This is a genomic window from Kitasatospora sp. NBC_00374 (assembly GCF_041434935.1).
Lineage (GTDB): Bacteria > Actinomycetota > Actinomycetes > Streptomycetales > Streptomycetaceae > Kitasatospora.
Genome location: NZ_CP107964.1, coordinates 7,631,102 through 7,688,772, shown reverse-complemented (window position 1 = coordinate 7,688,772; position 57,671 = coordinate 7,631,102). Strand labels below are relative to the sequence as shown.

The window sequence follows — 57,671 nt, the reverse complement described above, 5'->3', positions numbered from 1 at the left end:
CAGGGATTCGGCATGGAACCGGATCTTAACGCTGGTCCGGTCGCCCTCGTAGGTTCGTCCCGGGGCCTGGAGCCCGGCCGTACGACGAAGGGATTCGGCAGTGATCGTGATCGCCCACCTCAGCGACATCCACCTGGACGGCGGCCGGCGCGCCGAGGAGCGCACCCGGGCGGTGCTGGCGTACCTGGAGGGGCTGCCGTACGAGCTCGCCGCGGTGCTGGTCACCGGTGACATCGCCGACCACGGGCTGCCCGCCGAGTACGAGCAGGCGCGGCGGCTGCTGGTCTCGCGGCACCCGGTGCTGGTCCTCCCCGGCAACCACGACCACCGGGCCGCGTTCCGCGGCGTCCTGCTGGGGCAGGCCGGTTCGGCCGAGCCGGTCAACCGGGTGCACCGGGGCGACGGGTTCGTGATCGCGCTGTGCGACTCGTCCGTACCGGGGAAGGACCACGGGCTGCTGGACGACCGGACGCTGGCCTGGCTGGAGGGGGAGCTCGTCGGCACCCCCGACGGGGTGCCCGTGCTGGTCGCCTTCCACCACCCGCCGGCCCTGCTGCACGAGCCGTTCATCGACGGCATCCGGCAGTTCGGCGAGGACCGGCTCGCCGAACTGGCGCGGCGCCGCCCCGGGATCGCCGGGTTCCTGTGCGGTCACGCGCACACTCCGGCCGCGACCACGTTCGCGGGGCGGCCGCTGCTGGTGGCCCCCGGGGTCACCTCGACGCTGCGGCTGCCCTGGGAGCGGCGCGCCCACCCGGAGGACTTCGTCCACCTCGATCTGCCGCCGGCGCTCGCCTTCCACGTACTGTCCGGGGACGGGCGGCTGACCACGCACTTCCGGACGGTCCCGGTCTGACCGGCCCTGGGGCGTCCGCCCCCGACGAACGCGGCCCGGGGTGGGCGGTCCGGCGCAGCAACTCGGCGCGGTCGAAAGCCGTCCGAGGCGGCTTACCTGCCCAGGTTCCGCCCGGCGCGATTCACTAAACCGGTCTAGCGACCGGGGGCCGCCCTGCGGGCTAGACTCCGGTGTCAGGACGCCGGCACCGGCGCCCCCGGCGGCGGACGGGCGAACCCCGGCCGCGCCCCCACCCGACCGCCCCGGCCGGCCCGCCGCGCCCGAACCCTCGGCGGGCCGGCCTTCCGGCAGCGACCAGCGCCCGTGTGCACGGGCAGAGGAGCCGCGTCCGTGTCCAGACCGACGATCGCCGACATCGCCCGCCGGGCGGGGGTCTCCAAGGGCGCCGTCTCGTTCGCGCTGAACGGGCGGCCCGGCGTCAGCGAGACCACCAGGGAGCGGATCCTGCAGGTCGCCGAGGAGATGAACTGGCGCCCGCACAGTGCGGCCCGGGCACTCGGCGGCGCCAGGGCCGGGGCGGTCGGGCTGGTGCTCGCCAGGCCGGCCCGGACGATCGGCGTCGAGCCCTTCTTCGCCCAGCTGCTGTCCGGCCTGCAGGCCGGGCTGTCGGCCCACGCCGTCGCGCTGCAGCTGATGGTGGTGGAGGACACCGCCGCCGAGGTGGAGGTGTACCGCAGGTGGGCCTCCGAGCACCGGGTGGACGGTTTCATCCTGGTCGACCTGCAGCTGCGCGACCCGCGGATCGAGGTGCTGGAGGAGCTCGGCCTGCCCAGCGTGGTGCTGGGCGGCCCGGGCCGGCACGGCACGCTGCCGAGCGTCTGGGCCGACGACCGTGAGGCGATGCTGTCGATCGTCGACTACCTCGCGGCGCTCGGCCACCGCCGGATCGCCCACCTCGCCGGGCTGCCCGCCTTCCAGCACACCCAGCGCCGGATCCGCGCGCTGCGGGACGCCTCGCGCCGGCTCGGCCTGGAGGACGCGGTGTCGGTGCCCACCGACTTCAGCGACGCGGAGGGCGCCGCGGCCACCCGGACGCTGCTGACCCGGGCCCGGCGGCCCACCGCGATCGTCTACGACAGCGACGTGATGGCGGTGGCCGGGCTGGGGGTGGCCGCCGAGATGGGCGTGTCGGTGCCCGGCGAGCTGTCCATCGTCTCCTTCGACGACTCGGTGCTCGCCCGGATCGTCCACCCCGCGCTCACCGCGCTCTCCCGGGACACCTTCGCGCTCGGCGAGCAGGTCGCCGGCGCGCTGCTGCGCGCGGTCGCCGATCCTTCGTCCGCCGAGGACCTCAAGACGCCGACGCCGCGCCTCACCGTCCGGGAGAGCACCGCCCCGCCCGGTCTTGGCAGGCCCACTAAATCGGTTTAGGCTCCGAGCAGGCGAACGGTGAAGGAGCCGGCCCCGACCGGAACGCCGCACCGCGCCGTACGCACGTCGGGGCCCGCGCGGGCCCCGACCGGCTGCAGGAGGACGCGCGTGACGACGCAGCACCCGGGCACCGACCGGCTCCGGTTCGGCGCCGACTACGTGCCCTCCTCGGGCTGGCTCTCCAGCTGGCTGGACTTCTCCGCGGACACCGCGCGCCGCGACTTCGAGGACCTGGCCGGCCTCGGCCTGGACCACGTCCGGGTCTTCCCGATCTGGCCCTGGATCCAGCCGAACCGCTCCCTGATCCGCCGCCAGGGCATCGACGACCTGCTCGAACTCATCGACATCGCAGCCGAGTTCGACCTGGACGTGGCGGTCGACCTGCTCCAGGGCCACCTCTCCAGCTTCGACTTCCTGCCGTCCTGGGTACTCACCTGGCACCAGCGCAGCGTCTTCACCGACGAACTCGTCCGCTCCGGGCTGAGAGCCTACGTGGACCAGGTCTGCCGGGCCGCCGCCACCCGGGAGAACGTCTTCGCGGTCACCCTCGGCAACGAGGTCGACCACCTCCGGCCCGCCGACCCGACCGGCGCCGCCACCACCGCCACCTGGGCGGCCGAGCTGCTGGCCGCCGCCCGGACGGCCGCCCCCCGCCTGCTCGGCCTCTACTCCCTGCACGACGCGGCCTGGTACGCGGGCGGCCACCCCTTCCACCCCACCGACGCCGGCGGCCTGGGCGACCTGACCACCGTCCACTCCCGGGTGTTCGACGCCGTCCCCGCGCCGGGCCGCCCGCCCGGCCCGGCCACCACCTCGCACGCCGACTACCTGGTGGAACTCGCCGCGGCCGGCTCGGCCGACCCGCTGCGCCCGGTGTGGCTGCAGGAGGTCGGCGCGCCCCGGCCGGAAGTACCCGCGGCGGAGGCGGCCGCCTCCGCCCGTCGGATGATCGACCAGGTCGCGCCCAATCCCGCGCTCTGGGGCGTCACCTGGTGGTGCTCGCACGACACCGACCGCCGGCAGGCCGACCTCGCCGACCGGGAGTACGACCGCGGCCTGTTCACCGTCGACCACCGGCGCAAGCCGCTGGCCGCCCAACTCGCCGCCGCCATCGGGGAACTGCGCGGCCCGCGGACGTCCGCCGGAGACCGTCCCGCGCTGGTCTGCGACGTCGACCTGCACTCCCGGCCCGAACGCCGGGCCGAGGTCGCCCCCGGCAGCGCCTTCCACACCGAGTGGGTACGGCTGCGCCAGGCCGGCCCGCTCGCCGTCGTCCCCGCGCACCGCGCCGACGACGACGCCTACCTGGCCGCCCGGCGGATCGGCACCGTGCTCGCCCGCACCTGACCGCACCGCCCGCACCGCACCGCCGGGAACGCCACCGCCCGCATGCACGAGTTCGAGGCCCGGGCCCGTGACAGCGCGCCCGCCCACCCGACCGAGAGGAAGTCCGCCCGTGCCGGTCACCATCAGCGCAGTCGAGAGCACCGACCTGTTCGTGGGGTCCGAGGAGGCACCCCGTCAGGTGCTCCGGGTGACCCTCGACGGCCCGCCCACCCCGATCACCGTCACCGGGCCGGGAGTCGAGGGGGCGGCGACCGGTACGGGGGTGGTCGAGGTGCCCCTCACCGTCGCCGACCCGGTGGCCGGCACCACGCGCCCGATCACCGTCACGGCCGGCCCGGCCCTGGCGCAGGCCCGGCTCGACGTGGCCGAGCCCGGCTGGACGATGTACCTGGTCTCGCACTTCCACTACGACCCGGTCTGGTGGAACACCCAGGCCGCGTACACCTCCCCCTGGGAACTGCTCTCCGGTGACGCCACCACCCGGCCGCTGTGGGAGCGCAACGGCTTCGCCCTGGTCGACATCCACCTCGACCTGGCGCTGCGCGACCCGGTCTACAAGTTCGTGCTGGCCGAGATCGACTACCTCAAGCCGTACTTCGACCAGCACCCCGAACGCCGGGCCGACCTGCGCCGGCTGCTGGCGAGCGGCCAGGTCGAGCTGGTCGGCGGCACCTACAACGAGCCCAACACCAACCTCACCGGCGCCGAGACCACCATCCGCAACCTGGTCTACGGCATCGGCTACCAGCGCGACATCCTCGGCGGCGACCCGCAGACCGCCTGGCAGCTCGACGTGTTCGGCCACGACCCGCAGTTCCCCGGCTACCTGGCCGACGCGGGCCTCACCGGCAGCGCCTGGGCCCGCGGCCCGTTCCACCAGTGGGGGCCGATCCAGAAGAACTTCCGCGAGGCCAAGGACGACGCGACCCTGATGCAGTTCCCCAGCGAGTTCGAGTGGCTGTCGCCCTCGGGTCACGGGGTGCTGACGCACTACATGGCGCACCACTACTCGGCCGGCTGGTGGATGGACTCCTCGCCCGACCTCGCCTCCGCCGAGCAGGCCGTCTACGAGCTCTACCGCAAGATCAAGCCGGTCGGCGCCACCAGGAACCTGCTGCTGCCGGTCGGCACCGACTACACCCCGCCGAACAAGTGGGTCACCGCCGTCCACCGCTCCTGGGCCGCCAAGTACGTGTGGCCGCGGTTCGTCTGCGGCACCCCGCACGAGTTCCTCACCGCCGTCCGCGCCGAACTGGCCGCCACCGGGCGTCGCCCGAGCCCGCAGACCCGCGACATGAACCCGGTCTACACCGGCAAGGACGTCTCCTACATCGACACCAAGCAGGCCCAACGGGCCGCCGAGGTCGCCGCGGTGGACGCCGAGAAGCTCGCCACCCTGGCCGCCCTGCAGGGCCTGGGCCGCTACCCGGACGCGGCCCTCGACAAGGTCTGGCGCCAACTCGCCTACGGCGCCCACCACGACGCGATCACCGGCTCCGAGTCCGACCAGGTCTACATCGACCTGCTCAGCGGCTGGCGCGAGGCGCACGACCTGGCCGCCGAGGTCCGCGACACCGCCCTGGACGCGCTGGTCGCCCGGATCGACACCACCGGCGAGGGCACCGCCGTCGTCGTCGCCAACACGCTCTCCTTCGAGCGGACGGCCCTGACCGCCGTCCGCCTGCCGGAGGGCGCGCAGGGCGCCCGGGTGCTGGCAGACACCGGCGCCGAGGTGCCCAGCGCCGTCGACCGCGGCACCCTGTGGTTCCTCGCCGAGGACGTCCCGGCCCTCGGCTGGCGCAGCTGGCGGCTGCTCGACGCGCCGCCCGCGCCGCTGTGGTCCGCCGCCGACAGGCTCACCGCCGAGAACGGCCGCTACCTGGTCACCGCCGACCCGGTCCGCGGCGGCGCCCTGGCCTCCGTCCGGGACAAGGCGCACGGACGCGAGCTGATCCGGGACGGCCAGGTCGGCAACGAGCTGCGGGTGTACGCGGAGTACCCGCAGCACCCCGACTTCGGCGAGGGCCCGTGGCACCTCGTCCCCAAGGGCCCGGTCACCGGTGCCTCGGCGACACCCGCGACCGTCCGCCGCGAGACCGGTCCGCTCGGCGAGCGCCTGGTGGTCACCGGCACGGTCGACGGCATCGGGTACGAGCAGACGGTGACCCTCTGGCACGGCGTCGACCGCGTCGACTGCCGGACCAGGGTGGTGGACTACGCCGGCGCCGACCGCCTGCTGCGGCTGCGGTTCCCGGTCGACCTGCCCGGCGCACTGCCCGTCAGCGAGGTGGCCGACGCCGTGGTCGGGCGCGGCTTCGCGCTGCCCGACGTGGACGCCGCCGAGGCGCCGTGGACACTCGACAACCCCGCAAACACCTGGTTCGGCCTCGGCTCCACCGCCCGGATCTCGCTCACCGACCCGGCCGGCGAGGCGCTCGGCGACCGGGCCCTGGGCGTCGCCGAGGTGGTCGTGCCCGACCTGGCCTCGGCCGCCGACGCCCGCGACCTGGTGGTGGCCCTGGCCCGGGTCGGGGTGACCGCGACCACCGGCAGCGCCGACCGGGCCCGCTACGGCTGGCTGGACGTCGACTCCAACCTGCCGGACTTCCGGATCGTGCTCGGCGGCCCGGAGACCAACGCCGCGGCCCGCGAGGTACTGGAGCGGGCCGGCGCGGAGTACGCGGCGGCGCTGGCCGCGCACGGCCGGGTCTGGGTCCCCGCCGACAAGCCCCTGCACGAGGTCTGGCAGCCCAACGCCGACCTGCGCGACCTGCGGGCCCTGCCCGCCCTGGTGGTCACCGACCCGGCGGGGCTCGCCGAGGACCTCGCCGACTCCGTGGTGCACGCCGTCTGCCCGGGGCGGCTGCCCGCCTCCGAGCAGCTCACCGACCACACCGTCGCCCTGCTCACCTACGGCCTGCCCGGCTTCGCGGTGGACCCGACCGGCGCCCTGCACCTGTCGCTGATGCGCTCCTGCACCGGCTGGCCCTCCGGGGTCTGGATCGACCCGCCGCAGCGCACCCTGCCGGACGGATCCTCCTTCCAACTCCAGCACTGGACCCATGAGTTCTGCTACTCGCTGGTGTCCGGGGACGGCGACTGGCGGGCCCTGACCCTCCCGGCCCAGGGCCAGGAGTTCAACCACCCGCTGCTCCCGCGCCTGGCCCCCGCCCGCCCGGGGACCCTGCCCGCCACCCGCGCCTGGCTGCGGGTCGAGCCGGCCCGGGAGGTGCTGCTGGGCACCCTCAAGCCGACCGGAAACCCGATCGCGCACGGCTCCGCCGCCGTCGCCGACCCAGCCGCCGGGGTCACCCTGCGGCTGGTCGAGTCGACCGGTCTCGGCCGCACCGCCAGCCTCAGCGGCGCGCTGCGGCTGACCGCGCCGCACCGCGCCGACCTGCTGGAGCGGCCCGTCACCGCACTCGGCGAGGGCATCGAGCTGGCCGGCTCCGAGGTCACCACCGTGACGGCCCGCCCCGACCGGGCCCGTTCGGACGGGCCACCGCTCGGACCGACCGCCGAGGCCGCCCAGCCCGTGCACGCCCGCTACTGGCTGCACAACCGCGGCCCCGCGCCGATGGGCTACCTCCCGGTGTCGGTCGGCGTCTCCCCCGGACTGCTGCGGACCGGCGGCGAGCCGGTCGCGCTGTCCGCGGTCCTCGCCTCGCACCTGCTGGACGCCGAGGTCGAGGGCACCGCCGACGTCCTGGCGCCGGAAGGCTGGGCGGTGAGCGTGCGCCGCCGCCCGTACCGGCTGGCGGCGTCAGGGCAGCTGCGGTTCCCGGTCACCCTCACGCCGCCCGCCGGGGTCGAGCCCGGGCTGTACTTCGCCGCGGTGCGGATCGGGTACGGCGGGCAGCAGGTCGAGGACGTGGCCACCGTCGCGGTCGGGGAGCTCCCCGCGCTGCTCCCGGCGCCCGGTGACATCCCCGAGGACTGGACCGCCGCACAGGGCACCAAGTCCGCCGCCGCGCGGGAGACCGGACTGTCGGTGACGGCCACGGCCGCGTCGGTACGGATCCGGCCCGGCGGCCGGGCCTCGCTGCGCCTGGTGCTCACCAACCGCACCCGGGGCGAGATCCGGGGCGAACTCCAGGTGGTCGCGCCCTGGGGGATCTGGGAGACCGTCGCCGCCCCGGTCCGCGGCTTCAGTGTGGCCGCCGGGACCGAACAGACCGTCACCTTCGACCTGGCGGCCCCGCCGGACGCCGAACCCGGCGCGTACTGGGCGCTCACCAAGGTGATGTGGTTCGGCCGCTGCCAGTACTCGCCGACCGTCGAACTGGTGGTGGCGCCGTGAGTCACGGGCAGCACCACCACAGCCACCCGCGCCCCGACGTCCTCGGCCTGCTCGACGGCCGGCCGCTCGCCCGGACGGAGCTGGACCGCCGGCTGGCGGCGTTGCGCGAGGGTCCGCGCTCGGCCGCGCTGCCGGTCGCCGGCAGCCCCGAGGACCGCCAGCTGACCCGCTGGGTCGCCCAGGTGGTCCTCACCGAGGAACTGTGCGCGGCCGAGGCCGCCGAACGCGGCCTGGACTGCTCGGACCCGGCCCCCGTCCGGCTGGACCAACGGGCCGCCGTCGAACTCGGCTCCATCACCGCCGCCGCCTACGAGGGCAGCCCCGCCGTCCGCGCGGTCTACCGGGCCGTCACCGCCGACACCACGCCCGACCCCGAGCACCGCCGCGCCGAACCCACGGACCCGGTCGGCGAGGTCTGGCACCTCGCCACCCCCGACGGCGAGTTCGAGGCCGACCCGGACACCCTGCCGACCGCCCTGGCCGCCGCGCTGCGGGCCACCCCGCCCGGCCGGCCGGCCACGGCGGGCGGCTGGAGCGCCACCCTGCTCGGCCGCCGCACCGCACGGGCGCACCCCGACGAACCCGGCGACCGGCTGCTGGACTCCGCCCGCCGGACCGCCTTCGCCCACTGGCTCGACCACACCCGGGCCGCCCGCCTCACCCTCGTCCCCGGTCTCGAACATCCCGGTGACCCCGCCCAGCCCGACAACCACCACCGGCACTGACGGTTGCACAGGGATTTTCCGACGCCCCGTCAGAATCGCTCTGTGCACCCTGGAAATACCCCTCACCGACGCCGCAAGCCGGGCAAACCGACCACTCCGCAATCACAATCACGCATCGCCCGGAAAACCAACTTGACCCCCCGTTTGACCAGGCCATAGGTTCACCCCGCTCAGCAGCCATGAAAATAGGAGCAGCACGGTGGACTGGTACCTCGCAGTACTCAAGAACTACGTCGGATTCAGCGGCCGTGCGCGCCGCAAGGAATTCTGGATGTTCGCCCTCGTCAACGCCGTCATCGCGATCGTCCTGGCGATCGTCGACGGTGTCGCCGGCACCTCCGGCCTGCTCGGCGGCGTCTACGCGCTGGCGGTGCTGCTCCCCGCGATCGCCGTCGGCATCCGCCGCCTGCACGACACCGGCCGCTCCGGCTGGTGGCTGCTCATCGCGCTGATCCCGCTCGTCGGCCCGATCATCCTGCTCGTCTTCAACGCGAGCGAGGGCCAGCCGGCCGACAACCAGTACGGCCCCAACCCGAAGCTCGCGGAAGCGGCTCAGGTCTGAGACCACCGGTGAAATCCGGGCCCGGCCGAAATGGCCGGGCCCGGATTTTCGTCTCCCGGTGCGGGCGGCTCGGAGATGCCGGGTGAATTCCGCACCCGACGATCCGTCACCCCGTTTTCCCGCTGTTCACTTTTCCGAATCCACCCCCACCGTGAGAAGCGACTAACCGTCAGCTCCGAACCGGTAGTCGGGAAGGTCGATGCCCCCCGCCTTGGCGAACTGCGCGGCGAGCAGGTTCCGCATCGGCCAGCGGTTCATCGAACGCATCGACGCCGCCCGCAGCCTGATCGCGAGCGCACTGGACGGGGCGTACCCCGCGGCGCCGCCGGGCGGCAGTTGCTGCGCCTGTCCGACGTACGGGCGCATCGCCTCGTCGTACCTGCGGAGGGCGGTCCGGTGGTCGCCGTCTGCCGCGGCCAGCTCCCCGGCCAGCACATAGGCGCCGACCAGCGCCAGGCTCGTGCCCAGCCCGGTGAGCGGCGTGGGGCAGTAGCCCGCGTCGCCGAGCAGCACCGCCCTGCCGCGCGACCACCGGTCCAGTCGCACCTGCCCCATGGAGTCGAAGAAGAAGTCGGAGCTAGTGCGCATCTGCGCCAGCAGGCGTGGGACCTGCCAGCCGGCGACGCCCGCGAAGCGGCTCGTCACCAGGTCCATCTGCGCGGCGACGTCGCGGCGGTCGTACCTGACGGACGGCGCACGGAAGCTCAGGCCGGCCTTGACCTCGCCGGGGGCGCGGCCGGGCCGGGCCGAGGCGACCAGCCCTCCGGGCGCGTTGTACATCTGGAACCAGCCGTCGAGGTCCGGCCCGCCGGTGACGGTGAACCACGCGGTGTGGACGTCCAGGGGCCGGACGGACTCCGACTCCGGGCCGAAGGCGAGGGCGCGGACCGCGGAGTGCAGGCCGTCCGCACCCACGACCAGGCCGAAGCGGCGCGGGGCGGCCTTCTCGAAGGCGACGGTCACTCCCTCGTCGTCCTCGTCGAGCGCCGTGACGGTGTCGTCGAAGAGGTACTCGACCTCGTCCGCGGTCGCCTCGTACAGGAGTCGGCCGAGGTCGCCGCGGAGGATCTCGATCTCGGAGACGATGCCCTCCCCGCCGAAGCTGTCCGCGGTCATCCGGGCGGTGATCCGCCCGGTCGCGTCGACCAGCACCAGGCCGCGCTGGTCGACGCTCACCGCCCGGGCCCGGTCCATCAGGCCCATCCGCTCGATCACGGTACGGCCGGCTCCGCGCAGGTCGACGGTCTGGCCGCCCGGCCGCGGAGCGGGTGCGCGCTCGACGACGGTGACGGCGAAGCCCGCCCTGCGTAGCCAGTACGCCAGCGCCGGGCCTGCGACGCCGGCGCCGGAGATGAGTATGTCGGTGTTCCCCATGACCCAGAATGTACGACGTACGCATTCGGCATGCAAGCCCTAACTACCGCTGCCACCAGTGGTTTTGCCACCTGGTGCACTAGTGCTGGCCGTAGTTCTCCACACCGTCTCGCCCGGTGGGTCGGGCGATCCCCGCCGCCCGACGGCTAGAGTGGCGACTCCGAGGTGCACTAGTGCGGTGGAGGGTGTCGTGGGCCGGCAGGGAGTGTCCCGCTGCGATCAGATCGTCGCCGAGCTGCGACAGCGGATCGACACCGGCGAGCTGGCGCCGGGCGACCGCGTGCCCTCGACCCGGGAGATCACCCGCCGGTGGGGGGTGGCGATGGCCACCGCCACCAAGGTGCTCAACGAACTCCGGCAGGACGGACTGGTCCGCGCGGTACCGGGCGTCGGCACCGTCGTCGCCGCCGCGCGCCCGGTACGCGCCGAGCCGACCCGCCGGAAGCCCGCACCCGACCAGGCCCTCACCCTCGACCGGATCGTCACCGCGGCCGTGGCGGTCGCGGACGCCGAAGGGCTCGCCGCGGTCTCGATGCGCCGGGTCGCCGCCGAACTCGGGGTGGCCACCATGTCGCTGTACCGGCACGTGGCGGACAAGGACGAGCTGCTGACCAGGATGATGGACGCGGTCTGCTCCACCTGGTCGTTCCCCGCGCAGCCGCCGCAGGACTGGCGGGCCCGACTGGAACTCGCCGCCGGCATCCTGTGGGCCACCTTCCGCCGGCACCCGTGGCTGGCACCGGCGATGTCGCTGACCCGGCCTCAGCCGCTGCCCGGCGCGGCGCCCTTCACCGAATGGGTGCTCGCCTCGCTGGACGGTCTCGGCCTGGACCTTTCCACCCGCTTCACCGCCCACCTCGTGCTGCTCAACTACATCCGCGGCACCGCGGTCAACCTGGAGTCGGAGGCCGAGGCCGAGGCACTCAGCGGTCTGGACAGCGAACAGTGGATGGACAGCCAGGAGCCGGCCCTCCGGGCACTCCTGGCCACCGGCCGGTTCCCCGGCCTGGCCCGGATCACCACCACCGGCTACGACTTCGACCTCGACCGGCTCTTCGAGTTCGGCCTGCAGCGCATCCTGGACGGCATCGCCGCGCTCGTCCGGGCGCAGCGGCCCTGAGCGGAAATGCCGTTGCGCGGGCCGCACGGAGTTGTCAGGGTACGGGCGTCACGCCAGCAGCCGAGAGGAACCCATGCCGTCACCGTCCGGATTCAGCTACGACCAGCGCCCCGACGGAACCGTCGTGGTGTGGCACCACGGCAAGGTGGCGGCGAAGCTGCGCGGCCCGCGCGCCGCGGAGTTCGTCGACGAGGCCGAGTCGGGTGACGCGCAGCTGGTGATGGCGCGCTGGACGGGCCACTACAAGCACGGCAACGAGCGGACCGCCAGGCAGCACCCGCGCAACCGCCGCTGAGCACCCCGCCCACCCGGAGCGGTCACGGCCCGAGCAGCTCCGCCAGGTCGTACGAGACCGGCTCGGCCAGCTGCTCGTACGTGCAGCCGCGCGGCTCACGGTCGGGGCGCCAGTGACGGAACTGCGTGGTGTGGCGGAAGCGGCTGCCCTCCATGTGGTCGTAGGCCACCTCGCAGACCCGCTCGGGGCGCAGCGGTACCCAGGAGAGATCCTTCTTGCCGGTCCAGCGGCTCTGTCCGCCGGGCAGCCGGGACGAGGCCTGGGCGCTCTCGTCCGTCCAGGCGGCCCAGGGGTGGCCGGCGAAGCTGTCCATCCGGAGTTCCCGCAGCTCCTCGACGAGTTCGCGGCGGCGCGCCATCGGGAACGAGGCGCAGACCCCGACGTGCTGGAGCCGGCCGTCGTCGTCGTAGAGGCCGAGCAGCAGCGAGCCGACCACCGGTCCGCTCTTGTGCTCGCGGTAGCCGGCGAGCACGCAGTCGGCGGTGCGCTGGTGCTTGACCTTGAACATGGTCCGCTCGCCCGGCCGGTAGGGCTGGTCGAGGGGCTTGGCGACGACGCCGTCCAGCCCGGCGCCCTCGAACCGGGTGAACCAGGTGCGGGCGAGCTCCAGGTCGGTGGTGGCGGGCGCCAGGTGCACCGGCGGGGCGGCGCCGGCCAGCGCCCCGGTCAGGGCGGCCCGGCGGTCGGCGAGCGGCAGCGCGTCGAGGGCCCGGTCGCCGAGGGCGAGCAGGTCGAAGGCGAGGAAGGAGGCCGGGGTGCGCTCGGCCAGCGTCCGGACCCGGGAGGCGGCGGGGTGGATGCGTTCCAGCAGCTCCTCGAAGCGCAGCCGGCCGTCCCGGGCGATCACGATCTCGCCGTCCACCACACAGCGCTCCGGCAGCTCGCGCAGGCAGGCCTCCACCACCTCGGGGAAGTACCTGGTGAGCGGCTTGCCGGTGCGGCTGCCGAGCTCGACCTCGGCGCCGTCGCGGAAGACGATCGCCCGGAAGCCGTCCCATTTGGCCTCGTACTGCATGCCCGGCGGGATCTCGGCGACCGACTTGGCGAGCATCGGCGACACGGGCGGCATCACGGGTAGCTGCATGCTCCGATGGTGGCCGTCCGCCCGGGCGTCCGCGCGGCGGCGCCGCCCGGACGGCCTACCGGCGCCCGGGCCCGGCCCGGCACCGCCGGGGCTGGTGCACGCCACCCACTGGTCGATCGCCGAGGCCGGCGACCAGCTGGGCGCCATCGGCCTGCGGTCCGCCACCTCGGGCGGCCGCGGTGTGCCGGGCCCGAGGTGCGAACCGTCCGGGACGCCCTAGCGTGGGCTGCATGGCAGGAGCTGTGGAGCTGGAGGTGGACGGCCGGGCGGTGCGGCTGTCCAACCCGGACAAGGTGTACTACCCGGAGCGGGGCTACACCAAGCTGGACATCGCGAACTACTACCTCGCCGTCGCGCCCGGGGTGCTGCGCGGCCTGCGCGACCGGCCGACCACACTGCAGCGGTTCCCGGACGGCGTCGAGGGCGAGTTCTTCTACCAGAAGCGCGCCCCGAAGGGGCTGCCGGAGTGGCTGCCGACGGCCCGGATCGCCTTCCCGAGCGGCCGGACGGCGGACGAGATCTGCCCGAACGAGCCGGCCGCCGTCCTGTGGGCCGCCAACCTGGGCTGCCTGACCTTCCACCCGTGGCCGGTCCGCCGCAGCGACACCGAGCACCCGGACGAGCTGCGCATCGACCTGGACCCGCAGCCCGGCACCGACTTCCACGACGCCGTCGCCGCCGCCCAGGAGCTGCGCGGTCTGCTGGAGGAGTACGGGCTGCGCGGCTGGCCGAAGACCTCCGGCGGGCGGGGGCTGCACGTGTACGTGCCGCTGGAGCCGCGCTGGACCTTCACCGACTGCCGGCACGCGGTGATCGCGCTCGGCCGGGCGCTGGAGCGGCGGATGCCCGGGAAGGTCACCACGGCGTGGTGGAAGGAGGAGCGCGGCGAGCGGATCTTCGTGGACTACAACCAGATGGCCCGCGACCGCACCATCGCCTCGCCGTACTCACTGCGGCCCCGCCCGGAGGCCACCGCCTCCACCCCGCTGCGCTGGGAGGAGCTGGGCGAGGTGAAGCCGACCGACTTCGACCTGCGGACGGTGCCCGAGCGCTTCGCCGACCTCGGCGACCTGCACGCGGACATCGAGGAGCACGCCTTCTCACTGGACCGGGTGCTGGAGCTGTACCACGAGCAGGACCAGGGCGACCTGCCGTACCCGCCGGACCACCCGAAGATGCCGGGCGAGCCGGCCCGGGTCCAGCCGAGCCGGGCGCGCAAGGAGAGCTGACCCGGCCGGGCCTGGCGGGGTCGGCTTCCGTCGGTCCCGGTCAGGCGGCGTCGGTGTCGGTGTCGGAGTCGGGCAGCCAGTCGCGTTCCGGATCGAACTCCAGCCACCGGCTGCGGCGGGCAAGCTGTGCGAACGCCTCTGCCAGGGAGGAGAGTTCGGGGTGCTCATGGGCGCCTGACCAGACCAGTGACCAGGCGTACAGCGGGGTCGGGGCGACCAGGGGGACGAAGCGGATGCCGGGCTCCCGGGCGGGCGCCGCGTCGGCCGGGAAGAGCGAGAACGCCGAGGGGTCCGCGCGGATCGCGGCCAGGAACGGCGCGAGGCCCAGGTTGGGGCCACCGACCCGGCGGGCGATCCCGAACCGGTCGGCGAACCGGGTGAGGAAGTCGAGCCGTTCCACCTCCGCCGGGTACCGCAGCGCGCTGTCGCGCAGGTCCGTGGGGCGCAGCTCGCGGGCACCGGCGAGCGGGTGATCGGCGCTCAGGATGGCGTCGACCGGTTCGAGCCGGACCAGCCGGTGGGCGAGGTCGGTGACGGCCCCGCCGCGCGGGGCCGGCACGCGGCCGAGCCCGGCAGCAACCTCGCCGCGCCGCAGGGCGTCCGCCACGGCGGGAAAGTCGCGCCCGGCCCCCGGGGCGACATCGAGCTCCGGGGCGGCGGCGACCACCTCGGCGAGGGTCCGCATCGGCGCGTACAGATGACCCCAGACGTCGATCCGCAGCTGTCGCCGGGTGCCACGGGCGGCGGCCACCGCGAGGTCGCCGGCGGTCAGGGCGCGCCGGGCCGGTTCGAGCAGCCGCCGGCCGGCGTCGGTCAGACGGACGCCGGTGCTGCTGCCGCGGTCGAACAGGCGGACGGCGAGCCGCACCTCCAGCCGGGCGATCCGCTTGGACAGGGCCTGCTGGGTGATCCCGAGCCGGTCGGCGGCCCGGCCGAAGTGCAGGAGCCCGGCGACCGCGGCGAACGCGCGCAGCTGCGCGAGGTCAAGATCCATGCTGCCCAGCCTAGGTGACAACGCACGGTTGTCACGGGTGGTCAGGTGATTGTTGGACCCTCCGGTGCGGTCCGCGGTCTGCTGGCCCCGTCACCACTCGTCGCCCCGCCAGAGAGGCTGCCCGATGAAGGCGCTCCTGCCCACCGGCCAATTCGACCGGCCCGTCGCCCTCGGCGACGCCCCGCACCCCCGGCCACGACCCGACGAGGCGCTGATCAAGGTCGAGGCGTTCTCGGTCAACCGCGGCGAGACCTTCCAGCTGGAGCACCCCGCGCCCGGCTGGCGGCCCGGCAAGGACATCGCGGGGCTGGTCGTGCAGCAGGCCGCCGACGGCTCCGGGCCCGCGACCGGCCGCCGCGTGGTCGGACACCCGCCCTCCGCAGGCTGGGCCGAGTATGCGGCCGTGCCCACCGACGCCCTCGCCGAACTGCCCGACGACCTCCCCACCGCGCAGGCCGCGGCGCTGCCGCTGGCCGGGTTGACCGCACTGCGCCTGCTGCGCACCGCCGGCTCCGTCCTCGGCAGGCGGCTGCTGCTCACCGGTGCCTCCGGCGGCGTCGGCCACTACCTCACCGAACTCGCCGCCGGGGCGGGCGCCGAGGTCACGGCCGTCACCGCCTCCCCCGAACGCGGCCGGCGCCTCGCCGAGCTGGGCGCCGCCCGGGTGGTCCACGACCTCGCGGACGCGACCGGCCCGTACGACCTCGTCCTGGAGTCGACCGGCGGTGCCGCGCTGCCGCTCGCGCTGGCCCGGCTGGGCCGCCGCTCCACACTGATCTGGTTCGGCCAGGCCAGCCGCACGCCGGTCACCCTCGACTTCTTCGACTTCTTCGCCGGTCCCGAGTCCGCGACCCTGCGGCACTTCCACTACCTGGACTCCGACACCGGTCTCGGCACGGACCTGGCCACCCTGGTCGGGCTGGTCGCCGCCGGACGGCTGCACCCGGAGATCGGCCGCACCGCCGACTGGGCGGACACCGCGCGCACGCTCGTGGACGTACGCGAGCGGCGGGTGCGCGGCAACGCCGTCCTCACCGTCTCCTGAGCCCGCCTCCCCCGCCTCGCGGCCTGACGGCCCGTCCGACGCGAGTCGGGTCGGGTCGGGGCAGGCGGATCAGCTCAGCCGGTGCCGCGGCCGGCCTCCGGTGCGGGCCACCCCGAGGTCGCGGCGGCCGCGGTGGCGCGAACGCCCTTGCGGGGTGGACGCGGTGAGGACCGCGGCGAGGACCATCGGAGCCAGCAGCAGGACCATGACGAGATTCATCGGTACCTCTCTTCTGTGCGCATCCGTGATCCACGTCTGCCCCCGGATCCGGCACGTATACGCAACGTCCCCTGATCGGCGGAGCCGACGGCGGTCACGATCCGGAGCAGTCGCCCTGATCCGGGCGGCGGGGCTCTGCCAGAATCGACCGCGGACGATCGACGACGGGGAGGACCGGTGCAGACACTGGGGCAGTTGCTGGCCGCGCCCACCGACAGGTGGCCGGTGAGGGCCGGGACGGTGCTGGTCCTGGTGCTGGTGCTGGTGCGCCGTGACGGCTGAGCAGGAGGCGCGGCTGGTCCGCCGGTTCGGCCCGTCCGCGCTCGGGTGGTACCGGGAGCTGCCCGGGCTGGTGGCCGAGCTGGCCGGCCGCTGGGGCGTGCGGGTGCTGGACGCCCGCGGCGGCGGGACCGCCGTGGTGTACCGCTGCGAGCGGGAGTCCGACGCCGCTGCGGTCTGGCTCAAGCTGACACCCGATCCGCTGATCGCCCGGCAGGAGGCGGCAGCGCTGCGGGCCTGGACCGCGGTGCCGTCGGTGGTCGGGCTGCTCGCGGACGAGCCGGCCGTCGGCGCCCTGCTACTGGCGGGGGTCGAGCCGGGCACGGCACTGCGCGGCAGGTCGTGGCGACCGGCCGAGGCGGGGCGGCTGCTGACGGAGCTCCGGACCCCGGTGGAGCTGCCGTCGGGGCTGCCCCGGCTCGCCGAGCGGACCGGCCTGATCTTCGACCTGGCCCGGCGGCGGGACGTCCCGGTGCCCGAGCACTGTCGGCGGGCCGCCCGGGAACTGGCCGGCACCGGACCGGTGGGGCTGGTGCACGGGGATCTGCACACGGCCAACGTCCTGGTCGGCGGGCCCGGCCTGGTGGCGATCGACCCACGGCCCTGCCTGGGCGACCCGGACTTCGACCTGGTCGACTGGGCCTTCGACGGCGTCGCCGATCCGGCCGGACTGACCGGCCGGATCGAGGAGTTGACCCTGCTGGTACCCGGGTCGGACGGCGAGCGGCTGCTGGCCTGGTGCCGGGCGCTGGCCCCCCTGCTGCTGGCCCCGGACCGCGACGACCCGCTGGCCCGGCACCTCGGGCTGGGCGGGGGCCGGTGCTCCGACTGAGCCGCCGGCGGCGGCCCGGGGCGGCGGGGGCGGCCCGGGGCGGCGGGGCGGCCTGAGGGCCGTGCCCGCCGCCGCGGGCAGGGGGTGCGGGTCAGGCGAGGCTGTCGTCGATGAAGGCGAACAGCTCCTCGTCGGAGGCCGCGTCCAGGGTGTCGACGTCGACCAGGTCGGCGGCCGTCCCCGCGCCGCCGACGGTGGGCGCGGAGGTCTCGGCCCAGTGGGCGGCCAGGGCCTGCAGGCGCATCTGGACCCGGGCCCGGGTGACGCCGTCCGGGGTGGTCGCCGCCATCGCGGCTTCCAGCCGGTCGATGCCGGCGAGCACGGTGGCGCCCGGGTCGGCACCGTCCGGGGCCAGTTCACGGCGGATGTGGGCGGCGAGTGCGGCCGGGGTCGGCTGGTCGTAGACCACCGAGGCGGGCAGGACCAGGCCGGTGACCTCGGACAGGCGGTTGCGCATGTTTACCGCGGTGAGCGAGTCGAGGCCGAGGTCTCGGAACGCCTGCGCCGGGTCGACCTCCTCCGGGCCGGGATAGCCGAGCACGGCGGCCACCTCGGCCCGGACGAGCGCGAGGACGGTGCTGTCGCGCTCCGGCTCCGGAAGCGCGGCCAGCCGATGCGCCAGGGCGGGAACCTCGGCCGGGCTCTCGGGCGCCGCGACCGGTTCCGGCCGCTCGGCGGGAGCCGGGTGCTGCGCGGCCTGCTGCCGGAACCAGGCGGCCAGCGCGGGCAGGGCCGCGGCGAGCGGCTGGTCGCCGTCGAGCTCGACCAACTCGGCTAGCGCGTCGACGTCCTCCTGCTGGACGGCTGCCCAGAACGCGGCGTCCACACCGGTGCCGGTCGGCTCCTCGGCGGCGGCCTCGGGCCAGTAGCGGCGCCGCTGGAACGGGTAGGTCGGAAGGTCCACCCGCCGCGCGCCGGTGCCTGCGAAGTACGCCGGCCAGTCGACGGCCGCCCCGCGCGTCTGGGCGGTGCCGAGGGCCGCGATCACGGCCTGCGTCTCGGGTCGGCCGGCGCGCAGGGTTGCAACGAAGGCGGCGTCCGGTGCGGAGTCCTGGCCCATCGCGGAGAGCACACCGTCCGGGCCCAGCTCGACGAAGGTGCGTACACCGTCGGCTGCCAGGGTCTGCACGGCGTCGGCGAAGCGGACGGCCTCGCGGACGTGCCGCACCCAGTACTCGGGGTCGGTGAGCTCGGCCGACGCGAGCGCACCGGTGAGGGTGGAGACGATCGGGATGCGCGGCGCCTCGAACGTCAACTGCTCTGCCACCGTGCGGAATTCCGCCAGCATGGCGGCCATCAGCGGTGAGTGGAAGGCGTGGCTGACGGTGAGCCGCCTGGTCTTGCGGCCCTGGGCGTCCCAGTCGGCGGCCAGCTCCAGCACCGCCTGCTCGTCGCCCGAAACCACCACCGACGTCGGCCCGTTGACCGCGGCGATCCCGACACCGTCGGTCAGCAGTGGCAGCACCTCGCCCTCGGCGGCCTGGATCGCGACCATCGCCCCGCCGCGCGGCAGCGCCTGCATCAGCCGGCCACGCGCCGCCACCAGCTTCGCCGCGTCCGCCAGCGACAGCACCCCCGCGACGTGCGCGGCGGCCAGCTCGCCGATCGAGTGGCCGGCCAGGAAGTCCGGCCGCACACCCCAGGTTTCGAGCAGGCGGAACAGCGCCACCTCCAGCGCGAACAGCGCCGGCTGCGTGAAGCCCGTCTCGTTCACCAGCTCCGCGTCCGCGATCGCCTCGCGCAACGGCCGCTCCAGGTGCCGGTCCAGCTCCGCGCAGACCTCGTCGAACGCCGCCGCGAACGCGGGGAACGCCGTGGACAACTCCTCACCCATGGCGACCTGTTGGCTGCCCTGGCCGGTGAACAGGAACGCCAGTCGGCCCTCGGTGACCGTGCCCCGGACGAGCTGCGCCGCGGCGGAGCCCTCGGCGAGGGCGTCCAGGGCTGCCAGCAGCTCCGCATCGTCGGCGGCCACCACCACGGCCCGGTGGTCGAGCGCCGCCCGGGTGGTGGCGAGCGAGTGGGCGAGATCGTGCGGCGCGGGCCCGGTCGGGTCGGACAGCAGCTCGCGCAGCTGGACGGCCCGGGCGCGCAGCGCCGCCTCGTTCTTGCCGGAGAGCAGCCACGGGAGCGGGGCGGGGACGGCCGGCCGGTCCGGGGCGGGCGCGTCGGTGTCGTGCGGCCGGTCCTCGGCCGGGGCCTGTTCGAGGACGGCGTGCGCGTTGGTGCCGCTGATGCCGAACGAGGAGACGGCCGCGCGGCGCGGGCGGCCGGTCTCCGGCCAGTCCCGGTTCTCGGTGAGGAGCTCCACCGCGCCGGCCGTCCAGTCGACGTGCGGGGAGGGCTCGTCCACGTGCAGGGTCTGCGGCAGCACACCGTGGCGCATCGCCATCACCATCTTGATCACACCGGCGACGCCCGCGGCCGCCTGGGTGTGGCCGATGTTCGACTTCACCGACCCCAGGTAGGCCGGGCGGCCCTCGGCGCGGCCCCGGCCGTAGGCGGCGAGCAGCGCCTGCGCCTCGATCGGGTCGCCGAGGGTGGTGCCGGTGCCGTGCCCCTCGACGGCGTCGATCTGGTCGGGCGTCAGCCGGGCCGCGGCCAGCGCCTGCTGGATGACCCGGCGCTGCGCCGGGCCGTTGGGGGCGGTGAGGCCGTTGGACGCGCCGTCCTGGTTGACCGCGCTGCCGGGGACCAGCGCCAGCACGCGGTGCCCGTTGCGGCGCGCGTCGGAGAGCCGCTCGACCAGCAGCAGGCCGACGCCCTCCGCCATGTTGGTGCCGTCCGCCGCACCGGCGAAGGACTTGCAGCGGCCGTCGGCGGCCAGGCCGCGCTGGCGGCTGAACTCGATCAGCGTGCCGGGGTTGGGCATCACGGTGATGCCGCCGGCCACCGCGAGGGTGCAGTCCCCGGCGCGCAGCGCCTGGGCCGCGAGGTGCAGGGCGACCAGCGAGGAGGAGCAGGCGGTGTCGACGGTGACCGCGGGCCCCTCCAGGCCGAAGGCGTAGGAGAGCCGGCCGGACATCACGCTGGCGGTGTTGCCGGTGCCCAGGTGGCCCTCGAAGCTCTCGGCGGCCCGCACCAGCACCGGTACGTAGTCCTGGCCGTTGGTGCCGACGAACACTCCGGTGCGGCTGCCCGCCAGGGACAGCGGGTCGATGCCGGCCCGCTCGAAGACCTCCCAGGTGGTCTCCAGCAGCAGGCGCTGCTGCGGGTCCATGGCGAGCGCCTCGCGCGGCGAGATGCCGAACAGGGCCGCGTCGAAGTGCCCGGCGTCGTGCAGGAAGCCGCCCTCACGGGTGTAGGCGGTGCCCTCGGCGTCGGGGTCGTCGCTGTAGAGCGCCTCGGTGTCCCAGCCCCGGTCGCCGGGGAAACCGGAGATCGCGTCGCCGCCGGTGGACACCAGCCGCCACAGGTCCTCGGGGGTGTCGACGCCGCCCGGGAAGCGGCAGCTCATCCCGACGATCGCGACCGGCTCGTGGGCCCGCTCGTCGAGGTCCCGCAGCCGGGTGTGGGCCTCGTCGAGCTCCTTCAGGACACGCTTGAGGTATTCGCGGAGCTTGTCTTCATTCGCCATCGGGGAGTCGCCCATTCGGATCGTCGGGGTGCGGGCCGGGGCCTGTCCGCCAGGTCCCGCGGAGGTCGGAGAGGTGCATGTGCGCTCAGCCCCGGCCGAACTTCTTGTCGATGTAGTCGAAGATCTCGTCGTCGGAGGCCTCGTCGATGACCGCCGTGGCGCCGCCGCCCGGGGTCCTGACGTCGTTCCAGGCGGCGAGCAGACTCTGCAGACGGCCGGCGATCCGGCCGTGCGCCGCGTCGTCGGGGACGAGAGCGGACACCTCGTCCAGGGCCAGCGAGGCGAGCGCGGCCTCCAGGCGGTCGAGGTCCTCCAGCAGCCGCGGGGCCCGGGCCTCCCCCTCGGGGACGAGCTCGGCGCGCAACTGCTCGGCGAGCAGCGCGGGTGTCGGGTAGTCGAACACCAGGGTCGCGGAGAGCCGCAGACCGGTGGCGGCTCCCAGGCGGTTGCGCAGCTCGACGGCGGTCAGCGAGTCGAAGCCCAGCTCGCGGAACGCCTGGCCGGCCCCGACCAGGTCGGCCGAGGTGTAACCGAGCACGGCCGTCACGTGACTGCGCACCAGGTCCAGCAGCAGGCGGCCCTGCTCGGCCGGGGCCAGCCCGGCGAGCCGCTCGGCCAGCGAACCGGACGCGTCGCCCGCCCCCGCCCCGGCGGTGCCGGCCCGGGCGGCCGTACGGCGGACCGGCACGCGGACCAGGCCGTGGAAGAGCGTCGGCAGGGCTCCGGGGGTGACGGCCAGGGCGCGCAGCGCACCCAGCTCCAGCCGGATCGGTACCAGCACCGGCTCGTCGGGCACGGTCAGCGCGGCGTCCAGGAGTGTCAGCCCCTGTTCGGCGGTCATCGGCAGGACGCCGCCGCGCGCCGACCTGGCGATGTCGACCTCGGTCAACCGCCCGGCCATGCCGCGTTCCTCGGCCCACAGGCCCCAGACCAGCGACACCGCGGGCAGGCCCTGGGCGTGGCGGTGACGGGCCAGCGCGTCCTGGAAGACGTTGGCCGCACCGTAGTTGGCCAGACCCGCGCCGCCGAGGGTGCCGGCGGCCGCCGAGAAGAGGACGAAGGCCGCCAGGTCCAGGTGGGCGGTGAGCTCGTGCAGATGGACCGCCGCGTCCACCTTGGGGCGCAGCACCCGGTCGATCCGCTCGGTGGTGAGCTGCCCGATCACGCCGTCGTCGAGGACGGCGGCGGTGTGCACGACGGCCGTCAGCGGATGCTCGGCCGGGACGGCCGCCAGGACGGCGGCCAGTGCCTCGCGGTCCGCCACGTCGCAGGCGACCAGGTCGGCCTGCGCGCCGAGGCCGGTGAGGGTGCGCACGAGTTCGTCCGCGCCCTCGGCGTCCGGGCCGCGGCGGCTGGTGAGCAGCAGGCGCCGCACGCCGTACTCGGTCACCAGGTGCCGGGCGACCAGCGCGCCGAGGCCGCCGGTGGCGCCGGTGAGCAGCACCGTGCCCTCGGGGTCGAGCGCGCGGGGCGCCGGGGTGGCGCCGGTGCTCCGGGCGACCCGGGCCAGCCGGGGTACCCGGACGGTGCCGGCGCGCAGCGCGTACTCGTCCTCGCCCGCGGCCAGGACGGCCGGCAGCAGGCGGCGGGACCCCTCGTGGTCGTCCAGGTCCACCAGGACCAGTCGGTCGGCGTGCTCCGCCTGGGCCGCCCGCACCAGGCCCCAGACGGGTGCCTGCGCGAGGGACTGCCCCGGTGCGTCCGCGTCGCCCACCACGACCGCGCCGCCGGTGAGCAGGACGAGCCTGGCGGTGGCGAGCCGGTCGTCGGCCAGCCAACCCCGGACCAGGCCGAACGCCCGGTGGGTGGTGGCGTGGACGTCGCCGATCAGGCCGGTGCCCGCGCTCTCCGTCGGGCACGCCGCCAGGACGGTGCCCGGGACGGGGCGTCCCGCCTCGACGGCGGCCAGCAGGTCCGCCAGATCCGCGTACGAGTCGACGGACAGGCCGGAGCGCTCCAGCGCCGGGCCGACCTTGAAGTCGTCCGCGCCCAGCACGGCCCAGCCGCCCGCCGCACCGGCACCCGGCACGTCCTCGGCCGGGGCGGACACCGGCAGGACCGTCCAGTCCACCCGGTAGAGCGAGTCGTGGTGGCCGGCCGGCCCGCTCGGCGCGGCCGAGACGGCGCGCAGGACGAGCGAGTCGACGGAGGCCACCGGCGCACCGGTGGCGTCGGCGACGGACAGCGCCACCGCATCCGGGCCGACCGGTGCCAGCCGAAGCCGCAGCGCGCCCGCGCCGGCGGCGTGGAGCACGAAGCCGTTCCAGACGAACGGGCGGCGGCCCGCGGGCTGGTCGGGTGCGTCAGGTGAACCAGGTGCGTCGGGTGAGCCGTCGGTCTCCGCACGGGCGGCCAGGCCCAGCGCCTGGAGGCCCGCATCGAGCAGTGCCGGGTGGAGGCCGTAGGCGCCCGCCTCGGTGCGCAGCTGCTCGGGCAGCGCGACCTCGGCGTAGACCTCGTCCCCGGACCGCCAGACCCGCTCCAGACCCTGGAAGGCCGGGCCGTACGTCAGACCGGCCGACGCCAGCTGCTCGTAGTGACCCGCCGTCGGCACCTCGACGGCACCGGCCGGGGGCCAGACCGCGTCGAACGGCCGGGCCTCGGCCGCGGCGACCGCCAGCAGACCGCTCGCGTGCCGGGTCCACGGCCGGCCGACCTCGTCCTCACCCTCGTCCGCGGGACGTCCGTACAGGGTGAGGGACCGACGGCCGTCGGCGTCGGGCCCACCGACCACCAGCTGCACCTGGATCCCGCCGGCCTCGGCCAGCACCAGCGGCACCTCCAGGGTCAGCTCCTCGACCAGGGCGCAGCCGACCTGGTCACCCGCCCGAACGGCCAGCTCGACGAAGGCGGTGCCCGGCAGCAGGACCGTGTCGCCGACCGCGTGCTCGGCGAGCCAGGGGTGCGTGCGGAACGACAGCAGGCCGGTGAAGAGGAAGCCGCCCGAGTCGGGCAGTTCGACCGCGGCGCCGAGCAGCGGGTGCTCGGCGGAGGCGAGCCCGGCCGAGGCCACGTCCGCGACGACGCCCGCGGCGGGCTCGACCCAGTACCGGTCGCGCTGGAAGGCGTAGGTCGGCAGCTCCACCGTCCGCGCGCCACGATCGGCCAGCAGCCCCTGCCAGTCCACCCCCAGCCCGCGCACCCACGCCTCCGCGAACGACGCGAACAGCCGCTCCAGACCGCCGTCGTGCCGGCGCAGCGTCCCGAAGGCCGCCACCTCGCGGCCGGCCGCCTCGGCGGCGTCCTGCACCGCCATCGCCAGCACGGGGTGGGCGCTGACCTCGACGAACGTGCCGAAGCCGTCCGCGAGGAGGGTGTCCACCGCCTCGGCGAAACGGACGGTCGTGCGGAGGTTGGTGTACCAGTACTCGGCGTCCATGCCGGAGCCGTCGGTGAGTTCACCGGTGACCGTCGAGAACACGGGCACCGAGCCCGCCCGCGGGCGTACGTCAGCGAGCAGTTCGAGCAGCTCGGCACGGATCGACTCCACCTGCGCGGAGTGCGAGGCGTAGTCCACCGGGATCCGGCGGGCACGGACACCGTCCGCCTCGCAGGACGCCAACAACTCCTCCAGCGCCGCCGGTTCACCGGACACGACCACCGACGACGGGCCGTTCACGGCCGCCACCGAGATCCGCTCCTCACCCCAGACCGAGAGACGCTCACGCACCCCCTCCACCGGCAACGCGACCGACACCATGCCACCCAGACCCGCCAGCCCACCGGCGATCGCCCGACTGCGAAGCGCCACCACCCGGGCACCGTCCTCGACGGAGAGCGCGCCCGCCACCACAGCGGCAGCGATCTCACCCTGCGAGTGACCCACGACCGCGCCCGGCTCGACACCGGCCGCCCGCCACACCTCCGCCAGGGACACCATCACCGCCCACAGCACCGGCTGCACCACGTCGACCCGGTCCATCCAGGCGTCACCGCCCTCACCACGGACCACGTCCAGCAGCGACCAGCCGTCCGCGAACGGCCCCAACGCCGCACCGCACTCCGCCATCCGCACCGCGAACACCGGCGACGACTCCAGCAGCTCCACCGCCATCGCCGCCCACTGCGAACCCTGACCCGGGAAGACGAACGCCACCTTCCCCGCAGAACCCGCCACACCCTGCACCACACCCGCGCCCGGCAGATCACCCGCCAGCGCCTCCAACCCCGCCACCGCAGCGGCACGGTCACCCCCCACCACCACCGCCCGGTGCTCGAAACCGGCCCGCGACACCACCAACGAATGGCCGACGTCCGCCAGGGACGCCTCCGGCCGATCCGCGAGGTGGGCACCGAGTCGGGCGGCCTGGCCGCGTACCGCGCGCTCGCTGCGGCCGGACAGCACGAGCGGTACCGGACCGACCGCCGGCGGGAGCGCCTCGGTGCCGGCCTCGGCCGGCACCACCGGGTACTCCAGGATGGTGTGCGCGTTGGTTCCGCTCATGCCGAAGGAGGAGACGCCGGCCCGGCGAGGGCGGCCGGTCTCCGGCCAGGGCCGGTTCTCCGTCAGCAGCTCGACGGCGCCCGCCGACCAGTCCACGTGCGGCGAGGGCGCGTCGACGTGAAGGGTCTGCGGCAGCACCCCGTGTTCCATCGCGAGCACCATCTTGATCACACCGGCGACACCGGCCGCAGCCTGGGTGTGTCCGATGTTCGACTTGATCGAGCCCAGCCAGAGCGGCTGTTCCCCGGTGTGGGCCTGGCCGTACGTGGCGAGCAGGGCCTGCGCCTCGATCGGGTCACCGAGCCTGGTGCCCGTGCCGTGCGCCTCCACGGCGTCCACCTGGTCGGCCGTCAGCCCGGCGACGGCCAGGGCCTGCCGGATGACGCGCTGCTGTGCGGGGCCGTTGGGCGCGGTGAGGCCGTTGGACGCACCGTCCTGGTTGATCGCCGAACCCCGCACCACCGCCAGCACCCGGTGCCCGTTGCGTCGCGCGTCCGACAGCCGCTCGACCAGCAGCAGCCCGACGCCCTCGCCCCAGCCGGTGCCGTCCGCCCCGGCGGCGAACGCCTTGCAGCGCCCGTCCTCGGCAAGTCCGCCCTGCTGGCTGAAGGAGATGAACGCGCCGGGCGAGGACATCACCGTCACGCCGCCGGCCAGGGCCAGTTCGCACTCGCCGCCGCGCAGCGCCTGGACGGCCATGTGCAGGGCCACCAGCGAGGAGGAGCAGGCGGTGTCGACCGTGACGGCCGGTCCCTCCAGGCCGAACGTGTACGAGAGGCGGCCGGAGACCACACTGGCCGCGTTCCCGGTACCGAGGAACCCGCCGATCTCCTCCGAGGACTCGATCGCCAGCCGCAAGTAGTCCTGGCCGTTGGTGCCGACGAAGACGCCCGTCCGGCTGCCGCGCAGTTCCTCGGGGTTGATGCCGGCCCGTTCGAACGCCTCCCAGGAGGTCTCCAGCAGCAGCCGCTGCTGCGGGTCCATGGCGAGCGCCTCGCGCGGCGAGATGCCGAAGAACGTCGGGTCGAACTCGCTTGCGTTGTAGAGGAATCCACCGTCGTGAGTGGCCGAGGAGTATGCCGCCTCGGTGTCCTGAAGGGCTTCCAGGTCCCAGCCGCGGTCGGTGGGGAAGCCGGCGATGGCGTCGCCGCCGGTGGACAGCAGCCGCCAGAGGTCCTCCGGGGTGTCGACCCCACCGGGGAAGCGGCAGCTCATCGCGACGATGGCGATGGGGTCGTCGGCGGTGGCGGCCGGGCCGGCGGTGGCGGCCGCCGGCTCCTCGCCTGCGGCGCCGAGGAGTTCGTCCCGGAGGTGGTCGGCCAGGGCACGGACCGAGGGGTAGTCGAAGACCACGGTCGCGGGCAGGGGCAGCCCGGTGGCGGCGCCCAGCAGGTTGCGGAACTCCACGGCGGTCAGGGAGTCGAAGCCGAGCTCACGGAACGCCTTGCCGACCTCCACTCCCGTCGGGTCCGCGTAGCCGAGGACACCCGCGACGTGGCCACGCACCAGGTCGAGCAGCGCGGCCTCGCGTTGCTCCGCCGGCAGCCCTGCGAGCCGCTCGGTGAGCGAGGAGCCGGCACCGTCCGCCCGGCCCTCGCCGGCGAGGTCGAGGGCCTGCCGGGCCTCGGGCAGCGCGTCGAACAGCCGGCTGGGGCGGGCCGCGGTGAACGCGAGTGCGAACAGCTCCCAGTCGACGTCAGCGGCGACCACGGCCGGCGACTCGTCCCCGCCCGCGGCGAGCTCACGCCGCAGGAAGGCCAGGCCCAGTTCGGGTGCCATGGCGGGCATGCCGCCGCGCCGCAGACGCTCGGCCAACTGATCACCGACGGCCATCCCACCCTCGGCCCACGGCCCCCACGCGATCGACGTGGCCGGCAGACCGTCCGCACGACGCTGCTCCGCAAGCGCGTCCAGATAGGCATTGGCCGCCGCGTAGTTGCCCTGGCCGGCACTACCCGTCGTCCCCGAGATCGACGAGAACAGCACGAACGCCGAAAGCTCATGACCGGCCGTCAGTTCATGCAGGTTCCGCGCCGCATCCACCTTCGGACGGGCCACCACCGCCAGCCGGTCGGCCGTCAGACCCTCCACCACACCGTCGTCCAGCACACCCGCCGTATGGAACACCGCCGACAGCTCATGGCCACCGAGCAGCTCGGCGAGCGCCTCCCGGTCGGCAACGTCGCACGCGGCAATCGTCACGGTCACGCCCAGGGCGGCGAGCTCGTCCCGCAGCTCCGCCGCACCCGGCGCGTCCGGGCCACGACGGCTGGTCAGCACCAGATGCTCAGCACCACCACGGGCCAGCCAGCGCGACACCTCCGCACCCAACGCACCCGTCCCACCCGTCACCAACACCGTCCCCGACGGCGACCACGCACCGGCCTCACCCCGCGCGGCCCGCACCAGACGACGCGCGAACACACCCGACGCCCGCACCGCCACCTGATCCTCACCACCCAGCAGCACATCCGCCAGCCGAGCGAAGACGCGCTCGTCCGCAACCACCGGCAGATCGACCAGACCACCCCAACGCCCCGGATGCTCCAACGCCACCACCCGGCCCAGACCCCACACCTGCGCCTGCGCCGGATCCGCCAGCCGCTCCCCCACACCCACCGACACCGCACCACGCGTCACACACCACAGCGGAGCCGCGAACTCCACATCCCCCAGAGCCTGCACCAACGCCAGCACCGCGCCCGGGACAGCCACCGACGACACCACACCGGCCACCACCGCACCATCGGCCACCGCCGCCCGCAACTCCCCCGCCAGCACCCCACGATCGGCCGAAGCACCCTCGAACACCCGCACCTCGGCACCACGACCCACCAGCGCCTCGACCACGCCCTCGGCCCCCGACGCCACCAACCACACACCCGACAGCGAACCAACCGCCGCACCCGCAACCGGCTTCCACACCACCCGGTAACGCCACCCGTCCACCGTCGACAGCTCACGGCTCCGGCGCCGCCACGCCGAGAGCTTCGGCAGGAGGGCGCTCAGCTGGTCGTCGTCCTCGATCTCCAGGGCCGCCGCCAGGGCCGCGCTGTCCTCGCGCTCGACGACCTCCCAGAACTGCGCGCCCGCCGGGTCGTCGGCGCCGGCCGAACCGGGCTGGGGTGCGGCGGACTCCAGCCAGTACCAAGCGTGCTGGAACGCGTACGTCGGCAGGTCCACCTGCCGGGGGTCGTGCCCGGCGAAGACGGCCGACCAGTCGGCGGACAGGCCGCGGACGTGGGTCTGCGCCAGGGCGGTCGCCAGCGACCGGGCCTCCGGCCGGCCCGCGCGCAGCACCGGGACGAACGCGGCCTCGGCGCTCGCGCTCTCCTGGCCCATGGCGGACAGGACGCCGTCCGGGCCGAGCTCGACGAAGGTGCGTACGCCCTGAGCCGCCAGGCTCCGCACGGCGTCGGCGAAGCGGACGGCCTCGCGGACGTGCCGCACCCAGTACTCGGGGTCGGTCAGCTCCTCGGCCGTGGCGAGCGCGCCGGTCAGGGTGGAGACCACCGGGATGCGCGGGGCGTTGAACGCCACCTGCTCGGCGACCCCGCGGAACTCCGCCAGCATGCCGTCCATCAGCGGCGAGTGGAACGCGTGGCTCACGGTCAGCCGCTTGGTCTTGCGGCCGTCCACCTCGAACAGTGCGGCGATGTCCAGCACACCCGGCTCGTCGCCCGAGATCACCACCGCCTCGGGGCCGTTGACGGCGGCGATGCCGACGCCGTCCGTGAGCAGCGGCAGCATCTCGGCCTCGGTGGCCTGGACGGCCACCATGGCTCCACCGCGTGGCAGGGCCTGCATCAGCCGGCCACGGGCCGCGACCAGCTTCGCCGCATCCGCGAGGGACAGCACCCCCGCGACGTGCGCGGCGGCCAGCTCACCGATCGAGTGCCCGGCCAGGAAGTCCGGCCGCACCCCCCAGGATTCGAGCAGGCGGAACAGCGCGACCTCGACGGCGAACAGCGCTGGCTGGGTGAACGCCGTCTCGTCGACCAGTTCCGCGTCCGCGATCGCCTCGCGCAGCGGGCGGTCGAGGTGGCGGTCCAGCTCCGCGCAGACCTCGTCGAAGGCCGCCCGGTAGGCCGGGTGGGCGGCGTACAACTCCTCACCCATCCCGGCCCGCTGGCTGCCCTGACCGGTGAACAGGACGGCGGTGCGGCCGGGGGCGGTCGCGCCCCGGACCAGACCGGTGGACTGCGCGCCCGCCGCCAGTGCGCGCAGCGCGCGCAGGACGTCCTCGCGGCACTCGCCGACCACCGAGGCGCGGCACTCCAGAGCGGCCCGGCCGGTCGCCAAGGTGTAGGCGAAGTCGGTCAGTTCGACCTCCTCGGCCTGCTCGACCGCGGTCAGCAGGCGGTCGGCCTGCGCGCGCAGCGCGTCCTCGCTCCGGGCCGACAGCAGCCAGGGCAGCACGGGGGCCGGCTGCGTCCGGGACGGCCGCTGCCGCGTCCGGACGGCGGCGGGCGCCTGCTCGATGATGGTGTGGGCGTTGGTGCCGCTGATACCGAAGGACGAGACCGCCGCGCGGCGGGGCCGCCCGGTCTCCGGCCAGGGGCGGGCCTCGGTGAGCAGCGAGACGGCGCCGGCCGTCCAGTCGACGTTCGACGAGGGCTCGTCCACGTGCAGGGTCTGCGGCAGCACACCGTGCCGCATCGCCATCACCATCTTGATGATGCCCGCCGCACCGGCCGCGGCCTGGGTGTGGCCGAGGTTCGACTTCACCGAGCCCAGCCAGAGCGGCTGTTCGTCGCTGTGGGCCTGACCGTAGGTGGCGAGCAGGGCCTGCGCCTCGATCGGGTCGCCGAGGGTGGTGCCGGTGCCGTGTGCCTCGACGGCGTCGACCTCGTCGGCCGTCAGCCCGGCGCCCGCGAGGGCCTGGCGGATGACGCGCTGCTGTGCGGGGCCGTTGGGCGCGGTGAGGCCGTTGGACGCACCGTCCTGGTTGACGGCGCTGCCGCGCACCACCGCCAGCACCCGGTGGCCGTTGCGCTCGGCGTCGGAGAGCCGCTCGACCAGCAGCAGGCCGACGCCCTCGCCCCAGCCGGTGCCGTCGGCGGCGGCCGCGAAGGACTTGCACCGCCCGTCGGGCGAGAGGCCGCGCTGACGGCTGAAGTCGACGAAGGTCTCGGGGGTGCCCATCACGGTGACACCGCCGGCCAGCGCCATGGTGCACTCGCCGCTGCGCAGCGCCTGAACGGCGAGGTGCAGGGCGACCAGGGAAGAGGAACACGCGGTGTCGACGGTGACGGCCGGACCTTCGAGGCCGAAGGTGTAGGCGACGCGTCCGGAGGCGATGCTGCCGGAGTTGCCGGTCCCCAGGTACCCCTCCACGCCGTCGGGCAGTTCACCGAGGCCGCTGAGGTAGTCGTGGTACATCACGCCCGCGAAGACGCCGGTCTTGCTCCCGCGCAGCGTCGCCGGGTCGATGCCCGCCCGCTCGAACGCCTCCCAGGAGGTCTCCAGCAGCAGCCGCTGCTGCGGGTCCATCGACAGCGCCTCACGCGGCGAGATCCCGAAGAACGCCGGATCGAACAGCCCCGCGTCGTGCAGGAAGCCGCCCTCGCGGGCGTACGAGGTGCCCTGGTGGTCCGGGTCGGGGTGATACAGGTTCTCCAGATCCCAGCCGCGGCCCGACGGGAAGCCGGACACCGCGTCCCGTCCCTCCGACACCAGCCGCCACAGGTCCTCCGGCGAGCCGATGCCGCCCGGGAAGCGGCAGGCCATCCCGACGATCGCGATCGGCTCGTCGGTGGCGCTCGCGGTCCGGACCGCGACGGCGGCCTCCGGTGCCTCCCCGACCAGATCGGCCAGCAGGAAGGCGGCGAGGGCGCCGGGGGTGGGGTAGTCGAAGACGAGCGTCGCGGGCAGGCGCAGGCCCGTCGCGCCGTTGAGCTCGTTGCGCAGCTCGACGGCCGTGAGCGAGTCGAAGCCCAGCTCCTTGAACGCCCGGCCCGCATCCACCGCGTCCGCGTCGGCGTAGCCGAGAACGGAGGCGACGCGGGCGCGGACCAGGTCGAGCAGGGTCTGCTCGCGGTCGGCGGCGGGCTGGGCGAGCAGGCGGGTGACCAGCTCGGAGCCGCCCACCGAGGACCCGGCTCGCGCGGCCCGCCTGGTCGGCACCCGGACCAGACCCCGCAGCAGCGGGATCACCCCGCGGGAGGCGTCGCGCCGGACGGCGGCGAGGTCCAGCCGCATCGGGACCAGGGTCGCGGCATCCGCGGTGGCGGCGAGGTCGAACAGGGCCAACCCCTCCGCCGCGGCCAGGCCCTCGACGCCCGAGCGGGCCATCCGGTCGACGTCGCCGCTGTCCAGGCTGCCGGCCATGCCCGCGCCGTCGGCCCACAGGCCCCAGGCGAGCGAGGTGGCAGGCAGTCCGGCGGCGCGGCGCCGGGTGGCCAGGGCGTCCAGGAAGACGTTCGCGGCGGCGTAGTTGCCCTGGCCTGGCCCGCCGAAGGTGCCGGCGGCCGAGGAGAAGAGCAGGAAGGCGGTCAGCGGGTGACCGGCGGTCAGCTCGTGCAGGTGGAAGGCCGCGTCGACCTTGGGACGCAGCACGGTGTCGAGGCGGTCGGGGGTGAGCGAGGCAACGATGCCGTCGTCCAGGACGCCGGCCGTGTGGACGACGCCGGACAGCTCGTGCTCGGCCAGGAGGACCGCCAGGGCCTCGCGGTCGGCCACGTCGCAGGCGGCGACCGTCACCGACGCGCCGCTCTCGGAAAGCTCCGCGACCAGCTCGGCCGCACCCGGCGCGTCCGCACCACGACGCGAGACCAGCAGCAGACTGCGCACCCCGTGCTCAGCGACCAGATGACGGGCCACCAGAGTGCCCAGCATGCCCGAGGCGCCGGTCACCAGGACCGTGCCGGAGGGGCCGAACACCGGTACGGCGTCGGGGGTGGTGGCCACCCTGACCAGGCGGGGGACACGGACCGCGCCCTCGCGGAACGCCAGTTCCGGTTCGTCGGTGGCGAGGGCGCCGGCGATCAGGTCGGTGTCGGGCTCCTGGTCATCCGCCAGGTCGAGGAGGACGAGGCGGTCCGGGTTCTCGGACTGCGCGGAGCGCACCAGGCCCCAGACGGGTGCGTGCACCAGGTTCTCAACGTCGGCACCAGCGGCGCGACGGGTCACCAGTACGAGTCGCGAGGCCGCGAACCGCTCGTCCGCCAGCCACTCCTGCACCGTGTCCAGCACCCCGTGCAGCACGGAACGCGCATCCGACGGAACGCCCTGCCCGGCAGCAGCCGCGAGGGGCAGGAACACCGTGTCGGGGGTGTCGGAACCGGCGTCGACAGCCGCGCCCAGCGCCGCGAGGTCCGCGTACCGCTCCGCAGCGAAGCCGTCCCCGCCGCCCAGCACGGCCCAGCGGCCGGCGGGAGCGGCGGACACCGGCAGGACGGTCCACTCCACCCGGTACAGCGACTCGGCTGCACCGCCGCGAGAGCCGCGCACCTGGTCCTCGGAGACCTCCCGCAGCACCAGCGATTCGACCTCGGCCACGGCCTGGCCGCTCTCGTCGGCGAGCCCCAGCGAGATCGCGTCCGCACCGGTACGCGACAGGCGGGCCCGAAGCACACTGGCCCCCGAGGCGAACAGGGTCACGCCGTTCCACGAGAACGGCAGGCGGCCGCGCCCGGTGTCGTCGAGCAGGTTGCCGATGCCGACGGCGTGCAGCGCCGAGTCCAGCAGCGCGGGGTGGAGGCCGAAGGAACCGGCGGAGGCCTTGGCGTCCTCCGGGAGCGCCACCTCCACATAGGTGTCGCCGTCGTGGCGCCAGGCGGCGCGCAGGCCCCGGAACACCGGCCCGTAGCCGAACCCGGCCGCGCCAAGCCGCTCGTACAGGTCATCGACCGCCACCGGGACCGCACCCTTCGGCGGCCACTCGGACAGGTCGAAGGAAGGCACGGCGGCCGAACTGCTCGGCGCGAGCACACCGGTGGCGTGCCGCGTCCACGGCTCCTCCACCGGCGCGTCCTCCGACCGCGAATGCAGACTCAACGCCCGACGGCCCACCTCGTCCACGCCCGCCAGCACCAGGCGCAGCTGGACACCGCCGCGCTCGGGCAGCACCAGCGGCGCGGCAAGCGTGAGCTCCTCCAGCAGCCCGCAGCCGACCTGGTCACCGGCCCGGATCGCCAGCTCCACGAACGCCGTACCCGGCAACAGGATCGAGCCCATCACGGCGTGGTCCGCCAGCCACGGGTGCGACTGCACCGACAGCCGGCTCGTGAACACCACACCGTCCGACTCCGGCAGATCCGCACTCGCGCTCAGCAGCGGGTGATCCGCCCGTGCAAGGCCGAACGAAGCGACATCACCGACCGAGGCGCTGCCTTCGAGCCAGTAGCGCTGACGCTGGAAGGCGTAGGTCGGGAGGTCGACGCGGCGGGCGCCGGTGCCCGCGAAGACGGCCTGCCAGTCGACGGCGAGGCCGCGGACGTGAGCCTGGGTGAGGGCGGTGGTGAGCGTGCGGGCCTCGGGGCGGCCAGCCCGCAGGAGCGGGACGAACACCGCCTCGGCGGCGCTGTCCTGGCCCATCGCGGACAGCACCCCGTCGGGGCCGAGCTCGACGAAGGTGCGTACACCGTCGGCCGCTAGGGCCTGCACGGCGTCGGCGAAGCGGACGGCCTCACGGACGTGCCGCACCCAGTACTCGGGATCCGCGAGCTCGGTGGATGCGAGCGCACCGGTGAGCGTGGAGACGATCGGGACCCGGGGAGCCTCGAAGGTCAACCGGGCGGCCACTGCGCGGAATTCGTCCAGCATGCCGTCCATCAGCGGCGAGTGGAACGCGTGGCTGACGGTGAGCCGCTTGATCTTACGACCCTCGGCCCCCAGCTGCCCGGCAACCGCCAGGACAGCATCCTCGACGCCAGAAATCACCACCGCCGTCGGCCCGTTGACGGCGGCGATACCGACGCCCTCGGTCAGCAGCGGAAGCACCTCCGCCTCCGTCGCCCGCACGGCCACCATCGCCCCGCCACGCGGCAGCGCCTGCATCAACCGACCACGAGCCGCCACCAGCTCGGCGGCATCGGCCAGCGAGAACACGCCCGCGACATGCGCGGCGGCCAGCTCACCGATCGAATGACCCGCCAGCACATCCGGGGTCAGCCCCCACGACTCCAGCAGCCGGAACAGCGCCACCTCCAACGCGAACAGCGCCGGCTGCGTGAACCCGGTCTCGTTCACCGACTCCGCATCAGCGACCGCCCCACGCAGCGGACGCTCCAGATACCGGTCCAGCTCAAGGCAGACCGCATCGAACGCCTCCCGGTAGGCCGGGTACGAGGCGTACAACTCCTCGCCCATCCCGACCCGCTGACTCCCCTGACCGGTGAACAGGAACGCCGTACGCCCCTCCACCACCGACCCCGAACCCGACAGCGACGCCAGACCCGCCAACAGCTCCGCACGATCCGCCGCAGCGAACCCGGCCCGGTGCTCGAACGCCGCCCGGCCGGTCGCCAACGAGAAGCCCACGTCGAGAAGGCCCAGCGACTCGTCACCCTCGACCAGCGCGGTCAACTCCGCAGCCTGCGCCGCCAGGGCCTCCGCACTCTTCGCCGACACCACCACCGGTACCACCGGCAACGACACCGGCATCTCGGGCGCCGGTTCCTCGACCACGGGGGCCTGCTCCAGGATCGTGTGGGCGTTCGTCCCGCTCACACCGAACGCCGAGACACCCACCCGACGCAGCTCACCGGTCTCCGGCCACGGACGGGCCTCCGTGAGCAGCTCGACCGCGCCCTGCGACCACTCGACATGCGGCGAGGGCTCGTCCACGTGCAGGGTCTTCGGCAGCACGCCGTGCTGCATGGCGAGTACCATCTTCATGATGCCCGCCACACCGGCGGCGGCCTGGGTGTGTCCCAGGTTGGACTTGAGCGAGCCGAGCCAGAGCGGCCGGTCGTCGGTCCGTTCCTGGCCGTAGGTCGCGAGCAGGGCCTGCGCCTCGATCGGGTCACCCAGCGTGGTGCCGGTGCCGTGTGCCTCGACCGCGTCGATCTGGGCGGGCGTCAGCCGGGCGTTCTCCAGTGCCTGGCGGATCACCCGCTGCTGCGACGGGCCGTTCGGCGCCGTCAGGCCGTTGCTCGCGCCGTCCTGGTTGACGGCGCTGCCGCGCACCACCGCCAGCACCGGGTGCCCGTTGCGCCGCGCGTCCGACAGCCGCTCCACGAGCAGCATGCCGACACCCTCGGACCAGCCGGTGCCGTCCGCCGCGGCGGCGAACGCCTTGCACCGGCCGTCCGAGGCCAGCCCGTGCTGGCGGCTGAACTCCACGAAGACGTCGGGGGTGGCGAGGACGGTCACGCCACCCGCCAGGCCCAGCGAGCACTCGCCGTTGCGCAGCGCCTGCACCGCCAGGTGGAGGGCCACCAGGGAGGAGGAGCAGGCCGTGTCGACGGTGACCGCCGGACCCTCGAAGCCGAAGGTGTAGGAGAGGCGGCCGGAGACCACGGCCGCCGCGTTTCCGGTGAGCAGGTAGCCCTCGACGCCTTCCGGCAGGTCGTCCGCGATGACGCTGTACCCCGAGGTGGAGGCGCCGACGAAGACGCCGGCCCGGCTGCCGCGCAGCGTGGTCGGGTCAATGCCCGCCCGCTCGAAGACCTCCCAGGAGGTCTCCAGCAGCAGCCGCTGCTGCGGGTCCATGGCCAGCGCCTCGCGCGGGCTGATCTCGAAGAACGCCGGGTCGAACCGGGCGGCGTCGTGCAGGAATCCTCCGCCGCGGGCGTAGAACGTGCCCTGGCGGTCCGGGTCCGCGTCGTACAGGTCGGAGAGCTTCCAGCCGCGGTCGGTGGGGAACTCGGAGATGGCGTCGCCAGCGTCGGCGACGAGCCGCCACAGGGCCTCCGGCGACTCCACGCCCCCGGGGAACCGGCAGCTCATCCCGACGATCGCGATCGGCTCCTTCGAGGCCGCGATCAGCTGCTGGTTCTGTCGGCGCAGGCGCTCGGCCTCCTTGATGGAGGCCCGCAGCGCTGCAACGATCTTTTCGTTGGGCGTGGTCATCATGAGCTCCGCACTTCGGACGTGTCAGGTTTCGTTGCTGTCGAGGGCAATGTCGATGAGGCTCGCCACGTCCATCGTGTCGATCAGGTCCAACTCATCGTCGCTGCCTGGGATCTGGCTGTCCGCACCGGAACCGGCGAGCCGGAGCAGGGTGTCCAGCAGGCCCGCCTCACGGAAGCGGGCGAACGGGGTGGCGGCGAGCGCCTCCCGCAGCTGCGCCTCCTCCGGGTCCACGGCCGTCTCCCGGGCGCCGTCCGGGAAGAGGCCGTCCCGCACGTGCTCGGCCAGGGCGGCGGGCGTGGGGTAGTCGAAGACCACGCTCGCCGGCAGCCGCAGACCGGCGGCCCGGGTGAGCCGGTTGCGCAGCTCGACCGCGGTCAGCGAGTCGAAGCCGAGCGCCCGGAAGGCGCGGCCGGGTTCCACGGACTGGGCGTCCGGGTAGCCGAGCACCTCGGCGACCTCGCCGCGTACCAGGTCCAGCAGGGCACGGTCGCGGTCGGCGGCCGAGAGGCCCGCCAACCGGGCCGCCGGCCCGCCCGTGCCGTCGGCACCGCCCCCGGCCGGACCGGCCGGGTCGGTGGCCGCGGGCTGCTCGGCGGCCAGGACCGCCCGGACCTCGGCGAGTTCACCGATCAGCGGGCGCGGGCGGGCGGCGGTGAAGGAGGGCGTGAAGCGCGCCCAGTCGACGTCCGCGACGACACCGGTGGGCTCGTCGGCGGCCAGGGCGCGCCGAAGGCCGAGCAGTGCGGTGTCCGGTGCCATCACCGGCAGGCCCAGGCGGTGCAGGTGCTCCTCGGCGTCCGCGCCGGCGGCCATGCCGGCCTCGGCCCAGGGCCCCCAGGCCACCGAGGTGCCGGCCAGGCCGCGGGCCCGGCGGGCCTCCACCAGGGCGTCGAGGTAGGCGTTGGCCGCGGCGTAGCCGCCCTGACCGCCGCTGCCCCAGACCCCGGCGATGGAGGAGAACGTGACGAAGGCGTCGAGTTCGCGGTCGCCGAGCAGGGCGTCCAGGTGGGCGGCGCCGGCCGCCTTGGCGGCGACCACGACGGCCAGCGTCGCCGGTCCGCTCTCGGCGAGCGGGGCGTCGGTGACCACGCCGGCGGCGTGCACGACGGCGGTCAGCGGCAGGTCGGCGGGGACGGTGTCCAGCAGCCGCGCGAGCGCATCGCGGTCGGCGGCGTCGCAGGCGGCGACAGTCACCCGGGCTCCGAGGGCGCCGAGTTCGGCGGCCAGTTCGGCGGCGCCGGGGGCGTCGGGCCCGCGGCGGCCGGTGAGCAGCAGGTGCTCGGCGCCCTCGCCGGCGAGCAGCCGGGCCACCCGGGAGCCGAGGGCGCCCGTTCCGCCGGTGACGAGCACGGTGCCGCGCGGGCGCCAGGACGCGGCCGTGGCCTCGGCCGGTGCCGCGGCACGCTCCAGCCGGCGGACGTGCAGGCCGGTGGCCCGTACGGCGAGCTGGTCCTCGCCGTCGGCGCCGCCGAGGGCGGCGGCGAGCAGCGGGCCGGTGTGCGCGTCGAGGTGCTCGGGCAGGTCGACGAGGCCGCCCCAGCGGTCGGGGTGTTCCAGGGACGCCACCCGGCCGAGTCCCCAGACCTGGGCCTGCTCCGGGGCGGTGGGCCGCTCGGCGGGACCGGTGGCGACGGCGCCCGCGGTGGCGCACCAGAGCGGGGCGTCGAGTCCGGCGTCGCCGTGGGCCTGCAGGAGCAGCAGGGTGGCGGCGAGTCCCGCGGGCAGCACCGGGTGGGCGGGGTGCGGGGCCGGGTCGAGGGCGAGCAGGGAGAGCACGCCGGCCAGCGGGCCGGCCTCGGCCGCGTCGCGCAGCCGTGCGGCGAGGGCGGCGCGGTCGTCGTCGCCCGAGGTCCAGGTGATCACCCGGACGTCGGCGCCTTCGCGGGTGAGCGCGGCGGTCACCTCGGCGGTGCGGTCGGCCGCCTCGGCGCCGGCCGACCCGGCCGTGGCGGGGGCGACCAGCAGCCAGCCGCCGGTGACCGGGGCGGACTGCGCGGGTGCCGGGCGCCAGACGACCCGGTAGCGCCAGCCGTCCACGGTGGACTGCTCGCGGCTGCGCCGGCGCCAGGCGGCGATGGCGGGGAGGGCCGAACCGAGCGGCTGGCCGGCGTCGAGTCGCAGTTCCCCGGTGAGCGCGGCCAGGTCCTCGCGTTCCACGACCTCCCAGAAGCGGGCGTCCACCGCGTCCGGCGCACCGGCCGGGCCGGGGATCGTCTCGACGGCGGGCGTGGGCCAGTAGCGGGTGCGCTGGAAGGCGTAGGTCGGCAGGTCGATCCGGCGGGCGCCGGCGCCGGCGAAGTGGGCCGGCCAGTCGACGGCCGCGCCGCGTGCCTGGACGGTGGCGAGGGCGGTGGTCAGGGTCTGCGCCTCCGGGCGTCCGTGGCGCAGTGCCGGGACGAAGACGGCGGACTCGGCGGCGCAGTCCTGGCCCATTCCCGACAGCACCCCGTCGGGGCCGAGCTCCAGGTACGTGGTGACGCCCTGCGCCTCCAGGGCCTGCACGGCGTCGGCGAAGCGGACGGCCTCGCGGACGTGCCGCACCCAGTACCCGGGGTCGGTCAGTTCCTCGGACACCGGGGCTCCGGTGAGGGTGGAGACGATCGGGATCCGGGGCGCGTCGAACGTCAACTGCTCGGCCACCGCGCGGAACTCCTCCAGCATGCTGTCCATCAGCGGGGAGTGGAAGGCGTGGCTGACGGTGAGCCGCTTCGTCCTGCGGCCGTCGGCGGTCAGCTTCTCCGCGATCTCCAGGACGTCGGCCTCGGCGCCCGAGATCACCACGGAGGTGGGCCCGTTGACGGCGGCGATGCCGACGCCTTCGGTGAGCAGCGGCAGCACGTCGGCCTCGGCGGCCTGCACGGCCACCATGGCGCCGCCGCGCGGCAGCGCCTGCATCAGCCGTCCGCGAGCGGCGACCAGCGTCGCGGCGTCGGCGAGCGAGAGCACCCCGGCGACGTGCGCGGCGGCCAGCTCACCGATCGAGTGGCCGGCGAGGGCGTCGGGGCGCAGGCCCCAGGACTCCAGCAGGCGGAACAGCGCGACCTCGACCGCGAACAGCGCGGGCTGGGTGTATCCGGTCTCGTCGATCAGGTCCCGGTCGGCGATCGCCTCGCGCAGCGGACGGTCCAGGTGGCCGTCCAGCTCCGCGCAGACCGCGTCGAGAGCCTCGGCGAACACCGGGTACGTCTCGTACAACTCAGCTCCCATGCCCCGCCGCTGACTGCCCTGGCCGGTGAAGAGGAAGGCGAGTTTGCCGCCTGTGGCCGAGCCCCGGACCACAGTCGCATCGGGGGCATCCGCGGCCAACCCCTGTAGACCCCGCATCAACCCCTGCTCGTCGGCGGCCACCACGACCGCCCGGTGCTCCATCGCCGAGCGGCCGGTGGCCAGCGAGTACGCGAGGTCGCGAGGTTCGGCGCCGAGCGCGACCGCCCGGAGCAGCCGCTCGGCCTGGGCCCGCAGGCCGTCCTCGGTACGGGCCGAGAGCGGCACCGGCCAGACCGGCCGGGTGGCCGGGTCCTCGGTCGGCGCCTGCGCCGGCTCCTGCTCCTGGTCCGCGGCGTGCTCCAGGGCCTGTTCCAGGACGACGTGTGCGTTGGTACCGCTCATGCCGAAGGAGGAGACGCCGGCCCGGCGCGGGTGACCAGTCTCCGGCCAGTCCGTGTTCTGAGTCAGCAGCTCGACGGCGCCGGCCGACCAGTCGACCTCGGTGGACGGTGCGTCGATGTGCAGGCTGCGGGGCAGCACACCGTGCCGCATGGCGAGCACCATCTTGATGACGCCCGCCACACCGGCGGCGGCCTGGGTGTGGCCGATGTTGGACTTGATCGAGCCCAGCCGGAGCGGGCGGTCCTGCCGCCGGTCCCGGCCGTACGTGGCGAGCAGTGCCTGGGCCTCGATCGGGTCACCCAGCGTGGTGCCGGTGCCGTGCGCCTCGACGGCGTCCACCTGGTCCGCCGTCAGGCGGGCGGCGTCCAGCGCCTGGCGGATCACCCGCTGCTGCGACGGGCCGTTGGGGGCGGTCAGGCCGTTGGAGGCACCGTCCTGGTTGACGGCGGTGCCACGCACGACCGCCAGCACCTGGTGGCCGTTGCGCTCGGCGTCGGAGAGCCGCTCGACGAGCAGCAGGCCGACGCCCTCGCCCCAGGCGGTGCCGTCCGCGCCGGCGGCGAACGCCTTGCAGCGGCTGTCGGCGGCGAGTCCGCCCTGTCGGCTGAACTCGACGAACGCCCCCGGCGTGGACATCACGGTGACACCGCCGGCCAGCGCGAGCGAGCACTCGCCGCCCCGCAGCGCCTGGACGGCCATGTGCAGGGCCACCAGCGAGGAGGAGCAGGCGGTGTCGACGGTGACCGCCGGGCCCTCGAGACCGAAGGTGTACGACAGCCGTCCCGAGACGACGCTCGCCGCCGTGCCGGTGGCGAGGTGGCTCTCCAGATCGTCGGAGGAGTTGGCGGCGAGCATCAGGTAGTCCTGGCCGTTGGTGCCGACGAAGACGCCGGTCCGGCTTCCGCGCAGCGTCGTCGGGTCGATGCCGGCCCGTTCGAACGCCTCCCAGGAGGTCTCCAGCAGCAGCCGCTGCTGGGGGTCCATGGCGAGCGCCTCGCGCGGCGAGATCCCGAAGAACGTCGGGTCGAACTCGCCCGCCGCGTGGAGGAATCCGCCCTCGTGGGACCGGGAGTGGCCGGGTCCGTCTCCGCGCAGGGCGGCGAGGTCCCAGCCGCGGTCGGCGGGGAAGCCGGCGATGGCGTCGCCGCCGTCGAGCAGCAGCCGCCACAGGTCCTCCGGGGTGTCCACCCCGCCGGGGAAGCGGCAGCTCATGGCCACGATGGCGATCGGCTCGTCGGTGGCGGCGGTGCCGGGGGCGGCCGCCCGAGAGAGCGGGTGCTCCGTGTCGTGCGGACCGCCGAAGAACTCGGTGCCGAGGTGGCCGGCCAGCGTGGTGACGGTCGGGTAGTCGAAGACCAGGGTGGAGGGCAGGCTCAGCGCGGTGACGGCGTTGAGGCGATTACGCAGTTCCACCGCCGTCAGCGAGTCGAAGCCCAGCTCGCGGAAGGCGCGGCCCTCGTCCACCGCGTGGGGCTCCGCATAGCCGAGCACGCCGGCCACCTCGGTGCGCACCAGGTCGACCAGCAGGCCGGACCGTTCCTCGGCGGTCAGCCCGGCGAGGCGCTGGGCCAGTGGCCCGGGCCGGCCGAGCTGGTCGGCGGTCGGTCCGGACTCGTCCGTGCCGGCCAGGGCACGCCTGGCCTCGGGGATCTCGGTGAACAGCGGGATCGGCTCCGTCACGCCGTCGAGCAGCCGGTCCCAGGCGATGTCGGCGACGGCGATCGCCGTGTCGCCGTTCTCCAGGGCGTGCTGGAGCGCGGTCATGGCGAGCCCGGGTGCCATGGCGGGCATGCCGCCGCGCCGCAGACGCTCGGCCAACCGATCACCGACGGCCATCCCACCCTCGGCCCACGGACCCCACGCGATCGACGTGGCCGGCAGACCGTCCGCACGACGCTGCTCCGCAAGCGCGTCCAGATAGGCATTGGCCGCCGCGTAGTTACCCTGGCCGGCACTACCCGTCGTCCCCGAGATCGACGAGAACAGCACGAACGCCGAAAGCTCATGACCAGCCGTCAGTTCATGCAGGTTCCGCGCCGCATCCACCTTCGGACGGGCCACCACCGCCAGCCGGTCGGCCGTCAGACCCTCCACCACACCGTCGTCCAGCACACCCGCCGTATGGAACACCGCCGACAGCTCATGGCCACCGAGCAGCTCGGCGAGCGCCTCCCGGTCGGCAACGTCGCACGCGGCAACCGTCACGGTCACGCCCAGGGCGGCGAGCTCGTCCCGCAGCTCCGCCGCACCCGGCGCGTCCGGGCCACGACGGCTGGTCAGCACCAGATGCTCAGCACCACCACGGGCCAGCCAGCGCGACACCTCCGCACCCAACGCACCCGTCCCACCCGTCACCAGCACCGTCCCCGACGGCAACCACGCACCGGCCTCACCCCGCGCGGCCCGCACCAGACGACGCGCGAACACACCCGACGCCCGCACCGCCACCTGATCCTCACCACCCAGCAGCACATCCACCAGCCGAGCGAAGACGCGCTCGTCCGCAACCACCGGCAGATCGACCAGACCACCCCAACGCCCCGGATGCTCCAACGCCACCACCCGGCCCAGACCCCACACCTGCGCCTGCGCCGGATCCGCCAGCCGCTCCCCCACACCCACCGACACCGCACCACGCGTCACACACCACAGCGGAGCCGCGAACCCCACATCCCCCAGAGCCTGCACCAACGCCAGCACCGCGCCCGGGACAGCCACCGACGACACCACACCGGCCACCACCGCACCATCGGCCACCGCCGCCCGCAACTCCCCCGCCAGCACCCCACGATCGGCCGAAGCACCCTCGAACACCCGCACCTCGGCACCACGACCCACCAGCGCCTCGACCACGCCCTCGGCCCCCGACGCCACCAACCACACACCCGACAGCGAACCCACCACCGCACCCGCAACCGGCTTCCACACCACCCGGTAACGCCACCCGTCCACCGTCGACCGCTCACGGCTCCGGCGCCGCCACGCCGAAAGCATCGGGAGCGCGTCACCGAGGCGGTCGCCGTCCTCCACCCCGAGGGTCGCGGCCAGCGCCGCCAGGTCCTCGCTCTCCACGGCCTCCCAGAAGCGGGCTTCGACCGGGTCGGCCGGCAGTCCGGTCGGGGCCGGGCCGCCCGACTCCAGCCAGTAGTGCCCGCGCCGGAAGCCGTACGTCGGCAGGTCGACGCGGCGGGCGCCGCGGCCCGCGTAGAACGCCGTCCAGTCGACGGCGAGCCCGCGCAGGTGAGCGCGGGCCACCCCGGTGGTGAGCGCCTCGGTCTCGGGGCGCCCCACGCGCAGCAGCGGGAGGAACGCCGCGTCGGACGTGCACTCCTGGCCCAGCGCCGAGAGCACGCCGTCCGGGCCGAGCTCGACGAAGGTGCGTACGCCCTGGGCCGCCAGGCTCTGCACGGCGTCGGCGAAGCGGACGGCCTCGCGGACGTGCCGCACCCAGTACTCGGGGTCGGTCAGCTCCTCGGCCGTGGCGAGCGCGCCGGTGAGGGTGGAGACGATCGGAACGGTCGGCGCGTGGAAGGTCAGCTGCGCAGCGACCGCGCGGAACTCCGCCAGCATGCCGTCCATCAGCGGCGAGTGGAACGCGTGGCTGACCGGCAGGCGCTTGGCCTTGCGGCCCTGGGCGTCCCAGTCGGCGGCCAGCTCCAGCACCGCCTGCTCATCGCCAGAAACCACCACGGACGAGGGGCCGTTGACGGCGGCGATGGCCAACTCGTCGCCGCGGCCGACGAGCAGTGGCAGCACCTCGCCCTCGGCGGCCTGGATCGCGACCATCGCCCCGCCGCGCGGCAGGGCCTGCATCAGCCGGCCACGGGCCGCGACCAGCTTCGCCGCGTCCGCGAGGGACAGCACCCCGGCGACGTGCGCGGCGGCCAGCTCACCGATCGAGTGCCCGGCCAGGAAGTCCGGCCGCAAGCCCCACGATTCGAGCAGGCGGAACAGCGCCACCTCCAGCGCGAACAGCGCCGGCTGGGTGAAGCCCGTCTCGTTCACCAGCTCCGCGTCCGCGATCGCCTCGCGCAGCGGGCGCTCCAGGTACCGGTCCAGCTCCGCGCAGACCTCGTCGAACGCCGCCCGGTAGGCCGGGTAGGCGGCGTACAACTCCTCGCCCATGGCGGCCCGCTGGCTGCCCTGACCGGTGAACAGGAAGGCGGACGGACCGTCGGCGACGGCATCCTGCAGCACCTGCCCGCCCTCGGCGAGGGCCTGGAGGTCACGCTGGAAGTCCTCGGTGTCGGCGGCCACCAGGGCGGCGCGGTGCGGCAGCGCGGCCCTGGTGGTGGCGAGCGAGAAGCCGAGGTCGAGCGGGTCGACGGCGGGGGTGGCGGCCAGGTGGGCCAGCAGCCGGGCCGCCTGCACGGGCAGGGCCTCGGCCGTGCGGGCGGACAGGAGCCACGGCACCACCGCGCTGCGGACGACCGGGAGGTCCTCGGCGGTGTCGCCGGCGACGGCCGTGTCCGGCTCGGCCGGTGCGCCGTCGGCCGGCGGGGCGGGCTCCGGGGCCTGCTCCAGGATGGTGTGCGCGTTGGTGCCGCTGATGCCGAAGGAGGAGGTTGCGGCGCGGCGCGGCTGCCCGGTCCGCGGCCAGGGGCGGGGCTCGGTCAGGAGTTCCACCGCCCCCGCCGTCCAGTCGACGTGCGGCGACGGCTCGTCCACGTGCAGGGTCTGCGGCAGCACGCCGTGCCGCATCGCCATCACCATCTTGATGATGCCCGCGACACCGGCCGCGGCCTGGGTGTGGCCGATGTTCGACTTCAACGAGCCGAGCCAGAGCGGCTGTTCGGCCGGGCGGTCCTGCCCGTAGGTGGCGAGCAGGGCCTGCGCCTCGATCGGGTCGCCGAGGGTGGTGCCGGTGCCGTGCGCCTCCACCACGTCCACGTCTCCGGCGGAGAGCCTGGCGTCGGCCAGTGCCTGGCGGATCACCCGCTGCTGCGCAGGGCCGTTGGGGGCCGTCAGGCCGTTCGAGGCGCCGTCCTGGTTGACGGCGCTGCCGCGTACTACCGCGAGTACCGGGTGCCCGTTGCGCCGCGCGTCCGACAGCCGCTCGACCAGCAGCATGGCCACGCCCTCGGACCAGCCGGTGCCGTCCGCCGCGCCCGCGAAGGACTTGCAGCGGCCGTCGGCTGCCAGGCCGCGCTGGCGGCTGAACTCGACGAACACGTCCGGGGTCGCCAGCACGGTCACGCCGCCGACCAGGGCCTGCGAGCAGTCGCCGTCGCGCAGCGCCTGGCAGGCCCAGTGCAGTGCGACCAGCGAGGAGGAGCAGGCGGTGTCGAGGGTGGCGGCCGGGCCTTCCAGGCCCAGCGTGTAGGCGATCCGGCCGGAGAGCAGGCTGGTCGCGTTGCCGGTCAGCAACCGTCCCTCGACGCCCTCGGGCACCTCGCGCAGTTCCGAGCCGTAGCCCTGGTAGCCACCGCCGACGTACACGCCGGTCCGGCTGCCGCGCAGACCCGACGGGTCGATGCCGGCCCGCTCGAAGACCTCCCACGAGGCCTCCAGCAGCAGCCGCTGCTGCGGATCCATGGCCAGCGCCTCGCGCGGCGAGATGCCGAAGAACTCGGGGTCGAACTCGGCGGCCTCGTGCAGGAATCCGCCGCCACTGGCGTAGAAGGTGCCCTGGTGGTCCGGGTCCGGGTGGTACAGGCCCGCCACGTCCCAGCCGCGGTCGGCGGGGAACGACGAGATGGCGTCACCGCCGGTGGAGACCAGCTGCCACAGGTCCTCGGGCGAGCGGACACCGCCCGGAAGGCGGCAGCTCATCGCGACGATCGCGATCGGCTCGTGCTCCGCCTCCTCGACCTCGCGCAGCCGGCGGTTGGCCCGGCGCAGCTCGGCGGTCATCCACTTGAGGTGGTCGAGGAGCTTCTTTTCGTCTGCCATCAGCGGGCCGCCTTCGGAGGTGCCGGGTGGATCGCGCTCGTCGCGCACGGGTTCGGGTACGGGTTCTGGTACGGGTTCGGGGTGGTCGACCGGGGGGTCGGGGCCGACGCCCCGCCCAGGGGGGAGGTCGACGGGAGGGCCGGGGTGGCCCGGCACCGTGGCGGTGCCGGGGCCCGGGCGGGGGCCGGTGGGGCCGGCCGGGGTGCGGCCGGGCGGGCCGCCGGGCCCGGGGTGGTGCCGGGGCGGGCGCGGCCCGCCCCGGCCGGAACGGGGCTCACGGTCAGGACCTGCCGAATTCCTTGTTGATGAGGTCGAGGAGGTCGTCGGCCGAGACGTCGTCCAGCTCGTCCTCGTCCGCGTCCTCCGTCGTGTCGTCGGCGGCGTTCCACTTGGCCAGCAGGGCCTGGAGGCGGGCCGTGACGCGGGCCCGGTCGGTGTGGTCCGGCGCGAGGGCCGACAACGTCCGGTCCAGCGCTTCGAGTTCGGCGAGGGCCGGGGCCGCGCCGGAGTCCTCGTCACCGACGATCTCGGCCCGGAGGTACTCGGCGAGCGCGGTCGGGTTCGGATAGTCGAACACCAGGCTGGCCGGCAGGCGCAGGCCGACGACGGCACCGAGCCGGTTGCGCAGCTCGACCGCGGTCAGCGAGTCGAAGCCCAGCTCGTTGAACGCCCGGGTGGCCTCGACCGCCGCGGCCGCGGCGTAGCCGAGGACGGCGGCCACCTCCCCCCGCACCAGGTCCAGCAGGGCCCGGTCCCGTTCGGCGGCGGGCAGGGCCCGCAGCCGCTCCTGGAACGCCGCCGACTGCTCCTCGCCACCCCCCGCCGGGCCCGCCGCCGCGCCTTCCAGCGCCTCGCGGGCCTCGGGCAGCTCGCCGATGAGCGGGCGCGGCCGGGCGGCGGCGAAGGCGGGCGCGAACAGCGCCCAGTCCACGTCCGCCACGGTCAGCGTCGTCTCCCGGTGGTCCAGCGCCTGCTGGAGTGCCGCGATACCGAGCTCCGGTGCGATCACCCGCAGGCCGCGCCGGCTCAGCTGCTCGGCGGTGACACCGTCGGCCGCCATGCCGATCCCGCCCCACGGGCCCCACGCCACCGAGGTGGCCGCGAGTCCGGCCGCCCGGCGCCGGGTGGCCAGGGCGTCGAGGAAGGCGTTGGCCGCCGCGTAGCCGGACTGCCCCCCGCTGCCCCACACCCCGGAGATCGAGGAGAACAGGACGAACGCGTCCAGCTCGGTGTCGCCGAGTGCCGCGTCCAGGTGGACCGCACCGCTCACCTTGGCGTCCACGACCGCCGCCAGTTCGGCGAGGTCGCTGTCCGTCAGAAGGGTGTCCTGGGTGACACCGGCGGCGTGCACCACCGCGCGCAGCGGCAGCCCGTCGGCGGCGAAGCGCAGCCGCTTGACCAGCGCCTCCACCGCCTCCCGGTCGGCCACGTCGCAGGCCTCCAGGGTCACCCGGACGCCCGCCGCGAGCAGTTCGTCACGCAGGGCGGCCGCCCCGGGGGCCTCGGCGCCCCGTCGGCCGGTGAGCACCAGGTGCTCGGCGCCGTTGCGGGCCAGCCAGCGGGCCACCTCCGCGCCCAGCGCCCCCGTGCCGCCGGTGATCAGCACCGTGCCGCGCGGCCGCCAGGGCGCCGCCGGCGCACCGGCCCGGTCGGCCCGCACCAGGCGGCTGGCCAGCACCCCGGAACGGCGGACGGCCAGCTGGTCCTCGCCGTCCACCACGGACAGCACGCCGGCCAGGTGGGCGGCCGCCCGGTCGTCCAGCGTCTCCGGCAGGTCGACCAGACCGCCCCAGCGGTCCGGGTGCTCCAGCGCCACCACCCGGCCCAGACCCCAGACCTGCGCCTGGGACGGGCTGAGCGGGCCCTGCGCACTCCCCGTCGCCACCGCACCGCGCGTCGCGCACCACAGCGGCGCACCGATCCCGGCGTCGCCCAGGGCCTGGACGAGCACCGAGGTCGCGGCGAGCCCGGCGGAGAGCGCCGGGTGGAGCAGGTGCTGCTCCTCGTCCAGCGCCAGCAGCGAGAGGACGCCGGCTATCGCTGAACCCTCCGACTCCGCGCGCGCGGCGCGCAGTTCACCGGCGAGCGCGGCGCGCTCGCAGGCGCCCGCGTCGACGGCGATCCGCCGCAGACGGGCACCGCCGTCGGCCACGGCCCGCTCGACGGCGTCGATCCACTGCCGGGCGGCCTGCGGGAGCACAGCGGCCGCCGGAACGGCCAGCAGCCAGTCGCCGGCCGGCACACCGGTGGGCGCGACGGACAGCGGCCGCCAGGCCACCCGGTAGCGCCAGCCGTCCACCGCGTGCTGCTCGCGCTGCTGGCGGCGCCAGGCGGAGAGCACCGGAAGGACGGGCGCCAGGGCGTTCAGCGGGGACTGCGCGTCCGAGGCGTCCACCTCCAGGGTGGCCGCCAGGGCCGTCAGGTCCTCGCTCTCGACGGCCTCCCAGAACCGGGCGTCCACCGGGTCGGCGTGACCGTGCACGACGGTCGCGGCGGCCATGGGGGCCTCCGGCCAGTAGCGCTGACGCTGGAAGGCATAGGTCGGCAGGTCAACGCGGCGGGCGCCGGTTCCGGCGAACACCGCCTGCCAGTCGACGGCGAGGCCGCGGACGTGGGCCTGGGTGAGCGCGGTGGTGAGCGTGCGGGCCTCGGGCCGGCCGGCCCGCAGGACCGGCACGAACACCGCCTCGGCCGTCACACCGTCCTGGGCCATCGCGGACAGGACGCCGTCCGGGCCGAGTTCGACGAACGTACGGACGCCGTCGGCCTCCAGAGACGCGATCGCGTCGGCGAAGCGGACGGCCTCACGGACGTGCCGAACCCAGTACTCGGGATCCGCGAGCTCGGTGGATGCGAGCGCACCGGTGAGCGTGGACACGATCGGGATCCGGGGAGCCTCGAAGGTCAACCGGGCTGCCACGGAACGGAATTCATCCAGCATGCCGTCCATCAACGGCGAGTGGAACGCGTGGCTGACGGTGAGCCGCTTGGTCTTGCGGCCCTCGGCCCCCAACTGCTCGGCAATGGAGAGGACTTCCTGCTCGGCGCCCGAGATCACCACGGAGGTGGGCCCGTTGACGGCCGCGATGCCGACGCCCTCGGTGAGCAGCGGAAGCACCTCGGCCTCGGTCGCCTGCACCGCCACCATCGCGCCGCCGCGCGGCAGCGCCTGCATCAGGCGACCGCGCGCCGCGACCAGCTGCGCCGCGTCCGCCAGGGACAGCACCCCGGCGACGTGGGCGGCGGCCAGCTCGCCGATCGAGTGGCCGGCCAGGAAGTCCGGCCGCAGGCCCCACGATTCGACGAGGCGGAACAGCGACACCTCCAGCGCGAACAGCGCCGGCTGGGTGAAGCCCGTCTCGTTCACCGACTCCGCATCCGCCATCGCCTCGCGCAGCGGACGTTCCAGGTACTGGTCCAGGTGCGCGCAGACCGCGTCGAACGCGTCCGCGAACACCGGGTACGAGGCGTAGAGTTCCTCGCCCATCCCGACCCGCTGACTGCCCTGCCCGGTGAACAGGAACGCCGTACGGCCTTCCGTCATCACGCCGGAGCCGGTCAGACCCGCCAGCCCGGCCAGCAGTTCCTCACGGTCCGCCGCAGCGAACCCGGCCCGGTGCTCGAACGCCGCCCGGCCGGTCGCCAGCGAGAAGCCCAGGTCCAGCAGACCGGGTGCCCCCTCGCTCACCACCAGAGCCGTCAGCTCAGCGGCCTGTGCCCGCAGGGCGTCCGCGTTCTTCGCCGACAGCACCACCGGTATCACCGGCGGTGCAGCCTCGTCGGGGGCCGGTACCTGGTCGGAGGCCGGGGCCTGCTCCAGGATCGTGTGGGCGTTGGTGCCGCTGATCCCGAAGGCGGAGATACCCGCCCGGCGCGGACGGCCGGTCTGCGGCCAGTCGACGTTGTCGGTCAGCAGCGAGACGCTCCCCGCCGCCCACTCGACATGCGGGGTCGGCGCGTCGACGTGCAGGGTCTTCGGCAGCACGCCGTGCTGCATCGCCAGAACCATCTTCATCACACCGGCGACACCGGCCGCGGCCTGGGTGTGGCCGATGTTCGACTTCACCGAACCGAGCCACAGCGGCTGTTCGTCGCTGTGCGCCTGGCCGTAGGTCGCGAGCAGGGCCTGCGCCTCGATCGGGTCACCCAGTCGGGTGCCGGTGCCGTGCGCCTCGACCGCGTCCACCTGGTCGGCCGTCAGACCGGCCGCGGCGAGCGCCTGGCGGATCACCCGCTGCTGGGAGGGGCCGTTGGGCGCCGTCAGGCCGTTCGAGGCGCCGTCCTGGTTGATCGCCGAGCCACGCACGACCGCGAGCACCGGGTGCCCGTTGCGCTGGGCGTCCGACAGCCGCTCCACGAGCAGCATGCCCGCGCCCTCGCCCCAGCCCGTACCGTCCGCCGCACCGGCGAACGCCTTGCACCGGCCGTCCGCGGACAGACCGCGCTGCCGGCTGAACTCCACGAACAGATCCGGCGTCGACATCACCGTCACACCACCGGCGAGCGCGAGGTCGCACTCACCGTTGCGCAGTGCCTGGACGGCCATGTGCAGCGCGACCAGCGACGCCGAGCACGCCGTGTCCACCGACACCGCCGGGCCCTCAAGACCGAAGGTGTAGGACAGTCGGCCGGAGATCACACTCGTCGCCGTGCCCGTCAGCCGGTGACCCTCGACACCCTCCAAGCCGTCCACCAGCAGGTTGACGTAGTCCTGGCCGTTGGTGCCGACGAAGACACCTGCCTGTGTGCCACGCACCGAGGTCGGGTCGATACCCGCGCGCTCGAACGCCTCCCAGGAGGTCTCCAGCAGCAGCCGCTGCTGCGGGTCCATCGACAGTGCCTCACGCGGCGAGATCCCGAAGAACATCGGATCGAACTGCGTGGCCTGGTCCAGGAATCCGCCCTCACGGGCGTACGTGGTGCCCTGGTGACTCGGGTCCGGGTGGTACAGCGACTCGACGTCCCAACCACGGTCCGTCGGGAAGTCCCCGATCGCGTCACCACCGGACAGCAGCAGCTCCCACAGCTCCTCGGGAGTGTTGGCACCACCCGGGAAACGGCAGCTCATCGCCACGATCGCGATCGGCTCGTCGTCCGACAGCGACGAGGGCAGGACCGCGGTGGGCGTCAGGGCCGCCGGGCGGGCACCCAGCAGCTCCGCGCCCAGGTGGTCCGCCAGCGCGGCGGCCGACGGGTAGTCGAAGACCAGCGTCGCCGAGAGCCGGAGCCCCGTGGCCGCGTTCAGGCGGTTCCGCAGGTCGACGGCGGTCAGCGAATCGAAGCCCAGCTCCTTGAACGCCCGACCCGCCTCGACCGCCTCCGACCCGGCATAGCCGAGCACGGCGGCCACCTGAGCACGCACCAGATCCAGGAGGGTCCGGCCCCGCTCGGCCTCCGACAGCGTGGCCAGTCGCTGTGCCAGCGAGGAGCCGGCAGCCGTCGTGTCCGAGGACGCCGCAGCAGCGGCCTCCATGACACGGTGGGCCTCGGGAATCTCGTCGAACAGCCGGCTGGCCCGCACTGCGGCGGTCTCACCGGCGACCCGCTCCCAGTCCACCGCCGCAATCGTGAGGGTGGTGTCGCCCTGGTCGAGCGCGTGCTGCATCGCCGTGATCGCCAGCGCATGCGCCATGCCAACGACTCCGTCGCGGCGCAGGCGGTCGGCCACGACATCCTCGGTGGCCAGGCCCGCCTCCGCCCACGCACCCCAGGCGATCGACGTCGCCGGCAGACCGTCCGCGCGACGCTGCTCGGCAAGCGCGTCCAAGTACGCGTTGGCGGCGGCGTAGTTACCCTGACCGGCGCTGCCGACCGAACCCGCCATCGAGGAGAACAGCACGAACGCCGACAGATCATGGCCAGCCGTCAACTCGTGCAGGTTCCGCGCCGCATCCACCTTCGGACGAGCCACCGTCGCGAACCGCTCGGCCGTCAGACCGTCCACCACACCGTCGTCCAACACACCCGCCGTGTGGAACACCGCCGACAGCTCGTGCTCCGCCAGCAGCCCGGCCAACGCCTCACGATCCGCCACGTCGCACGCAGCGACCGTCACGGTCACATCCAGGGCGGCGAGCTCATCCCGCAGCTCCGCCGCGCCCGGCGCGTCCAGACCACGACGGCTCGTCAGCACCAGACGCTCCGCACCACCCCGGGCCAGCCAGCGCGACACCTCCGCACCCAACGCCCCCGTCCCACCCGTCACCAGCACCGTGCCGGACGGCGACCACACACCGCCCTCACCACGCACAGCCCGCACCAGACGACGACCGAACACACCGGAGGCACGAACCGCCACCTGGTCCTCGCCACCACCGGCGAGGACGCCCACCAGCCGGGAGAAGACCCGACTGTCGAGCACCTCGGGAAGATCGATCAACCCACCCCAGCGCTCGGGATGCTCCAGAGCGACCACCCGGCCCAGACCCCAGACCTGTGCCTGCACCGGATCGGCCACCCGCTCCGAACGACCGGTCGCCACCGCACCACGCGTCACACACCACAGCGGAGCACCGATCCCGGCATCACCGAGCGCCTGCACCAACACCAACGTCGCCACCGGCCCACCAGCCACCGCGAGCAGCGACACCACACCGGCGACGGACGTGCCGTCGGAGACGGCGTCGCGCAGCTGCTCCGCGAGGCCGGCGCGCTCGACGACGGCGCAGTCGACCTCGACCCGCCGCAGACCGATCCGACGGCCTGCGAACAGCTCTTCCAGGCCCGCCGCGGTGGCGTCGTCGCCGGGGCCTGCCGGAACGGCCAGCAGCCAGGTACCGGACGGCGTGCCGGCACCGGTGTCGGTCACCGGCTTCCAACTGATCCGGTAGCGCCAGCCGTCCACCGTGGACAGCTCGCGGCTCTGACGACGCCAGGCCGCCAGCATCGGCAGGACGGCACCCAGTTCACTGCCGCCCTCGACCTCCAGGGTCGCCGCCAGGGCCGTCAGGTCCTCGCGCTCCACCGCCTCCCAGAACCGGGCGTCCACAGCCTCGACCGCAGCCACGCCCTGCGCAGGCGCGCTCGGCTCCAACCAGTACCACTCGCGCTGGAAGGCGTAGGTCGGCAGCTCCACCGTCCGCGCGCCTCGATCGGCCAGCAGCCCCTGCCAGTCCACCCCCAGCCCGCGCACCCACGCCTCCGCGAACGACGCGAACAACCGCTCCGCACCACCCTCGTGGCGCCGCAACGTCCCGAACGCCGCCACCTCCCGGCCGGCCACCTCGGCGGCGTCCTGCACCGCCATCGCCAGCACCGGATGGGCACTGACCTCCACGAACGTGCCGAAGCCGTCCGCGAGGAGGGTGTCCACCGCCTCGGCGAAACGGACCGTCGTGCGGAGATTGGTGTACCAGTACTCGGCGTCCATGCCGGAGCCGTCGGTGAGTTCACCGGTGACCGTCGAGAACACGGGCACCGAACCCGCCCGCGGGCGTACCTCGGCGAGGACCTCCAGCAGTTCGGTACGGATCGACTCCACCTGCGCGGAGTGCGAGGCGTAGTCCACCGGAATCCGGCGGGCACGAACCCCATCCGCCTCACAGGACGCCAACAACTCGTCCAGCGCGACCGGTTCACCGGAGACGACCACCGACGACGGGCCGTTCACGGCCGCCACCGAGATCCGCTCCTCACCCCAGACCGAGAGACGCTCACGCACCCCCTCCACCGGCAACGCGACCGACACCATGCCACCCAGACCCGCCAACCCACCGGCGATGGCGCGGCTGCGCAGCGCCACCACCCGGGCACCGTCCTCGACGGACAGCGCTCCCGCCACCACAGCGGCAGCGATCTCCCCCTGCGAGTGACCGACCACCGTGCCCGGCTCGGCACCGGCCGCCCGCCACACCTCCGCCAGCGACACCATCACCGCCCACAGCACCGGCTGCACCACATCGACCCGGTCCATCCAGGCGTCACCACCATCACCACGGACCACGTCCAGCAGCGACCACCCGTCCACGAACGGCGCCAACGCCGCCCCACACTCAGCCATCCGAGCCGCGAACACCGGCGACGACTCCAACAGCTCCACCGCCATCGCCGCCCACTGCGAACCCTGACCCGGAAAGACGAACGCCACCTTCCCCGCAGAACCCGCCACACCCTGCACCACACCCGCGCCCGGCAGATCACCCGCCAGCGCCTCCAACCCCGCCACCGCAGCGGCACGGTCACCCGCCACCACCACCGCCCGGTGCTCGAAACCGGCCCGCGACACCACCAACGAATGGCCGACGTCCGCCAGGGACACCTCCGGCCGATCCGCGAGGAAGGTCAGCAGCCGCTCCGCCTGGCCGCGCAGGCCGGCGGCGCTCGGAGCCGAGAGCAGCATCGGGACGGCGGAGTCCGGGGTCTCGGGAAGCTCAGTCGGAGCAAGGGCCGGGACATACTCCAGGATGGTGTGGGCGTTGGTGCCGCTGATCCCGAAGGAGGACACCGCCGCCCGGCGCGGACGGCCCGTCTCCGGCCACGCCCGACGCTCCGTCAACAGCTCCACCGCACCCGACGACCAGTCCACCTTCGCCGACGGCTCGTTCACGTGCAGCGTCTGCGGCAGCACACCGTGCCGCATCGCCATCACCATCTTGATGATGCCGCCCACACCCGCAGCCGCCTGCGTGTGACCGATGTTCGACTTCAGCGAACCCAGCCACAGCGGCTGCTCCGCGGACCGCTCACGGCCATAGGTGTTCAGCAGCGCCTGCGCCTCGATCGGATCACCCAGCGTCGTACCCGTCCCGTGCGCCTCCACCGCATCCACCTGATCCGACGCCAGACCGGCATTCGCCAACGCCTGACGGATCACCCGCTGCTGCGACGGACCGTTCGGCGCCGTCAGACCGTTCGACGCACCGTCCTGGTTGATCGCCGAACCCCGCACCACCGCGAGCACCGGGTGCCCGTTGCGGCGGGCGTCGGAGAGCCGCTCGACCAGGACCATGCCGACGCCCTCGCCCCAGCCGGTGCCGTCGGCGTCCGCCGAGAACGCCCGGCAGCGACCGTCCACGGACAGGGCCCGCTGGCGGCTGAAGTCGACGAACACCTCGGGGGTGGACATGATCGCCACACCGCCGGCGAGCGCCATGGTGCACTCACCGCTGCGCAGCGCCTGGATCGCCCAGTGCAGGGCGACCAGGGAGGAGGAGCAGGCGGTGTCGACGGTGACGGCGGGGCCTTCGAGGCCGAAGGTGTAGGCGACGCGGCCGGAGGCGATGCTGCCGGAGTTTCCGGTGCCGAGGTAGCCCTCGACTCCGTCGGGAAGCTCGCCGACTCCCGTGGCGTAGTCGTGGTACATCACGCCGGCGAAGACGCCGGTCTTGCTCCCGCGCAGCGTCGCCGGGTCGATGCCCGCCCGCTCGAACGCCTCCCAGGAGGTCTCCAGCAGCAGCCGCTGCTGCGGGTCCATCGCGATCGCCTCACGCGGCGAGATCCCGAAGAACGCCGGATCGAACAGCCCCGCGTCGTGCAGGAAGCCGCCCTCGCGGGCGTACGAGGTGCCCTGGTGGTCCGGGTCGGGGTGATACAGGTTCTCCAGATCCCAGCCGCGGCCCGACGGGAAGCCGGACACCGCGTCCCGTCCTTCCGACACCAGCCGCCACAGGTCCTCCGGCGAGCCGATGCCGCCCGGGAAGCGGCAGGCCATCCCGACGATCGCGATCGGCTCGTCGGTGGCGCTCGCGATCCGGACCGCGACGGCGGCCTCCGGTGCCTCGCCGACCAGTTCCGTGAGCAGGAAGGCGGCGAGGGAGCCCGGCGTCGGGTAGTCGAAGACGAGCGTCGCGGGCAGGCGCAGGCCCGTCGCGCCGTTGAGCTCGTTGCGCAGCTCGACGGCCGTGAGCGAGTCGAAGCCCAGCTCCTTGAACGCCCGGCCCGCGTCCACCGCGTCCGCGTCGGCGTAGCCGAGAACGGAGGCGACGCGGGCGCGGACCAGGTCCAGTACGGTCTGCTCGCGGTCGGCAGCCGACAGCTCGACAAGGCGCCGGGCCAGGGTCGAGCCCGCCACATGGCCGGGAACGCCGTTCTGGACGGCACGGCGGACCGGGGTTCGCACCAGGCTGCGCAGCAGCGGAGGCAGGGTGCCGGCCGTCGCCTCGGCGCGCAGAGCGGCCAGGTCCAGCTGGATCGGGACCACCAGCGCGTCGCCGGTCGTCACGGCGGCGTCGAAGAGCGCGAGGCCCTCGTCGGCGCGCAGGCCCTGGACCCCGCCGCGGGTCATGCGGTGGACGTCGACGTCGGCGAGGCCGCCGACCATGCCACCGTCCGCCCAGGCGCCCCAGGCGAGGGAGGTGGCGGGCATGCCGGCGGCGCGGCGCCGGGTGGCCAAGGCGTCCAGGAAGACGTTGGCCGCCGCATAGTTGCCCTGGCCGAGGCCACCGAAGGTACCGGCGGCGGAGGAGAAGAGGACGAAGGCGGTGAGGTCGTGGCCGGCCGTCAGCTCGTCCAGGTGGAAGGCCGCGTCGACCTTGGGACGCAGCACGGTGTCGAGGCGGTCGGGGGTGAGCGAGGCGACGATGCCGTCGTCCAGGACACCGGCCGTGTGGACGACGCCGGACAGCTCGTGCTCGGCCAGGAGGACCGCCAGGGCCTCGCGGTCGGCCACGTCGCAGGCGGCGACCGTCACCGACGCGCCGCTCTCGGAAAGCTCCGCGACCAGCCCGGCCGCACCCGGCGCATCCGCACCACGACGCGAGACCAGCAGCAGACTGCGCACCCCGTGCTCCGCCACCAGATGACGGGCCACCAGACCACCCAGCAGACCCGAGGCACCCGTCACCAGAACCGTGCCGGAAGAACCGAACACCGGTGGGCTGTCCGGAAGGGTCACCACGCGGCTCAGGCGCGGCACCTGCACGGCACCGCCACGGATCAACAGCTCGGGCTCGCCCGACGCAAGGGCGCCCGCGATCAGGCCGGAAGCCGAAGGCGTGGGGCTGTCCACGTCCAGGAGGACGAGACGCCCGGGGTTCTCGGACTGCGCCGAACGCACCAGACCCCACACGGGGGCGTGCACCAGATCCTCGACCTCGGCACCGACGGCACGGCGGGTCACCAGGACGAGTCGCGAGTCCGCGAACCGCTCGTCCGCCAGCCACTCCTGCACCGTACCCAGCACCCCGTGCAGCGCGGCACGCACAGCCGACGGAAGGTCAGCCGCATCTCCCGGCTCCAGCGCCAGGAACACCGCGTCCGGGACGGCCACGCCGCCCTCGACCGCCACACCCAGCGCCGCCAGATCCGCGTACGCCTCCGCGCCGAACCCGCCACCACCCAGCACCGCCCAACGGCCCACCGAGACAGCCGAGAACGGCAGGGCAGTCCACTCCACCCGGTAGAGCGACTCGGCCGAACCGCCGCTCGCCGCCCGGACCTGCTCCGCCGACACCTCGCGCATCGCCAGCGAGGCCACGGTCGCCACCGGGCGCCCGGATTCGTCCGCGAGCACCAGCGACACCGTGTCCCGGCCGGCCGGGGACATCCGCACGCGCAGCGCC

General features: G+C 74.5%; 20 protein-coding genes (2 of these 20 running past the window's edge). 11 read left to right on the top strand and 9 right to left on the bottom strand.

Going from position 1 to position 57,671, the window contains the following annotated elements; all coding sequences use genetic code 11:
- Window positions 1–14, bottom strand: partial view of a PLP-dependent aminotransferase family protein gene (locus tag OG871_RS33455; RefSeq protein WP_371501942.1) — the 5' portion only. Its footprint begins 1,405 nt before the window's first position; 14 of the gene's 1,419 nt are visible here — the first part of the coding sequence; it begins with the start codon at window positions 12–14; its stop codon lies off the left edge, out of view.
- Window positions 15–100: 86 nt separating this feature from the next.
- Here OG871_RS33455 and OG871_RS33450 point away from each other — a divergent pair, with 86 nt between their 5' ends.
- The 6 genes from OG871_RS33450 to OG871_RS33425 all read left to right on the top strand — a co-directional run bounded on the left by OG871_RS33450 (window position 101) and on the right by OG871_RS33425 (window position 9,161).
- On the top strand, window positions 101–856 hold the full coding sequence (locus OG871_RS33450; protein ID WP_371501941.1) for a metallophosphoesterase: 756 nt from the start codon (window positions 101–103) through the stop codon (window positions 854–856).
- Window positions 857–1,186: 330 nt separating this feature from the next.
- Entirely contained in the window at window positions 1,187–2,227 is a 1,041-nt protein-coding gene (locus OG871_RS33445; RefSeq protein WP_371501940.1) for a LacI family DNA-binding transcriptional regulator, read from the top strand.
- Window positions 2,228–2,335: 108 nt separating this feature from the next.
- Window positions 2,336–3,574, top strand: coding sequence for a glycosyl hydrolase (locus OG871_RS33440; protein WP_371501938.1), 1,239 nt, complete (start codon window positions 2,336–2,338; stop codon window positions 3,572–3,574).
- A 109-nt stretch (window positions 3,575–3,683) separates the two neighbouring features.
- The gene (locus tag OG871_RS33435) at window positions 3,684–7,874 is read left to right on the top strand and encodes a glycoside hydrolase family 38 C-terminal domain-containing protein (protein ID WP_371501937.1); all 4,191 of its coding nucleotides are present in this window, start codon (window positions 3,684–3,686) and stop codon (window positions 7,872–7,874) included.
- Window positions 7,871–8,599: a hypothetical protein gene (locus tag OG871_RS33430; RefSeq protein WP_371501936.1), complete on the top strand. Its 729-nt coding sequence runs from the start codon at window positions 7,871–7,873 to the stop codon at window positions 8,597–8,599. The genes OG871_RS33435 and OG871_RS33430 overlap by 4 nt, the downstream gene beginning before the upstream one ends.
- A gap of 199 nt (window positions 8,600–8,798) precedes the next feature.
- The gene (locus OG871_RS33425) at window positions 8,799–9,161 is read left to right on the top strand and encodes a DUF805 domain-containing protein (protein WP_371501935.1); all 363 of its coding nucleotides are present in this window, start codon (window positions 8,799–8,801) and stop codon (window positions 9,159–9,161) included.
- 162 nt (window positions 9,162–9,323) lie between these two features.
- On the opposite strand, the gene OG871_RS33420 is transcribed toward OG871_RS33425, so the two are convergent.
- A complete protein-coding gene (locus tag OG871_RS33420) occupies window positions 9,324–10,535 on the bottom strand; it encodes an FAD-dependent monooxygenase (protein WP_371501934.1) in 1,212 nt (403 codons plus the stop codon).
- A 190-nt stretch (window positions 10,536–10,725) separates the two neighbouring features.
- Between OG871_RS33420 and OG871_RS33415 the strand changes: the two genes are divergently transcribed.
- Together OG871_RS33415 and OG871_RS33410 are read left to right on the top strand one after the other, a co-directional pair.
- Window positions 10,726–11,655 (top strand): TetR/AcrR family transcriptional regulator C-terminal domain-containing protein, encoded by a 930-nt coding sequence (locus OG871_RS33415; RefSeq protein ID WP_371501933.1) that lies wholly within the window; start codon window positions 10,726–10,728, stop codon window positions 11,653–11,655.
- A gap of 73 nt (window positions 11,656–11,728) precedes the next feature.
- Window positions 11,729–11,950, top strand: a complete 222-nt coding sequence (locus tag OG871_RS33410) for a hypothetical protein (RefSeq protein ID WP_371501932.1) — start codon at window positions 11,729–11,731, stop codon at window positions 11,948–11,950.
- A 22-nt stretch (window positions 11,951–11,972) separates the two neighbouring features.
- Here OG871_RS33410 and OG871_RS33405 read toward each other — a convergent pair whose 3' ends face one another.
- Window positions 11,973–13,034 carry an ATP-dependent DNA ligase gene (locus OG871_RS33405; RefSeq protein ID WP_371501931.1) on the bottom strand — a complete coding sequence of 354 codons (1,062 nt, stop codon included), beginning with the start codon at window positions 13,032–13,034 and terminating at the stop codon, window positions 11,973–11,975.
- A gap of 230 nt (window positions 13,035–13,264) precedes the next feature.
- Here OG871_RS33405 and ligD point away from each other — a divergent pair, with 230 nt between their 5' ends.
- Window positions 13,265–14,263, top strand: a complete 999-nt coding sequence (ligD, locus tag OG871_RS33400; RefSeq protein WP_371501929.1) for a non-homologous end-joining DNA ligase — start codon at window positions 13,265–13,267, stop codon at window positions 14,261–14,263.
- A 40-nt stretch (window positions 14,264–14,303) separates the two neighbouring features.
- Here ligD and OG871_RS33395 read toward each other — a convergent pair whose 3' ends face one another.
- Window positions 14,304–15,257, bottom strand: coding sequence for a LysR family transcriptional regulator (locus OG871_RS33395; RefSeq protein WP_371501928.1), 954 nt, complete (start codon window positions 15,255–15,257; stop codon window positions 14,304–14,306).
- A 124-nt stretch (window positions 15,258–15,381) separates the two neighbouring features.
- On the opposite strand from OG871_RS33395, the gene OG871_RS33390 reads away from it, so the two are divergent.
- The gene (locus tag OG871_RS33390) at window positions 15,382–16,302 is read left to right on the top strand and encodes a zinc-binding dehydrogenase (RefSeq protein ID WP_371501926.1); all 921 of its coding nucleotides are present in this window, start codon (window positions 15,382–15,384) and stop codon (window positions 16,300–16,302) included.
- 69 nt (window positions 16,303–16,371) lie between these two features.
- On the opposite strand, the gene OG871_RS33385 is transcribed toward OG871_RS33390, so the two are convergent.
- A complete protein-coding gene (locus tag OG871_RS33385; RefSeq protein ID WP_371501925.1) occupies window positions 16,372–16,521 on the bottom strand; it encodes a hypothetical protein in 150 nt (49 codons plus the stop codon).
- A gap of 271 nt (window positions 16,522–16,792) precedes the next feature.
- On the opposite strand from OG871_RS33385, the gene OG871_RS33380 reads away from it, so the two are divergent.
- Window positions 16,793–17,632 carry an aminoglycoside phosphotransferase family protein gene (locus OG871_RS33380; protein ID WP_371501923.1) on the top strand — a complete coding sequence of 280 codons (840 nt, stop codon included), beginning with the start codon at window positions 16,793–16,795 and terminating at the stop codon, window positions 17,630–17,632.
- A gap of 91 nt (window positions 17,633–17,723) precedes the next feature.
- Here the strand turns inward: OG871_RS33380 and OG871_RS33375 are convergent, their stop codons facing one another.
- The 4 genes from OG871_RS33375 to OG871_RS33360 all read right to left on the bottom strand — a co-directional run.
- On the bottom strand, window positions 17,724–21,167 hold the full coding sequence (locus OG871_RS33375) for a type I polyketide synthase (protein ID WP_371503492.1): 3,444 nt from the start codon (window positions 21,165–21,167) through the stop codon (window positions 17,724–17,726).
- 127 nt (window positions 21,168–21,294) lie between these two features.
- The gene (locus tag OG871_RS33370) at window positions 21,295–36,669 is read right to left on the bottom strand and encodes a type I polyketide synthase (RefSeq protein ID WP_371501921.1); all 15,375 of its coding nucleotides are present in this window, start codon (window positions 36,667–36,669) and stop codon (window positions 21,295–21,297) included.
- 24 nt (window positions 36,670–36,693) lie between these two features.
- On the bottom strand, window positions 36,694–46,176 hold the full coding sequence (locus OG871_RS33365) for a type I polyketide synthase (protein ID WP_371503491.1): 9,483 nt from the start codon (window positions 46,174–46,176) through the stop codon (window positions 36,694–36,696).
- 277 nt (window positions 46,177–46,453) lie between these two features.
- Window positions 46,454–57,671, bottom strand: partial view of a type I polyketide synthase gene (locus OG871_RS33360; RefSeq protein WP_371501920.1) — the 3' portion only. It continues 23,306 nt past the right edge of the window; 11,218 of the gene's 34,524 nt are visible here — the last part of the coding sequence; its start codon lies beyond the right edge, outside the window — the gene reads right to left on this strand; its stop codon occupies window positions 46,454–46,456.

Excerpts from the sequence above, each read along its gene's own strand:
- OG871_RS33405 (WP_371501931.1), bottom strand. The coding sequence starts at position 13,034 with ATGCAGCTACCCGTGATGCCGCCCGTGTCGCCGATGCTCGCCAAGTCG.
- OG871_RS33385 (WP_371501925.1), bottom strand. The coding sequence starts at position 16,521 with ATGAATCTCGTCATGGTCCTGCTGCTGGCTCCGATGGTCCTCGCCGCG.
- OG871_RS33390 (WP_371501926.1), top strand. The coding sequence starts at position 15,382 with ATGAAGGCGCTCCTGCCCACCGGCCAATTCGACCGGCCCGTCGCCCTC.
- OG871_RS33370 (WP_371501921.1), bottom strand. The coding sequence starts at position 36,669 with ATGACCACGCCCAACGAAAAGATCGTTGCAGCGCTGCGGGCCTCCATC.
- OG871_RS33395 (WP_371501928.1), bottom strand. The coding sequence starts at position 15,257 with ATGGATCTTGACCTCGCGCAGCTGCGCGCGTTCGCCGCGGTCGCCGGG.
- OG871_RS33420 (WP_371501934.1), bottom strand. The coding sequence starts at position 10,535 with ATGGGGAACACCGACATACTCATCTCCGGCGCCGGCGTCGCAGGCCCG.
- OG871_RS33410 (WP_371501932.1), top strand. The coding sequence starts at position 11,729 with ATGCCGTCACCGTCCGGATTCAGCTACGACCAGCGCCCCGACGGAACC.
- ligD (WP_371501929.1), top strand. The coding sequence starts at position 13,265 with ATGGCAGGAGCTGTGGAGCTGGAGGTGGACGGCCGGGCGGTGCGGCTG.